Here is a 56,745-nt window from a genome sequence, read left to right on the forward strand (position 1 = left end):
GGTGTCTGCACGGGGCAAAAATAGTCAAAATTGCCCCCACTTACTTACTGCCTCTTTCCCTGTTCTCCGGCGCTGCCCTGCGGGGTAGGCGGCCATCTTCCTGGCCTGCCTCAACCACAAGCCAGGCGCGGGCCCGGGTTCTGGGGCAAGCACAAAAAAACGCCGCGAAAACAAAGTCTCGCGGCGCTGGGAGAGGTAGGGAAACAAGGAGCTAGTTCTCCTTGGTGAAGTCAATAGTTGCTATTTTCATGCTGCCGCCCGCACCTTTCATTTTCACGAACATGCGGTAGGCACCATCCTTCCCCGTGTATTTGCCCACGGCATAGGGCGTTCCTTCGGTACTACCGCCGTAGTGAATGAAGTCAAAAGAGGCTGGAGAATGCTTCGCGAAAAAATCCTTCATCACGAACTCCGCCTGCGTGGCGCTGTAGCTCTGCTTGTCCCCGTCGAAGCCCAGCTCCACAGTGGGCGCAAAGAACTGCGCTAAGTCGCGGGAGGAGCTGCTGCGGATGGCATTACGCACGGGAACAAAAGCTTCGCCCTGCGCCAGGGCTCCCACTGACAGCAACAGGCTCCACGCCAGGGCGAAGGCCAAAAAGAAGTTGCGTTTCATGTTAGTGTAAAGGGTACGTCATGCAGTGCACTAAAACTATGCCAACCTGTTACTGGTTATTGCTTGGGCTCCGCAACGAGGTAGCTTGGCTGCCAAGTTAGGAAAATGCGGGCGTTTTGGCCCATCTGGTCTATCTTTGCTGCCATGAACAAACAGGTATTGTTGGTGATTCTGGACGGCTGGGGTCTGGCGCAGAATAAAGAGGTATCGGCTATTGATCAGGCGCGTACGCCGTTCGTCGACTCACTGTTTCAGCGCTTTCCGCACAGCCGCCTGCAGGCCTCCGGCGAGGCCGTAGGTTTGCCCGATGGGCAAATGGGCAACTCCGAAGTAGGCCACATGAACATTGGGGCCGGCCGCGTGGTGTACCAGGACCTGGTGCGGATCAACAAATCCATCCGGGAGCGGAAGCTGGGGGCCATGCCTGCCCTGGCCAAGGCCTTCGAGTACGCCCGCCTCAATAATAAGCCCGTGCACCTGATGGGCCTGCTCTCCGATGGCGGGGTGCACTCCCACATCGAGCACCTGAAAGCTCTGTGCACCCTGGCCCACGACGCGGAGGTGTACAATGTGTTCATCCATGCCTTCACCGACGGCCGCGACACCGACCCCAAGGGGGGCGTCAGCTACGTCAACGACCTGGAACAGCATCTGCAGCGCGGAGCCAGCGGCAAGATAGCCTCCATTGTGGGCCGCTACTACGCCATGGACCGCGACAACCGCTGGGAGCGGGTGAAAATTGCCTACGACCTGCTGGTAAACGGCAAGGGTACCCCCTCCCAGAACCTGATTCAGAGCATGCAGGACTCCTACAAGGAGGGCGTTACGGATGAATTCCTGAAGCCTATTGTGAAGGTAGGGGCCGACGGGCAGCCGCTGGCCACTATCAAGGAGGGCGACGTGGTTATCTGCTTTAACTTCCGCACCGACCGGGGCCGGGAAATTACCCAGGCCCTGACCCAGCAGGATTTCCACGCCTTTGAGATGCGCCGGCTCAGCCTGCACTACCTCACCATGACCAACTACGACGCTACCTTTACCGGCGTCACGCCCATTTTCGAGAAAGATAACCTGGAGGAAACCCTGGGCGAAGTGCTGGCAGCCAACCACAAAACCCAGATTCGTATTGCCGAGACGGAGAAGTATCCGCACGTAACGTTCTTTTTCTCGGGGGGCCGCGAAGTAGAGTTCGAGGGCGAGAAGCGCATCATGCGGGCTTCGCCCAAAGTAGCAACCTACGACCTGCAACCCGAAATGAGCGCCTACGAGCTGCGTGACGCCCTGATTCCGGAACTACAAGCCAAGTCGGCTGATTTTGTGGTGCTTAACTTCGCAAACACGGACATGGTGGGCCACACCGGCGTGTTTGCCGCCGCCGTGAAAGCCGCCGAAGCCGTAGACGAGTGCGCCCGCGGCGTGGTAGAGGCGGCCCTGGCCTCCGACTACGCCTGCATCATCATTGCCGACCATGGCAACGCCGATATGATGATCAATCCGGACGGCACACCCAACACGGCCCACACTACCAACCTGGTGCCCTGCATTCTGGCTTCTAACGACTACCGCGGCACCCTGTCCGATGGCAAGCTGGGCGATATTGCTCCCACCGTGCTGCAGCTTATGGGTTTGCCCCAGCCGGAGGTAATGGCCGGCCAGAGCCTGCTGCGCCCCGAAACTGCTTTGAATGCGTAGCCCATGCTGGTGGCTGGCAGCTACCGTGGTCTTGCTCGCGGCCTGTGACTCGGGACAGGATGCTACCGTGCGCCCTAACCCCGCTAACCGCAAACCGGCGTACTTCAATCTGTTGGGCTTTCTGCAAACCCAGGCTACCCTGCTCAACCAGCGCCGGCCCGCCGTGGAAAAGCAGGTGCTCCTGCGCGACGGACAACGGGAAACCACCCGGGTAGCTACCACCGACTGGGCCAAGGAGCTCCAGATTTTCCAGCAGGCCGACATCAACAAGCCCGCCCTGCGTGGGTTGTATTTGGTTGATTCGGCTACTACCCCTCAGGGATTCATCCGCCGCAGCTACCGCCGGCAGACCGGCACCGAGCACCCGGTGGAGCAGCTGACAGTGGTCAGCGAGGGCCCTACCGTACGGGAACTCACGGCCACTGTTGCGCAGGATAATCCACTGGTATACTCCGCCAAAACCCTAACCCTGCAGTGCCAGAACGGACAGGTGGTGCGCTACGGCGTGCGAGGCGTGCAGAAGCTCGTGCTCTTCGACTCGGTGCGCTACGCCGTGCAGGCCCGGGTGCTGTAAGCAGACCAGAGTAGACCAATGCATAAGGCCGCGGGGCGCCCCGCGGCCTTATGTGGTAGCGGGAAGTTTTAGTCTAGGTAAGGCTCCACGCGCACGGCACTTAGTCGGCCGCTCTGGTAGAGTACCGACACGTAGTTGGTGCGCTCGGTGTCGCCGATGCGGACTTTGTCAGAGGTAGCGGCGGCGGCTCGGCAGGCGGGCTCCAGGCGAGTGCGCAGGCGGCGGCCATAGGCCGGCTGAAAATTGGTAATGGTAGCGTCGCGGAGCAGGTCTTTCTCTGGGGCCCGGTAGAACTCGAACACGTTGCCCTGGTGACGCACGAGCAGAATAGTATCTACCTGCCCTGCCTCGTGCAAATTCTTGAAAGGCCGCCGGGCCACTACCTTGGCCCCGGAAGCCAGCAGTTCCTGCATCGTTGGCTCCTCTCCGAAGGGCTGGCCGGCCAATGAGTCATTGGTGAGGCGTGCCACCCGCACTACGCGACCAGCCAGGGGTGCCGAGGCAGCAGGGCGGCTAATTCTGGGCCGCTGCGTGGCCGATTTCCGGGCCGGCTCGCCGGTGCCGGCTGCCACTGGCGGGCTGGCACTCAGCAGTACCACGGCGCAGAGCGAGGTAGCCGAAACGACTTTAGCAGCAAACGATACCAGGGCGGCAAACATAACACGCGAATTTTCTGACCTATACGCAAAGCTCGGAGCCGTGGCCTGCTTATAGCTCGTTATTTCGCTTGAATAGTGTGAGTTGCCGGTCAGCTGAGCCTACTCGCCCATCAGCGTTGCCAGCACCCAACGACGCCCGCCGTGGTTGCGGTGCTCCCCCAGGTAAATACCCTGCCAGGTACCCAGGGCCAGTTCGCCCTTGCTGATGGGCACACTCACGGCGTGGCCTAGCAGGCTGGCCTTGAGGTGGGCCGGCATATCGTCGGGGCCTTCCAGGGTGTGGCGGAAGTAGGGAGCATTTTCGGGCACCGTGCGGTTAAAAAACTGCTCGAAATCGTGGCGCACGGTAGGGTCCGCATTTTCGTTGATGCTCAGGCTGGCGGAGGTGTGCTGGATAAAGAAGTGGGCCGTGCCCACCCGCAGCTGCTCCAGCTCCGGCAGCTCCGCCACCAGCAAGTCGGTAATTAAATGAAAGCCCCGGCTCAGGGCCGGCAGGCGCAGGCGTTTCTGAATAAAGTGCATAGGCTACACTACGGATTTTTTCGCTCGTAGGCACCAATATCCGGCGGACTCAGGCGCGGGCGGTTCAGCAGGTCCGTCGTCGGGCTGGGTAGGGCGGCGGCACGGTTGCTGGCCGGTGAAAGCGTATCCAGCTGGTAGTCGAAGGTTTTGCCGCGTGGGCGGTAGGGCGTACTGCGGAACAGATAGGTGGGACCCTCCACGGGGTTGAGGATGTTGCCATTCTTAGCCTGCCCCAGCGCCCCGGTATTGTCGTACTTTTTGGTGCGCAGGACGCTGGTGCTGATGCTGATACTGCCGGCGTACTGCTCCCCATTGACGAAGGATAGCTCTTCCATATCGCGCGCGTTGCCCCACACAATGGAGTTGCGCATGGTCAGGCGCGGGGCAATGGCGGGGCGGGCCTGGCCGTTTACTTCAATGGCATCGGCCAGCAGGAAGGTAGGCGTTTGCCGGTTAGCCTGGGTAGTGTAGTTGGCAATAGTGCAGTAATCGAACTGATAGATACCGCCCTGCACGCCGTACACGGCGTACTGCTCGCAGTTGGCCAGCAGCGTGTTGCGCACCGTGAAATCGGCCGACAAGCCCAAGATGGCTGCCCCTTCCAGGCCAATGGCCAGCCCTGCATTGGTGAAGGCTTGCTTGGCGCTGGAAATGTTCTGAATAGTAGTATTTTCTACCCGAACGCTGGGAAACGGCCGCAATGCCCGCGGGTTGATGACCAGTAGCCCAAAAGCGCTGTTCTTGATGTCGGCGTAGCGTACTACGTTGTTGCGGCTGCTGGACAGAAACCAGATACCAGCCCATTGCCCCGGGGTATCGGCGTACATGGCCTCGCGCCGGTCGCCCTGAAAGCGAACGAAGTTACGGTTGTCCGGCTTCAGCTCCCCGGTAGGCTGGTAGGCAGGGTTCACCAACAGCTGCCCGCCTACCAGCAAGGCGGCCCCGGCGTGGCTGTATATGCGGGCCCCTGGCTCAATGGTCAGCGTCACGGCCGAATCCACCAGGGCGTAGTCGTAAATAACGTGGGGCTTGTCGGCCTTCCACACCGCATCCTTGGTTATCTCCTCACGGTTGTGGAAGTAGGCGTTCTGCCCGTAGCTCACAATTTTTACCTGCTGGTCGTTGCCATTAGTGCGGAAGCGCAGGTCGTCGACCAGCAGAAAGGGCTTCAGGTCGCCGGGGGTAGGATCAATGGTGGCACGCACCAGCACCAGCAGGCTGTCTTTGCCCCGGATTTCCACGTCGCGGGCCACGGATCCGGCGTCGCCGTTGATGAGCAGGCTGTAGGTGATGCCAGGCTGGTTTTGCAGGCTGATTTCCGACACCTTCACGGCCTGAGGGTTGCGGTTATACACCCATAGGCGCTTGCTTACCGTGCCTATCGTCACGAACACAGTATCAAACTTCACCGTGTCCAGGGAAAACTCCAGCCGGGCGCTACCATCCGTTGTAAGCAGATCTTCCTTGGGCTCGCAGCCGGGGAGCAGCACTGTAACGGCTGAAAGCAACAAAAGCAGCGGGAGTAGAAAGCGCATAGAGAGAAACGGAAACCCATAAAAGCTGTCATCCTGAGCCGTGCGAAGGGCCTCTACTGGTACTAACTACCTTCTGCAGAGAACCTTCGCACGGCTCAGGATGACAAACGAGTGGCTGGCAATAAAATTACGCTACGCCTTCCTGTAGGCGCTCGGCGCTTTCAGCAATGCGCAGTTGCTCCACAAAATCATCAATGCTACCGTCCATCACGGCGCTCAGGTTGTACACCGTGTAGCCGATGCGGTGGTCGGTTACGCGGCCCTGCGGGTAGTTGTACGTGCGAATTTTGTCCGACCGGTCGCCGCCGCCAATCATGCTCTTACGGGCGGCGCCTTCGGCTTCGTTCTTTTTGGCCAGCTCAATTTCGTAGAGGCGGGAGCGAAGTACCTGTAAGGCCTTATCAAAGTTCTTGAGCTGCGACTTCTGATCCTGGCACTGCGCTACAATGCCGGTAGGAATGTGGGTAAGGCGCACAGCCGAATAGGTAGTGTTTACCGACTGCCCTCCCGGGCCCGACGACATAAACAGGTCCTTGCGCACGTCGTTCATGTCGATTTCCACGTCCAGTTCTTCAGCCTCCGGCATCACCACTACCGAAGCCACCGAGGTGTGAATGCGGCCCTGGGTTTCGGTAGCTGGCACGCGCTGTACGCGGTGCACCCCCGACTCGAACTTGAGTTTGCCGTACACGTCTTCGCCCTTCACGGCCAGAATAATTTCTTTGTAGCCGCCCGAAGTGCCTTCGGTAGCGTCCACCAGCTCCATCTTCCAGCCGTGCTTTTCGGCAAAGCGCATGTACATGCGCTGCAAGTCGCCGGCGAAGATGGCCGCCTCGTCGCCGCCGGCCCCGGCCCGGATTTCCATGATAATGTCCTTGGAGTCGTTGGGGTCTTTGGGGATAAGCAGCTCCTTGATGACGGTTTCCAGCCGCTCCTGCTCGGGGTAGAGCGTTTCCAGCTCGTCCTTCGCCATCTGGCGGAAGTCCTCGTCCTTCTCAGTGGCAATAACCTCCTTCGCGCCGTCGATGTTGGCCAACACATTCTGGTAGGCCTTGTACTCGACCACGATTTTGTTCAGGTCCTTGTATTCTTTGTTGAGGGCCTTGAAGCGTTTCATGTCGCTCATGGCTTCGGGTTGGGTAAGCTGTTCGCTCACGTCCTCAAAGCGCTTTTGGATGGCCTCCAGTTTGTCTAGCATCTTGCCTTCAGAAAATGTATTGGGAGTGCAAAGGTACGGAAACGCCGCTGACCTTGAACAGGGCGAAAGTAGTTGAGTAGAAAGCTGCTGCCCCGGCCTCCGCTACGGCCCCAGGCCGCTGGATTCGGCCTCGGGTAGGAGCAGCCCAGGGCCCGCCCCGACCCCGGCCATGACGGGCTAGGGTAGCTTCCGCAAAAATTAAATTATTTATATCTTAAACGCTTATCGTTTTAAAAAATTCCTACTTTGCAGCCATCAACCCCGCGCTCATGGCCCTGCTTCGTGCCTTTTATGCTCCTACCCGCGCACTGCCCATCCTGCTGATGGGCACAGGAACAACCGTGATTACAACCCGCTAAAGCGGGCCGCGGAACTCCATTCTTCTCACTGTATTCGCCGCCCGCCTCGCCGGTACTCCTCTTACTTAGGATGCCGGGCCGACGCGGGCCTTTTCTTGTTCCTACCTATGACGCTACAGGCTATGCAGGTTCTAAAATTCGGAGGCTCGTCGGTGGCGACGGCCGAAACCATTCGCCAAGTGCTGGCGCTGGCGGAAGCCGCTGCCCGGCGGCACCCAACAGTCGTGGTAGTATCGGCCCTGAGCGGGGTGACGGACGCCCTGATTCGGGCCGGCCACCAAGCGGCCACGAACGACGTGGGTTACCAGGAGCAGCTGCGGGAGCTGGAGCACCGCCACTTAGCCCTGGTGCGGGAGTTGCTACCCCTCACGGGGCAGAGCAGCGTGCTAAGCTTCGTCAAAACACATTGTAACGAACTGGAAAGCCTCTGCAACGGCGTTTTTGCGCTGGGCGAGTTGTCGGCGCGGGCCTTGGACCGGCTGGTGAGCTACGGGGAGCTGCTTTCCTCCCGGATAGTAGCGGCGGGGCTGGCAGCGCGGGGCACGGCCCACCAGTGGCTCGATAGCCGCCAGTTGATCCGCACGGACGCCCGCTACGGCCACGCGGCCGTCGACTTTGCTACCACCAATGCCCAGATTCAGGCCGCCGTGAACGGGGCCGAGGTAGCACTCTACGTAGCCCCCGGCTTTGTGGCCGCCGCCCCGGACGGCAGCACCACCACCCTGGGCCGCGGCGGCTCCGATTATACGGCGGCCATTTTCGCCGGAGCCCTGGGCGCCAGCCAGCTGGAAATCTGGACCGATGTAAGCGGCATGATGACGGCCGACCCGCGGCTGGTGCGGGCCGCCCGGCCTATTCCGCGCATCTCCTACCAGGAGGCCATGGAACTCTCGCACTTCGGGGCCAAGGTGCTATACCCGCCTACCATCCAGCCGGTTATGCGCCGGGGCATTCCGCTCTGGATCAAGAACACGTTTGCGCCCCAGGACGAGGGCACGCTGGTGGAGGTGGCCCCGCCGGCCCATCAGGCCATCGTGCGGGGCATTTCCAGCATCGGGCCGGTGGCGTTGCTACGGCTGGAAGGCAGCGGCATGGTGGGCATTCCGGGGTTTTCGCGCCGCTTGTTTGCCGCCCTGGCCCAGGAGCAAATCAACGTAATTCTCATTACCCAAAGCTCCTCGGAGCACTCCATTTCGGTGGCCGTGAGTACGGCCGAGGCCACGCGCGCCCAGCAGGCGGCTAATGCCGAGTTTGCTGCTGAAATCGGGGCTGGCCGCCTCGATCCGCTGTACCGGGAGGACGAGCTGGCTATTGTGGCGCTGGTGGGGGAGCAGATGAAAAACCACCCCGGCATCAGTGGCCGCCTGTTCGGGGCGCTGGGGCAGAATGGGGTCAACATCCGGGCCATTGCCCAGGGCTCCTCGGAGAAGAACATTTCCACCGTTATCCGGCAGCAGGATGTGCGCAAGGCCATCAACGTGCTGCACGAAACGTTCTTCGAGGCCACTACCCGGCAGGTAAACGTGGTAGTTACCGGCGTGGGCAATGTAGGTGGCAAGCTGCTGGAGCAACTGGCCCGGCAGCAGCGCTGGCTGCGCGAGAAGCTGCGCCTGAACCTGCGGGTAGTGGGCCTGGCCAACAGCCGGCAGTTTGTGCTCGCCGAAGAGGGTATTGACTTGACCAATTGGCAACCGGCGCTGGCCGCCGGCGCCCCCCTGAGCCTGCCGGCCCTCACCGAGCAGCTGCTGGCCCTGAATCTGCGCAACACCGTGTTCGTGGATGTGACGGCCAGCGCCGAGGTAGCGCAGGTATACGCCGGACTGCTGGCCCGTAGCGTGGCGGTAGTAGCCTGCAACAAGGTAGCGGCATCCTCGGAGTACGAGAACTATGCCCACCTCAAGGCCTTGGCCCAGGAGTTCAACACGCAGTTTCTCTTTGAAACCAACGTAGGCGCAGGCCTGCCCGTCATCGGGACGCTAGGCGACCTGCTGCGCAGCGGCGACGAGGTGCAACGCCTAGAAGCCGTGCTTTCGGGCACCCTGAACTTTGTGTTCAACCACTACGACGGGTCGCGGCCCTTCGCCGAGGTGGTGCGCCAGGCCCAGGCCGAAGGCTACACCGAGCCCGACCCCCGCCTTGATCTGACCGGGGTAGACGTGGCCCGCAAAATCCTGATTCTGGCCCGCGAGGCCGGCCACGCCCTGGAAATGAGCGACGTCGAGAATGCCTCCTTCCTGCCCGTTTCCTGCCTGGAGGGCGACGTGCCGGCTTTCTACGAGCAGTTGGCGGCGCACGAGCCCCACTTCCGGGCTCTGTATGAGGCCGCGGCGGCCAACGGAGAGAAGCTGCGGTTTGTGGCCAGTTTTGCGGCGGGACAGGCCCGGGTGGGCCTCCAGGCCCTACCTCCCCACCACGATTTGTATTCCCTGCAGGGCAAGGACAACGCGGTGCTGTTCTACACCAACCGCTACACTCAGCAGCCCCTCGTCATTAAAGGGGCCGGCGCCGGGGCCGAAGTAACAGCCTCGGGCGTATTTGCCGATATTCTGCGGGCGGTGCAGTCGTAGCGCGCAGCTACCTGCCCCGTCCGTACTTGTTTTCCTACCTAGTCCTCCAGCCTATGACTTTTTCCTCTGCTCCCCTCACCGTGCTGGCTCCCGCCACCGTCGCCAACGTGGTGTGTGGGTTTGATGTGCTGGGCTTTGCGCTAGCCGAGCCCAACGACACCATGCAGCTGCGCCTGACTGACCAGCCCGGCGTGGCCATCATTCACGAAGACGAATTTGGCCTGCCAACGGAGCCCTCGCGCAATGTGGCAGGCGCAGCTCTGTTGGCCATGCTTCGGGGCGTGCCCGAGGAGGTGGGCGTAGAAGTGCGGATTCGCAAAACCATTCGGCCGGGCAGCGGCATTGGCAGCAGCGCGGCCAGCGCGGCGGGGGCCGTAGTGGGGTTGAACCAGCTGCTCGGCCAGCGCTTCACACTGCCGGAGCTGGTACACTACGCCATGTACGGAGAGGAAGTAGCCTCCGGGGTACGCCACGCCGACAACATTGCGCCCGCCATTTATGGCGGCGTAACTCTGATTCGGGCTACTGTGCCGGCGCCCGACATTGTGCCCCTGGACGCACCGCCCCTGTTCGTGACGGTAGTGCACCCCCAAATTGAGGTAAAGACCTCGGACGCCCGCCGGATTCTCAAGCAGGAAGTGCCCCTGCGCGACGCCATCCGGCAGTGGGGCAACGTGGGGGGACTGGTAGCGGGCCTACTTCAGCACGACTACAGCCTGATTAGCCGCTCCCTGGAAGACGTAATTGTGGAACCTGTGCGCAGCATCCTGATTCCGGGTTTTCAAGACGTGAAGGACGGCAGCCGGATAGCCGGTGCCCTGGGCGGCGGCATTTCCGGCTCGGGCCCGTCGCTGTTCATGCTCAGCCAGGACGAGGCTACTGCCCGAGCCGTGGAAAACGTCATGCACGCTACCTACCAGCGCCTGGGTCTGGCCTACCACACCTACGTCACGACGATTAACCCGGTGGGCTGCCAGATACTGGTGGAAAGCGCCAGTACGGCCCCCGTACTCTAACCCCGTACTTCGGTCTAGCTTACTCGCAGTTCACCGCCGACGCCCGCGCGCCGGCCCAGCAGCCAAAATTGGCGTTCTGCCGCCGCGGCCTACCGCTTTTTTCTTCGCCTTCCCTTTTTATGCGCTACTACAGCCTTAACCGCCGCGCCGAACCCGCCGATTTTCGCGCCGCTACTGTGGCGGGCCAGGCCCCGGATGGGGGCCTGTACTTCCCCGAAACCATTCCGCGCTTTCCGACTGGTTTCGTAGAGCAGCTACCCCACCTGACCGCCGCCGAAGTAGCGTACGCTGTGCTGCAACCCTACGTGGGCAACGCTATTCCGGCACCGGAGCTGCGCGCTATCTGCGCCGAGGCCTTGGACTTTCCACTCCCGGTGGTGCCGGTTACCGAGCGCATCAGTGCCCTGGAGTTGTTTCACGGGCCCACGCTGGCGTTCAAGGACGTAGGGGCCCGCTTCATGAGCCGCTGCCTCGGCTACTTTTCCCGCCACGAAACCCGGTCCGTGACGGTGCTGGTAGCTACCTCCGGCGACACGGGCGGGGCCGTGGCCAGCGGCTTTTTAGGGGTAGAGGGAGTGGAAGTGGTTATTCTCTACCCCGCCGGCCGGGTGAGCCCGGTGCAGGAGCAGCAGCTCACGGCCCTGGGCCAGAACGTAACCGCTCTGGAAGTGCAGGGCAACTTCGACGACTGCCAGCGGCTGGTGAAGCAGGCCTTCCGGGATGCTGACTTACTGGCCCGGCGGCGCCTGACGTCGGCCAACTCTATCAATGTCGCCCGCTGGTTGCCTCAGCAGGTGTATTACTGCACCGGCGTGGCCCAGGCGCTGGCTGCCACGGGCCAGGCGCCGGTGGTAGCCGTGCCCAGCGGTAATTTCGGCAACCTCTGCGCGGGGCTGCTGGCCTACGTATCAGGGCTGCCGGTGCGGCATTTTGTGGCGGCCTGCAACGCCAACGCGGCCGTACCCGCCTACCTTACCACGGGGCAGTACGCGGCGCGCCCGGCCGTAGCCACGCTTTCCAACGCCATGGACGTGGGCGACCCGAGCAACTTTGGCCGTATCCTGGAGCTGTTTCGCCACGAGCACCCCGCTATCCGGGCCCTGCTCACGGGGTATTCCGTTTCGGATGAGGAAACCAGCGCCACCATTCAGCGGGTATACCAACACGCCGGATACCTGCTGGACCCCCACGGCGCAGTGGCCTTTTTCGCCCTGGAGGCCTACCTACGGCAGCACCCGGAGCAGCCCGGTATTTTCTTGGAAACGGCGCACCCAGTGAAATTCCCGGCGGCCGTAGAGCCGGCCACTGGCCAGCCCGTGCCCGTGCCGACGACGCTGCGGGAGCTGCTGGGCCAGCCCAAGCGTAGCATCTTGCTGGCACCCGAGTACGAGGCGTTGCGTAGCTATCTGCTGGCCGCAGGGTAGGCAGCAGACCAAGTAAAACAGTAGAGGAAGCATATTCCGGCGGGGCACCGTACATCATCTGGTAGTATCTTTTGGTTGACTCCGTAGAAGTCCGTCCCTTTGCCTTTTCGCCCTTTTATCTCTGCCTGCCCATGCGCCCCGTGTTTCGTGCTGCCTTGCTGCTCCCGCTGCTTTCCGCCTGCAATGCCGACCAAGTCGACCACCTCAGCAACACCAAGGAGCTGGCCATTGAGGCAGAAAACTGGCAAGTAAAGCGCATCATGCCCGCCGATCTGCTGCGCGCCACCCGCTGGGCTGGCGACTCCCTGACCCGCACCGCCGAGCGGGAACTGCGCCAAGTGCTAACGGCCAAGCTGGACTCCGGCGGGGTAGCCGCGGCCCTTCCCTATTGCCGTCCCGCCGCCCTGCCGGCCACTGACTCGCTGGCGGGCGTTTTGCAGGCTACGCTTACCTGGGGCAGCCCGCGGCCTCGCAACCCCACTCATCGGTTGGCCGTGTCTGCCGCTGACCTTGCTCCCACCGACACAGTCCGGCGTGTGGCGCGCCCAAGCACCGAAGAATTTACTTACCAGCGCCCGGTTGTGCTTACTGCTGACGTGTGCCTGCGCTGCCACGGCAAGGTAGGCCAGGATATTGCAGCCGCTGATTATGCCCTGATTCGCCAGCGCTACCCCCAGGACCAGGCCACTGGCTACCGCCTCGGGCAGAGCATGGGCGTGTGGCGAGTTAGCCTGAAGCGGCCCGGCGTGGCGGAGTTTTACACCATGAAAACCCGGAAAGTGATGAAGAAGCGCCGCTCCCTATTTTAAGCGGTGGCTCGGTAAAAGCCGCGCCGGGCAATCCTGCGCATTCCACGACTACTGTATCTCTAGTTTATGTATTTAGCTCGACTCTTTTATCTGGTGGGGATACTGGCCTTCTCGGGTAGGGCGGCGCTGGCCCAGCAACCCGGACCGGCGCCGGGGGCAACGCCTAACCGGGCTAAGTACGCTCAGCCCTATCGAATTCTGGGCACCGACAGCGTAGCCCTGTTCTACACCGCCAACTACGAATTATGCCCGCCCGGCTGCGCGGCTATCCGCCGGCACGCCCGCCTCGACAGCACCGGCAATTTCTTCGGCTACGTGCGCGACTTCTGGATGCATAATGCCCAGCTAGCTCTTACCGGCACTTACCGCAGCGGGCGCAAGGACGGGGCCTTCGAAGTTTTCCATCCTAATGGAGAGCTGGCCGCCCGCGGCTACTACCGCGGCGGCCAGCAGGTAGGCAGTTGGGCGTACTGGTACCCCTCGGGGCAGAAGCGCCAGGTGCTAAGCTTCGGCAACGGTAGCACCCTGGGCATTGAGCAATTCTGGACCGAAGACGGGCAGCAGCTGGTGCAGAACGGCCAAGGCACCTGGTACCGCACCGACGCGGGGTTGCGCGTGAGCGGTTCGGTAGCCACCGGCCGCCCTGAGGGCCGCTGGCGCGTGCAGGAAATTACTGGCGGTCAGAAAGTGCTAGCCGAGGAAACGTTCAAGAAGGGAGTGTTTCGGATGGGTTCCACGCGCGCTGTGCCAGGATATTACTACGACCAGTCACGCATTTACATCACCGATTTGGACAGTTACAGCGAGACAGAGCGGTTTGTGCAGCGCCCCAGTTGCCCGCCCGACCCGCCCGAAACAGCTCAGTAAACCCTATTGGAGCGGGCTGAGGAAACTCAGCCCAACCTTCCCGGCAGTTTCGGAGTTTGGGCTGAGTATGACGACTGCTGCAACTACCTCCCCCCCACCCGTTATCATTATTGGCGCTGGCATGGCCGGCTTAACCTGTGCCTGCTACCTACACCGGGCGGGCCGCCCGGTGCTTGTGCTGGAAGCCGCTGATGCCGTTGGAGGCCGGGTCCGCACCGACGTTACTGCCGAGGGCTTCCGCCTCGACCGGGGCTTTCAGGTGCTGCAAACCCGCTATCCGGAAGTACAGCACCTCCTCGACTATGGGGCCTTACAGCTCCACGCATTCCGGTCCGGGGCCGTTATTCGCCTGCCCGATGGCAAGCAGACCGTGCTGGTAAACCCGTTGCAGCAGCCTACGGCCGCCTTTTCGGCGCTTACTTCCCGCGTGGGAACGCTGGCCGACAAGCTACGCATTGCCAGCCTGGCCCAGCATGTGCGCGGCGCTACCAACGGTCAGCTGCTAAGCCGCCACAGCACCAATGCGCTTGATACGCTTACGTTTCTGCGCGAATACGGCTGGAGTGAGCAGATTATTGAGAACTTTTTCCAGCCTTTCTTCGGGGGCGTGTACCTGGACCGGAGCCTGAGCACAGCGGCCAACTTCTTTGAATTTGTATTCAAGCAGTTTGTAGAAGGCGACGCCGCTATTCCGAGCCTGGGTATGCAGCAGATTCCGGAGCAATTAGCCGCCCGCCTGCCTGCGGGCTCCGTCCAACTCAACACCCGGGTTGTGGCCATCCGCGACGCGGCCGTGGAGTTGGCTACTGGCGAAACCTTGGCTGCCGCGGCCGTGGTAGTGGCCACCGATGGAGAAGCCGCAACCCGGCTGCTACCTGCCGTAGCCAACACCCCACCTCTGCGCTGGCGCTCCACCACCTGCACCTATTTCGCCGCCCCGGCGCCGGCTGCCCAACCCGATAAGCTGCTGCGCCTCAACGCCGCACCTAATGCGCTGGCCCACAACGTCGCCCTTCCCTGCGAAGTAGCTCCTGCGTATGCCCCGCCCGGCCAGCAGCTGATATCCGTGAGTACCCACGGCGAACATGGCCTGCCCGAAGCAGAATTAACTAGCCGGCTGCTGCAGGAGCTAACGGCCTGGTTTGGCTCCCAGGCCAGCCAGTGGCGGCACCTGCGCACTTACACCATTCCGCAGGCGCTACCCGTGTACCCGGCCGGACAGCCTGCCCGGCAGGCCCTTAAGCTCCACGCTACGCTCTATCGTTGTGGCGACCACACTGCCTATCCTTCCCTAAATGCCGCTATGGCCTCGGGCCGGGAGGTAGCCGAAGCTATTCTGAGTGCGTGAGCAGCACAATAGTGTGAATACCGAATGCACGCTGGCCCGGCTCTCTTTAATACAAAGAGGAGCCGGGCCAGCGTGTCAAGGAGCACGGGAGCAGGCTATGCATCTAGCACTACCTGTGCGGGGCAATGGTCGGAGTGTACTACGTCGCGGAGCAGGTGGGCTTCCCGGATTCGGGGCCGAAGGGTTTCGTCTACCAGTAAGTGGTCGAGGCGCCAGCCCACGTTGCGAGCCCGCGCCCCGGCCCGGTAGGTCCACCAGGAGTAATGGCCGGGAGCATCGCCGTGATGGTGGCGAAAAGAGTCGGCGTATCCGTCGGCCAGGAAGTCCTGGAACCACTGGCGTTCTTCAGGAGTGAAGCCAGGGCTCTGCTGATTGGCCTTGGGGTTGTGCAGGTCAATTTCGCGCTGGCAGCAGTTAAAGTCGCCCCCAATAATGAGCGGGGCAGTACCGGCCGCCCGCAGCTCCCGCACGTACTGGCGGAAAAAGTGCAGACATGCTACCTTAAAAGTCTGCCGTTCCGCTCCGCTGGTACCCGAGGGCATGTACACGTTCAGCACCGAGCAAGTTGGGAAATCGAGGCGCAGCACCCGGCCTTCGGTGTCGTAGAGAGGGTTGCCGCAGCCTTCCACTACAGCTACAGGCCTCTGTTTCGAGAAGGTAGCCACGCCGCTGTAGCCGGGTTTCTGGGCCGGATGCAGGTAGGCGTAATAGCCCAGCGCCGTTAGCGCCGACACATCCAGCGCCTCACGGCCGGCCTTGATTTCCTGCAGGCACAGCACGTCCGGGTCAGCTTCCTGCACCCATTCCACCAGCCCCTTGCTCAGGGCGGAGCGCAGCCCGTTGACGTTGTAGGTAATGATGTTCATTCAAATACATTCATGGCAATGCCCCCTCCTGCTACCCTGGCCGAACGATAGCAGCCCTTGAGCAGGTGAAAATACTACCGGGTGGTAGCTTCCGAAAACGCCGCCGGCTTGCTATTCCTCCTGCGAATCAAAGTACTCCAGTATGTGCCATTTGAGCATACGCTCCTGCTCCTTCAAGTTGGCGAAGGGCACTGGGTGTAGCAGGCGGTAGTGCGGCCAGCCATCCTCATCTACCCGCTCCAGCTCGTAGAAGCCCGAGAGGCTGAACAGGCGGCAGGTGGCAATGTGCATCAGGTCCTGCTTCTGCTCTTTGGTGAATGGGCCCGCGCCCTGCCCTAGCTCTTGCACGCCAATGAGCAGTAACAGGGCATTCAGGTCGGGCTTTTTACCGAACCGCTCCCGCATCTGGTTCATCAGTTCCCACCAGCGCTGCTCGAACTGGGCCTCGGTTTCCTGGGGGTCCAGCATGGCTAGGCGTCGTGGGAATGGGGCGGAGCCAAGGCGGCAGCTTCCTCCTTCAGGGCCTCCCAGTATTCTACCGCGCGGCGGAAGTGCGGAATGACGATACTGCCCCCAATCAGGTTGGCAATGGCGAAGACCTCGTAGATTTCCTCGTCGTTGATGCCTTCCTCGTAGCACTTGCCCAGGTGATACTTAATGCAGTCGTCGCAGCGCAGCACCATGGAGCAGGCCAGGCCCAGCATCTCCTTGGTTTTCACGTTGAGGGCCCCTTCCTGGTAGGTATTGGTGTCGAGGTTGAAAAACCGCTTGATGACCTTGTTGTCGGCCGCCATGATTTTTTCGTTCATGCGCTGGCGGTACTCGTTGAATTCGGAGACGAGGCTCATAGGAGAAACAAAGGAGTGAAGTAAATAAATAGCCCAATTCGCCCCGTAGCAGCGCTACGCCCTTTTCGGGTGGGCGAGCTAGCTCAACTACCAGCTCGCTCCGGGACGGCAGGGCAAATTTCCGGGAGTCGGGTTTAAACCTTAAAATTAGGGAGAAGTTCGCCAGCGCCGGGTTTTCCGCCGGCCAGCTTCTGCGCTACCTTATGCAGCCGCCTCTTATCCGCCTTATGGTATTGCCCACTATGCTAGCCGATTTTATCGGCTTACTGTTTCCCCAGGTGTGTTTGGCCTGCCAGGAGCCGCTGGCCCGTGGTGAGGACCACCTCTGCACCGCCTGCCGGGCTCAGTTGCCTTACACCGACTACCACCGCCTTCCGCCGGCCGACAATCCGCTGGCCCGTCGCTTCTGGGGGAAGCTACCCGTGCAGCACGCTTTCAGCTATTTGCGCTTTCAGAAGCACGGCCGGGTCCAGCACCTGCTGCACCAGCTCAAGTATCGGGGCCAGCAGGAAGTAGGCCGGGTGCTGGGCCGCTGGTTTGGGCAGGAACTAGCGCAGGCTGGCTTCGGGCCCGAGTTTGATCTGATCCTGCCGGTTCCGTTGCACGCGCGCAAGCTGGCTTCTCGCGGCTACAACCAGGCCGACAGCTTTGCTGAGGGCTTGGCCGCCAGCCTAGGCTGCCCCTGGAGCGCCCACGGCCTGCGTCGCCTCACCCAAACAGAGTCACAAACACGCAAGAGCCGCCTGCAGCGCTGGCAAAACGTGGCCGAAGTGTTTGAAGTAGCAGATCCCGCCACTGTAGCCGGACGCCGGATTCTCATCGTGGACGATGTGCTAACCACTGGGGCAACCTTGGAAGCCTGCGCTGTCGTGCTCCTGGCCGCCGGGGCCAAGGCCGTCAGCGTTGCTACTATTGCCACCGCCGACCGCTGAGCAGGAAGTACTGCCAAGTTTATCGGAGTATCACGGATTTTGTGACTGGCACAGGTCCTGCGCTGCCAGAGCCGTATGGGCTAAAAGCGAGGTAGCCAAAACTGCCGCTTCTGGGCGGAACGTAACGCCACTACCGATAACAACTTTGAACACCTAAGTAAGGTAGCCAAGCCCTGTTCTCCTCCAGCCCCGACAAACAGAAAGGCCACCTCTTGCGAGGTGGCCTTTCTGTTTGTCGTTCACAAAACCCGGGAAGCCTAATACGGCTCGCGGTAATGTGCACTTCTTACTTGTTCGAGCCGGCGTTGATCATGGCACAGCGGAAACCGATAGTAGCCGTAGCCGAGTCTTCAGCCATGAAGCGGCGCGTACCAGGAGAGAGCCAGTAGGCTACGTCGCGCCACGACCCGCCTTTGTACACACGAACGTGGTCGTCGATAAGAGACTGATAGCCTTTCTTGTCGTACTTCTCCGAGGGGTCGAGGAAGCCGTTGCGGCGGAAGGGGTTCAGGTCTTCCACGTCCTCGTAAGAAAGCGGACGATAGATGTCTTGCACCCACTCGTTCACGTTACCCGACATATTGTACAGGCCGTAGTCGTTGGGTGGGTAGTTGTAGATGTACTCCGTAATCATGGCGCCGTCGTTGAGCGAACCGGCAATACCGGCGTAGTCGCCACGGCCGCGCTTGAAGTTCGCCAGGAACTGGCCCATGCCCTTGCCATAGGCGTTCCGCACTTGGCGGCCATCCCAGGGGTAGATACGCTTGTTTTCCTGGTTTTCGTTGCCCGTTTCCTGCGTACCGATGAGGGCCTGCGCGGCGTACTCCCACTCAGCCTCCGTGGGCAGGCGGTAGTTGGGCAGGGTGTTGCCATTTTCAATGGCAATTTTGGCTTTGCCACCGTCATCGGAAGTACCTTCAGCGGCGTCGCCACCTTTATTTTTCTTCCGGCCGAACAAGCCGCCACCTTTGCTGCCGCTGTCGCCCTCGTCGCCTTCACCGGCCAGGCGCTCGTTTACTTTTGCCGTGCGCCAGGTGCAGTAGTCATTGGCCTGCAACCAGCTCACGCCTACCACAGGGAAGTAACGGAAGCCAGGGTAACGCAGGTAGTAGTCTACGTAGGGGTCGTTGAACGACAGCTCGCGGGCCCATACGGTAGTGTCAGGCAGAGCCGACTGATAAAACTCCTCAGCCGAGTCTTTGCGTACGAAGTGCAGGTATTCCAACCAGTGGATGTTCGCTACCTCGGCTTCGTCCATGTAGAAGGAAGCCAGCGTAACCGTACGCTCGATGTTGTCGTGCGTCATGGCTACATCTTCTTCGGCGGAGCCTAGCACGGTGCGGCCACCTTCGATGAATACCAGACCGGGACCTTCCGGGATGCCTTGGTAATCAGACACCTTCATGCCCTCCTCGGTATTGTACTCAATACCCGTAGTGGAGCTGTACTTACCGGGTTTGGTGGCGGTAGGAGGCCCCCCCTTACAGGCGGCCAGCGCGCAGGCTCCTACTACAGCAAAGCGCAGGTACTTGGAAAAATTCATGATCAAGTTGAAACTACCTGTGAGAAAAGCGTTTAGACAAGGCAAGTCGGCTGCAATAATACAAAAAATCAAAAGGCGGGGCAAGGAATTGACGGGTAATTCCGTCGTTTCAGCCGGCGCCAGGCGGCTTCCAGCGAATCAAACTCCCGAAGGGCCAAAGAAATTTCATGCGCTCCTCCTAAATCACGGCTGAACTGACTGAGGCTCACATCGTAGCTATAACCGAGCCGAAAACTACCAACTGCTACGCCCGCCACGGCCGTGAGAACCTGTTGAGGCTTGGGCGCCCCCGGCAACGGCACGCCCCGGTACACGGCCCCTACCGTGAGCGGCGTCGCGGTAAAGTACAGTCCGGCTTCGGCCCGCTGTGAGCCGCCTTGCCGGGCGTAGCTTACCGTTGGCGACAAGCTGATTTCGCGGGTTTCTCCTTTAGTAGTAGCCTGCACGAAGTAGTGTTTGTAGCCCGCCTGCAGGTTGAGCCGCAGCGGCAGGGTAGCCTGCGAGACAAAAGCCAGATCGGGTTGGTTTAGGTGGTGGGCCGCCGCGCCCAGCCAGAACCGGTTGGCGTAGAGCAGCCCGCCCACACTAGCCGTAACGTAGTGCACTGGTTTATAGTCTGCTACTTCCAAACTAAAATCACGCGTAACCCCTTCATCGGAAAGCTGGTCGCCGAAAATCAGGTTACCGTAGCTCACGCGCTGTAGTCCGTAGCTGACCGATACTCCGCCGCTTAGGCCCAGCTGCTCAGTGAGGCGCAGGTGGTGGGCATACACGCCCCCGGCCTGAAAACGGGTGTAGCCAATACCCCCGGTCCGGTCGTAGTTAACCAGCAGGCCCGCAGCGCTGTGCTGATTCTGGAAGCGGTAGTCGGCGGCCAGCTGGCTGCTTTGAAAAGTACCCGCTAGCGTCGGAAACTGGTTGCGGTAGCTGAGCGTGATGCTGTAGTCGTCGAGCAGGCCAGCGAAGGCCGGGTTGAGTTGCAGCCGGTTGGCGTAGGGCTGGGCAAAGTACAGATCCTGCGCCTGCCCCAAGCTGCACACACCTACTACCAGACTGGCGGCCAGTATTCCGCGGCGGAAGCGCTGAATTGTAGACAGGTACGGGGGGCGGAGCAGCAGCATAAGCACGAATCCTAACGGTAGAAGCCCCGGTTTTGGTACGCAGGGCGCGGCGTCCGGAGGTCTAAAATGGGATTTTCTTTCCTGACTTGTGGCACCAGCCCTGGGGGCAGCAGCGTTAAGAAACTCAACCTTATCGTTTTTTTGGGTCTTTTCCTCGGCTGGCAGGGTTTCGCACTACTTTTGCCTAGCTCGTGCCGATTGGATTCTGGTGCCTCTGGCCTCTTCTTCGCTTCTCTTTTTTTCTCTACCGTTATGCGTAAGTTCTTTGTTGGGCTGCTGATTTTTTTGGTGGTTCTGCTAGCCGGGCTGGCCCTGGCCCCGCTTCTGTTCAAGGATAAGATAAAAGCAGCTTTCGACCAGCAGCTGGCGCAACGGGTGAAAGCTACGGTGCAGTACGACCCGGCCAATGTAGACGTGACCCTGCTTAGCTCGTTTCCCAACCTGGCCCTGCAGCTCGATCAGCTGCGCGTGATTGGACAGGATTCCTTTGCCCGCGACACGCTGGCTTACCTGCCCCGGGTGCGGGTAGGACTGGATTTGATGAGCGTCATCGGAGGCAGGCAGATCAAGATCAAAAACGTGACCCTGGAGCAGCCCGACCTTAGCCTGCGCATGCTGAAAAGTGGCCGCGCCAACTGGGACGTGTACGTGTCGGACTCGGCAGCGGCCTCCAAGGGCCAGGATACTACGGCCGTAAGCCTGGCCATCCAGGGCTGGCAGATTAACAACGGCCGCCTGCGCTACGAGGACCTGACCATACCGTTCGGGATGCAGCTGCGGGGTGTGAACCACTCCGGCGCCGGCGACTTCGAGCGGAACGTGTTTGACATGGTCAGCCAGACCACCGCCGAGAGCGTTTCGATGCAGTACGCCGGCACCGAGTACATAACCAATAAGAAGCTCGATGCCGACGTAACCCTGGCCATGAATCTGGAGAAGATGCTGTTCACCTTCAAGGATAATAAGGTGAAGCTGAACGATTTTCCCGCTTCGTTCCAGGGCACCATCGGCCTGCCCAACGCCACCGACATCACCTACGACCTGACCTTCAAAGCCCTGGAAACCGACTTCAAGAACATTCTGAGTTTGGTGCCCGGCGCTTATACCGAGCAATTCAAAGACATAGAAGCCACGGGCAGGGTAGCCTTTGACGGCTACTTTAAGGGCGTGCAGAACGCGGTGAAAATGCCCGGCTACGGCGTGAACCTGCAGGTAAAAGAAGGCAGCTTCCACTACCCCCAACTACCCCAGCGGGCCCGCAACATCAACGTGGACTTGGCCGTGGACAACCCCTCGGGCTTCACCAACAACGTGAAAGTGAACGTGAAGCAATTTCACCTCGACCTGGGTAGCAACCCCATTGACGGCAACGTGGCCATTGACGGGCTGGAGCCGATGCGGGTGGACGGCCGGGTGAAGGCCAACGTGGACCTGGCGGAAATGATGAAGGTGTACCCGGTGCAGGACCTGCTGCTGCGCGGCAAGCTGTTCGTGGATGGCACGGCCCGGGGCACGTACTCCAAAACCCAGATGCCGGTAGTACAGGCCAAGCTGAACCTGACCAACGGCTACGTAAAGAGCAAGCAGTTCCCGGCCCCCATCGAGAACCTGACCCTGAGTGGTACCGTCACGAACCCCACGGGCCAGCTCAATGACACCCGCGTGGACATTCCGCAGTTCCGGATGCTGCTGGACGGCGAGCCGCTGCAGGGCCGCGTGGCTACCCAGGGCGTAGATAAGCTGCGCTTCGATACCGACGTGAAGGGCATCATCGACCTGACCAAGCTCACCAAAATATTCCCGCTGCAGGGCATGACCGTGACGGGCCGCCTCAACGGCAACGTGGCGGCCAAGGGCAACATGGCCGATATTGAGGCCGGCCGCTACCAGACGGTGGTAGCCTCCGGAACCGTAAACGCCCAGAACGTAACCTATAAGAGCACCGACCTACCCCAGGGCATGAAGGTGACGCGGGCTACGGCTACCTTCAATAACGACCAGATAGTGCTCCGGAACATGGCCGGCTCGGTGGGCTCCTCCGACATCGCCGCCTCGGGCACCATCAGCAACTACATGGGCTATATGTTCGTGCCCGGCCAGCCTCTGCGCGGCAACCTGACGGTCAGCAGCAACCGCTTCAACGTGAACGAGTGGATGGTGGACGAGGTGTCGCAGAAACCCACGGTAGCCGCTACCGGCGCCGCGCCGGCCAAGGCCGAAGGCGTACTGCAGATTCCGAAGGAGTTTGACCTGGTGCTGAACACCACCGTGCAGCAGGTAGTGTACGACAACCTTAAGCTCGACAACGTGAAGGGCACCGTGACCGTGCGCGACCAGGCGGCCATCCTCAACGGGCTGACCTTTAACACCCTGGGCGGCGCCTTTGCTACCAACGGCTCCTACAGCAGCAAGGACCTGGCCCACCCCAAGTTCAACCTGGGCCTGAACATCAAGAACCTGAACTTCCAGAATGCTTTCCAGGCCTTCAACTCCGTGAAGGCGATGGTGCCCCTGGCCAGCAGCCTGGAGGGCGTGTTCTCCACCAACTTCAATGTAAGCGGGGAAATGGGCCCCGACATGATGCCCCGCTACAACACGCTCACGGGCAAAGGCTTGTTTGAAGTGGTGCGGGCCGCGGTGGCTAACTCGGCGGTCCTCAATAAAATCAGCACCCTGACCCAGTTTCAGGAACTGAAGAAGTTTGCCGTGGACAACAAGGACGTGGCCGCCGAAATCATCAACGGCAACTTTGTGGTGAAACCCTTCGACCTGACGGTGGGCCAGATCAAGATGACGGTGGGCGGCTCCAACAACATCAGCAGCGGGGGGCTGGAATACGTCACGGCCCTGAACGTGCCCACCGGCAAGCTCGGCAACCAGCTCAACTCCCAGCTGACCCGCCTCACGGGTGTCCAAAACCTGCAAGGCACCGACCGGGTAACCTTGGGCCTGACCATTGGCGGCACTATCACGAACCCGCAGGTAAAGCTTTCCAGCGGCAGCGTGAAGGCCCAGGCCAAGGAGTTGGTGAGCAACATCGTGCAGGCCAAAGTGGATGACGCCAAGCTCAAGCTACAAGCCCAGGCCAAGGTAGCTCAGGACAGCCTCCAGCGGGAGCTGCAGCGCAAGCAGCAGGAGCTGGCCGATAAGGCCCGGCTGGAGCTGGAGAAAAAGCGCCTCGAAGCCCAGGCCAAGCTTCAGGACAAAGCCAAGCAAGGCCTTAACAACCTGCTGTTCGGCAAGCCCAAGCCCCAGCCGGCCAAGCCCGCCACGGAGCAGCCCAAACCAGCAGAGCCGACCCCAGCCACGCCGGATAGCACAAAATCCGGAGGGTAGTATTCCATTTATTTCGCAGGGGGTAAAAGTTGGCTAACTTCTTGCCGCAACGGGGCAGTTGGTGCTACAATTGGCGCCAACTGCCCCGTTTTTCGTTCCTACTCCCTTTTCCGCATGAAACCCGCCCGTTTACTTCCGCTCGCTTTATTTGCCCCGCTGGCCCTGGCTAGCTGCAGCAAAGACAATGACTCGTCTGGTGCCTCCTCGAAGCTGGAGGTGCGCCTGATGGACGCCCCCGGCGACTTTCGCAACGTGGTGCTGGATGTCCGCCAGATTGAAGTACACCTGAAAGAAGCCAACGACCCCGACGGCTGGCAGCTGCTGCCTTTCCAGGCCCAGACCATCAATGTGCTGGAGTACGTGAACGGCAAGTCGGCCCTGCTGGTCAGCACTGACTTTGCCCCCGGCGACCTAAAGGAAATCCGACTGATGCTGGGCCCCGACAGCTACGTTATTGGCCGCGACGGCCAGCGCTACGACCTGAAAACGCCCAGCGGCCAGACCTCAGGCGTGAAGCTGAAGCTGGATAAAGCCACCTTGCAGGAGCGTCAGACGTACCAGCTGCTCCTCGACTTCGATGTAGCTAAATCCATTGTGGAGCGCGGCAACTGGAAGCCCGGCAACGACAAAAAGGAGCGCTACCTGCTCAAGCCCGTTATCCGGGTAGTGGCCCAGGATGTAGCCGGCGGCCTGCGCGGCACCGTTACGCCCGCCGCGGCCCTGCCCCAAGTACTGGCCATCCGCTCGTCCATCACCGTGCCGGATACCTTCAGCACCGCCGCCGACGCCTCGGGCGCGTTCCAGTTCAGCGGTATTCCCTCGGGCACCTACCGGGTCGAGTTTTTTCCTTCTACCACGGCCCCAACCGGGCAGCCGGCGTACCGCGTGGTAACCCGCACGGGCGTTACGGTTACCAACAACCAGGTAACGGAGCTGGGGGCCACCTCACTCAACTAGTCGGCCTGTCCAGGGGCAGCAAACAAAAAGCCCGGGCTGCTTAGCAGCCCGGGCTTTTTGTTTGCTGTTACGCCTACCTATTGCTTTACGATGCGCTGGGTGAAGCGGGCGCCCTGCTCGTCGCGGACGATAACAGTGTAGAAGCCCGCCGGCCACGTGCGCACTTCCAGGGGCCACTCCTGGCCACCGCTCAGCTGGCCGCTATACAGCACCCGGCCGGTAGCATCCACTATCGTTACCAGGCACGGTCCGGCAGCTAGCTGGCGCAGATCGAGGGTGGCCTTGTTACTGAAGGGATTGGGGGCTACCACTACGCCGCCGGGAGCTGCCTCGTAGGTTAGGGTACGCACTTGGCTATAGGCCGTTTCACTGGTAGTATCCACTTGCTTGAGGCGGTAGTACACCACCGTGGCACTGGTACGAACGGGCACAGTTTCATCGGAGAAGAGGTAGGTAGCGCCGACGCTGGTAGTACCGCGGCCGCGCACCTGCCCAATCTGCTCGAACCGGCGGCCATCGGTGCTACGCTCTACTTCAAACCGCTCGTTGTTTAGCTCAGCCGACGTTGCCCAGGTCAGTTGGGCGGTAGTGCCCACGGCCTTGGCGGTGAAGCCCACCAGTTGCACCGGTAGCGGACCAGCTACGGGCACCACGTAGGTGGCGATGTTGGAGGTGCCGCCCAGGTTGTCGGTGGCGTAGTAGGTGAACTGATACTGGCCGGTTTCAGTTTGCGGCGGCGAGTATGACAGCTCACTGGCCTGCTCGGGCCGGATGGTCTGGCCTGGCGAAACCCGTACTCCATTCAGCGTCAGGGCACCTTTGGCGGGTAAGTTGGCGATGGTATAGGAAGCAATCCAGCCGTCGGCATCCGTCGACTCCAGGGCGCCCAGCGGGGCCGAGCTGGTGGTGTTGCGCATGCCCGGGGCCGACTTGTTCTGGGCTACTGGCATCTGGTTGCCAATCGGAATGGTATAGATGGCCGTGTTAGACACGTTATTTTGGTTATCGACGGCGTAGTAGCTGAAGCTTACGTTGCCGGCGTAAGCGCCCGAAGGGTCGAAGGTGAGCTGCCCGAGCTGGCTGGGCAGCACTTCCCGCGGCAGGGTTGTAACTGGCGTACCGCCCACGGACAAGGTGCCGGCCAGTGCGTTCGGCGCCGACACCAGCACGTACTTCACAATGGTACCGTCGCCGTCGGTGGCTACCAGCGGCTTGAGGACAGTAGCCCCGGCCGTATTCGGAATAGCCGGCGCCATCAGCACATTCTCGGCCAGCGGGGCCGTATTGCCCACAGGAATGGTGTAAGTAGCCGTGTTGCTGACAGAGCCCGTGTTGTCAGTGGCGTAGAAGGTAAACGTCACGTTGCCGTGCACGCTGCCGCTGGGGTCAAAGGAGAGGTGGCTGTTATCAGCCGGCAGTACTACCTGGCCCGCCCGGGCAGGCGCGCCGTTCACGTAGAGCGTACCAGCCGCCGAGGCGGGCAGTGCGGCAATGGTGTAGGAAACGATGGTACCGTCGGAGTCAGTAGCATCCAGAGGCGTAATGGCCGTAGCTGCCGCCGTGGCCGCAATAGGGCTGGTAGCCGTGTTGTTGGCAACCGGCACAGCGTTGCAGGTACCGAAATATAGGTCGTCAATCCCGATGTCGTTGCCTTGCAAATCCAGCGTCAGGTTGCGGATTTCGAACGTGGCCGTGGTGTTGTTGCCGGAGTACCACACGTCGGAATACTGCACCCACTGGTCCGGCGACTCGGGCACAGTGATGGTACCGGAAGTAGAGGCCCCGTTGATAACAAAGCCCACAATTGGGTCGGCAATGTTGGCAGTGGGCGGAATCAGGTTGTTGAAGTAGGCTGAGAACGTGTAGTACCGGTTGGGCTGCACCTTAAACGTCTGGGAGTACAGCGTCCGGATGGCCGAGGTAGCGTTGATCATCAAGAAGTTATCCGCCGCACCGCCGCGACCGTTCCCGCGGAACGAGCCGTGGTACTTGCTGGCATCGGGCCCGATGGCATAGGTGTTTTCCGGCGTCAGCTCGTCGGTGGAGTTGGGGTTATCAACTTTGAACTCATAGTTGGTATTGAAGCCTACGTTGCCACTCTCGAAGCCGGGGTTCACCAGCTGATTCGGACCAGTAGCGGCAATGCACTGCACGGCCGGATCGTACACGTTTAGGTGCACCGTAGCCGTAACGCACTGCGGGTTAGCCGTTTTGTCGCAAGCCTGGTACACAAAGCTGTCGGTCCCGAGAAAGTCAGTGGCGGGCTTGTAGGTGTACGAGCCGTCTGGGTTCAGCGTGAGGCTGCCGTGCAGCACGCCCTTCGCAAGCGACACGGTGAAGCCTGTGTTCTGCGGGTCGGTGTCGTTCAGAATCACGTTGCCGGAAACGGTGGTGTTCTTCTCTACCTCATTGCTGTCATCGTAGGCCGTCGTCACGTTATTGACGGTTACCCGAATAGAGGCCGCATTCGAGGTCAGCCCCAGGTTGTCCTGCACGGTGTAGGTAATGGTGCTCGTACCGGCGTAGTTCAGCGCGGGCGTAAACGAGACAATACCCTGGGCCGAAACCGTAAACTTGCCCTGGTTAGCAAGGGTGCGCTCCTGCTGGAGGCCGGGCTGGGTGGGGTCCAGGTCGACGGTAGCCGGGGCCAGCGCACCATCCGAATCCGAATCATTCTTGAGCACCTCAACAGTGGCAATGACGTTGCGGGCCACCGTGACGGTGGGGTCGTTAACGGCTACCGGAGGTACGTTAGCTACCGGAATGGTGTAGGTAGCCGCCGCGGATTCCAGCCCCTCGTTGTTAGTAGCGGTGTAGGTGAAGGAAAACTCCCCCGAGCTGGTACCGGCCGGGTCGAAGTGCAGTTGCGTGGCTTCCGTGGGCGTGAACGAACGCACGGCCGTGACGGGGGTAGTGTTCAGGTAGAGCGTGCCGGCGCTGGCGCTGGGCAGGGTCTTGAGCGTGTAGCTGCTGATGGTATTGCCGCCGGCCGCCGTAGCCGACAAAGCAGCAATGGCCGTGGAGCCGGCGCTGCTGAGCATGGCCCCCGTGCGCACGTTGGCGGCCGTAGGAGGAGTTACTACCCGAAACGTATAGGTAGCCACCGTGGCTGAAGTAGCCGCGCCCCCGTCCGTCACGGTGTAGCTTAGCTCCACATTGCCTACGTAGCCGGCTACGGGCGTAAACGTGAGCTGGGCGAGTTCGGCCGCGGTAAACCGGGCCGTGGCAGTGTTCAGAACCACGGGTGCCCCATTCTTCAGCAGCACCCCTTGGCTGGCTGTCGGCAACCCGCCCGTAATGGTGTAGTAGGCAATGTCGTTTTCCGCATCCGTAGCGGCAAACGTGGGGGCCAGAACCGTAGCACCCGCTGAGCTTAGGATACGATTGCCCGTTACGGTGGTCGCTACCGGCGCCGCGTTGGTGATGTTAATAGTGAAGGTGACAGGGGCCGAATAATGGTTGCCTGAGAAAATACCGTAGTCGGTTCCCACAAACCGGAAGCTCAGGCTCTGGCCAATGGCACTGCTGCCGGCCGGAGCGAAGCGGAGCTGCGGGGCGGGCGCATCGGGCACCGTTACCCCGTTGCTGTAAGGCTCGGCTGTGGCATTAACGGCGCCCACTGCGGTAGGGCTGCTGCCTACAAACAGGCTGCCCAGGGCGCCCGGTGTATACGTGATAATAATGTAGTCCTGAACAGTCCGTAGGTTTCCGGGCGTAACAGTAGGCAGCGTAATGTTGGCAGTTCCCTTGTACGGGACGGAAACCGTCCGGCCAGTGGTGGAGACAGTTTGTGCCTGTGAAGACAATGCTCCAGCTAGCAACCAACCCAATAAAAGTGGTCCCGCGCGGAAAAGTGTTTTCATAGAAAATTGTAAGAAGGAAAGATTCAACCACATAAGCGCTTGCCACCGCAGCACTATCAACCTTACAAATCTAAGACACATTATATAACTTTTCCATTTTCACTAAAAACCGACCCTTACCCTGATGCGTAGCTATCAGCTTATTTATCACCTATTGCTGAGCTAATTTGGTTGCTTATTCTCTATTATAGAATATATTCTCAATATGAATTAATCAATCCACAGCTTCTTCCTATTATGAAACTACATTAGCACTACTACTGTCATAAAACCTATTGCAAATTGACTTTTACTACTATCGAGGTTATCGATATAAAATGACCGGGCGGATAAAAATTTTCTCTGGCTACAGAGAAAATTTTTATCCGCCCGTTTGAGCCTACGCCCCGACCGGCCAGGTTCGGCCGATACTCTGTTTCTTATACTAAGCCACGCACAAGTGTTAGCAGCTCCTGTTGAGTATGCTGGGTTTTGTCCTTGGCATACCACCCGTGCAGCTTTTCGGCAAACTCTTCGTGGGTAGCGCCGGCTGCTTTCATTTCCAGAAACAGATCCTGCGCCAGGGCCGGGCGTGGGCCCCATTGCGCCGCCTCAGTAAGCGTATCGGCGTACAGGATAATAAGCTTGGGGATGGATCGGCTGCCATTGGTGAGGTAGCGGTCCATCAGGTCCAGGTTTTCATCGCGCAGGAGGTAGTGCGTGGTAATGCGCCCCTGGCTGGCTTGCGCTATTTTTTCCAGCACCGGCACAATCTGAGCAGCATCTCCGCACCACCCCTCCGTTAGGATAACCCACGCATAGTTTTGCTCTAGCGCAGTAAGGGCCGTCTGCAACTCGGGCAACACCTCGGCTTTCTTGTCTAGGCGCTCCATGCGCTGAATGTTCAGCTGGGCATAGGCCGTAAGCGCTTCTGATTGGGTGGTACCGGTAGTCTTTCCCTCAGCCATAAGGCTGGTTATCAGTTGGCGATACGCCGAATAGGTATAAGCCTGCGCGAGGCGCTCGGAGCTTAACACCGGAGGGATGGAAGCAGCAGTGGTCATAGGATACAAAAGCCAGTACAGGGGAGATGGATAGCGAAAAACCCTTCCGGACGGCGAGTACCGTCTCAGAAGGGTTTAACAACTAGGGCAAGCTGAAGTTACAGGCTAGGCACATCGGCCGCGGCAGCCTTAGCCGACAGCTCGCGGCAGTACGTGATGAAGTCGGTGTTAATGGGCTCCAACCCGGCGGCGCGCAGCTCCTTGGCCACCTGGGCGCGGTGGTAGTTGCCATGCACCGGTACGTGGGTCAGGATGTCGGAAACCTGGCTCGTGTAGCCTTCTCCAATAGAGTTGGTGTAGGTAATGAGGCGCTGCATCTCCGCGTCATCGGCGTTGATGCCGTACTGGTGAAAACGCTCCGACGTTTGCTCGTGCCAGTGGTGCAGGGTAGCCAAATCGTGCTCCTGCCACACCTTCACGGGACTAGGCGTGTTGGTCATGCGACCCAGCCAAATAGCTTGCGCATTCAGCACGTGGCTGAACAGGCGCAGAGCGCCAGCCGGAATAGTAGCGCCCTGTGCCACCAGGCCGTCGAGGTGGCGGAGCAGGGTTTCGTTGGCCCACACGGTGTAGGCGCCTAACTTTTCAATGGTGTTGATCATGGGTAAAAAAGAAGGGAAAGGGGTAGTGAAGTGATGAGGTAAAGAAGTCTGATGCCCTGTCATCTCACCACTTCATTACCTCCTTACTTTTAGCGCGGATCTTGCCAAACGAGCCGCTCCTCGGTTCGGTTTTTCGCGAAGTCAGGACAATTACCGTCGCCTTTTCCGGTTAGCCCTCCGTCGGGGTGACAGAGCAGCTTGCCATCAGCGGCGTAGAGGTTGGTGAACTGGTCGCAGCAGGGGCTGCTTTCGTAGTACACCGTGGCTCCGTTGTACTGGTAGCTGTAAATGACGATGGGCGGGTTCTGCTTTTCGGCGTTGCTATGCTTTTGAATTCGATCTTCCAGCCACTTCGGACGCTTGGCGGCGTCAAACACGGCATCGGGGCGGGGGGTAGGCTCAATGGTGTTGGCGCTGGTAGGCGCGGGCGTCGACACGCTTCCGGCCAGCCCAGTTTGGGGCGCGTCGGTGGGGGTAGTAACGGCTACGTTGCGCTGGCAGGCCGCAGTATGAAGCAGAGCCATCACAGAAGCCACAACGAAGAAAGGAGAGAAGCGCATGAGCAAAGCAGGGTTGAAACGTTCCCCGCGCCCGAGGGCTAAAGGGGCGGCAAATATGCACACAAAGCTTGGTTACGCAGGTGGCCGCCAGTGGTTCTGCTACCTCTCCATTACCAGCCAAGCAGAGCCCATACCCGCGGCCCGAATATCAGCAGCCCTACTACCAGAGCGGCTATGGCCATGACGAGTACAGCCCCGGCGGCCACATCCTTGGCACGGCCTGCCAAGGGGTGATACTCGGGCGAGACTAAATTCACTACGGCTTCAATGGCCGTATTCACCAGCTCGGCGCACCACACCGCTCCCACGGCCAGGGCCACCGCTACCCATTCCCAGCGCTCCAACCCGAAATACAACCCTAGCCCAATTACTACTACCGTAGCCACGGCATGAAACCACAGGTGCACCTCCGTGCGCAACGCGGCCCTCACACCCCGGAAGGCATAGCCAAAGCTAGCCGCCCGCTGGCGCATTAAGGCCGGAAACCGGCGCGGGGGGCGGGGCGTTGGCTCAGCCACGGGCGTCGAACTGCTGGAATACCGTCTGGCGCAGGGTATCCCACTCGGACTTCAGGATGCTGAAATACACCGAGTCGCGGCGGAGGCCACCCTGGGTTTTCATGTGGCTGCGCAAGATGCCTTCCTCGGTGGCCCCCATGCGGCGCATGGCCTCGCGGCTCTGCCAGTTGCGGGCATCGGTTTTCAGTTCCACCCGCTCGCAGCCCAGCTCCCCGAAGGCATACTTCAACAGCAGGTGCTTGGCGGCGCGGTTGAGGCCCGTGCGCTGATAGGCGCGGCCCAGCCAGGTCCACCCAATTTCCAGGCGGCAGTCACCGAGGGCAATATTGCCGTAGCTGGTGCTACCCACTACGCGCCCCGTCTGCCGGTCCACAATGGCGAAAGGGTAGCGCCGCCCCGCCTCCCGGTCGCGGACGCTCTGGGTAAGCCAAGCCGCTAGTTCCACGCTGTTCTGGGGCATGGGGGTGGTCGTGAATTGCCAAATGGCCGGGTCGAAGGCTACCTCTTTCAGGTCGTCGAAGTCGGTGAGGTCGAGGGGGCGCAGGCGGACGCGGCTATTTTCCAGGGTAATACAGCGGGCGAAATCCATGAGCAGGCTGGAAGAGGGAAGACAGCTCAAAGATAAAGCACAGATTCCCGCTGATTTGCATGATTTCGCTGATTATGCCGCTAGTAGCCCAGGCCTTGCAGGAGCAGGGCATAGTCGGCAGCCGACAGGTGGCCGCCGCTGGCTTGGGGGTGGCCGTGGGCGAAATTGGCGGGCGGGGTAGCGCCTATCCGGTCAAAGGCTGCCCGCAGCAGATCCGGAATGTGCAGGTTGCCGGCAGCCCGCCCCGAAATAGCCACCATGCCATCGGGCAAGTAACCGAGGTTAGCGCACAACACTACCCGGTCGGTGAGGCGGGAAATCCACTGCTGGGCAATAAGCGGATGGATCTGGCAGGGCGAGTTGATAGTGACAATGGCCACCGGAGCGGCCTCGGGGCCTTTGGGCGGAAACTTGGGGGGTAGCTTACGCGCGGCAGCTAGGGCAGCAGCTACTTCGGCCCGGTAACCAGCCAATACTTCATCTTGAGCCAAGCCGCGCGGGTTGTTATCGTGGAGGAGGTAGCGCAGGGGCAGGGCCAGATCGAACTCTCCGGCCCGGCGAGCGGCGTTGCACATGGCCACTGCCTCTTTGAGCCACTTGGCCGTGTATTGCTTTTTGACTGCCGCCAATGGAGGCCAGGCGGCTTGGTCGCCCAAATCCGAGAGAACCCCAATAGCTGCTACCCACTGCAAATCCGTCACGTCAGCTTCGGCGGCCAGCAACTCATACGCTAGCCAAGCCGAGCAGGGTACCGGGTCCAGGCCGTAGCCCGTCAGCACGGTGCCACCAGCTGGGGGCTCGCCTTCCGGGATGTGGTGGTCAACGTAAAGAACCGGCACGCCGTGGGCTTCCAGGGTGCCGTGGGCGTGCACGCCCAAATCGGTAACTATCAGGGCATCGGGCTTACGGGCCAGCAGCCGCTCGTGGGCGCCGGGCGTCAGGAAAGCGTTTTCGCCTTTGCCGGAGGGTAGTACCTCCACCTGCCAGCTCGGGTTGACGCGGTTCAGGCCGCGCCCGAACAGCGCGCCGGCCGCCAACCCATCGGCATCGAAATGGCAGAACACGATAAGGCGACCACCTTCTGGCACCTGGTCCAGGAAAGCACGAAAAGGTGCGACAAACTGCGGATACGCGGGCATGAAAACGGGCAGCCCGCATGGTAGCCGGCTGCCCGTTGTTCGTAAACTAAGCGGTGGAGGTTGTACGCTCCTAGACTATTAAGCCAGACCTAGCTTCCCTCTTCAGAGAAGCTAGTTTTTTAGCCTCTGTTCTTACTTCTTGATTTCGCCTACCATGTCCTCGGGCTTGAGCCACTCGTTGAACTGCTCCTCGGTGAGGTAGCCCAGTTGCAGAGCGGTTTCCTTGAGGGTTGAGCCGTTTTTGTGGGCCGTCTGGGCAATTTCGGCGGCTTTGTAGTAGCCGATGTGGGGATTCAGGGCCGTAACCAGCATCAACGACGAATCAACGTGCTTCTTGATGTTGGCTTCCAGGGGCTCGATGCCCACGGCGCACTTATCGTTGAACGACACGCACACGTCGCCGATGAGGCGGGCCGAGTGCAGGAAGTTGTAGATCATCAGGGGCTTGAACACGTTCAGCTCGAAGTGGCCGTTCATGCCGCCGATGTTGATGGCTACATCATTGCCCATCACCTGGGCTGCTACCATGGTCATGGCCTCCGACTGGGTGGGGTTCACCTTGCCGGGCATGATGCTGGAGCCGGGCTCGTTATCGGGGATGTGCAGCTCGCCGATGCCGGCGCGCGGGCCCGAAGCCAGCAGACGGATGTCGTTGGCAATCTTCATCAAGGAGGCAGCAACGGTCTTGAGGGCGCCGTGGGCTTCCACAATGGCGTCGTGGGCGGCCAGGGCCTCAAACTTGTTTTCAGCCGTGATGAAGGGTAGGCCGGTGAGGTCGGCAATGTGCTTGGCCACGTTTTCGGAGTAGCCGGGAGGCGTGTTGATGCCGGTACCCACGGCCGTGCCGCCCAGGGCCAGCTCCGAGAGGTGAGCCAGCGTGTTTTTGATGGCGCGCAGACCGTGGTCGAGCTGCGACACGTAACCGCTGAACTCCTGCCCCACCGTGAGGGGGGTAGCATCCATGAGGTGAGTACGGCCGATTTTCACGATGTGCATGAACTGCTCGCTCTTGGCCCGCAGCGTGTCGCGCAGCTTCTCAATGCCGGGTATCGTCTTCTCTACCAGAATCTTGTAGGCCGCAATGTGCATAGCCGTCGGGAAGGTATCGTTCGAGCTCTGCGACTTGTTTACGTCGTCGTTAGGCGCCAGAAACTTCTTCTCGTCGGAAAGCTGACCGCCGTTGAGCACGTGGCCGCGGTAGGCTACTACCTCGTTCACGTTCATATTGCTCTGGGTGCCCGAGCCGGTTTGCCACACCACCAGCGGAAATTCCGCATCGAGCTTGCCTTCCAGGATTTCGTCGCAGACGCGGCCAATCAGCTCCGCTTTCTCGTCCGACAGAATACCGGCGTCGCGGTTGGTGAGGGCGGCGGCTTTCTTCAGGTAGGCGAAGGCGCGGATGATTTCCTTGGGCATCTTGTTGATGTCCTGGGCAATCTGGAAGTTATCGATGGAGCGCTGGGTTTGGGCGCCGTAGTAGGCGTCGGCCGGCACCTGCACGGTGCCCATGGTGTCTTTCTCGGTGCGAAACTGAGTCATGCTTCTAGTGGGGGAGAAGAGAATAAGGTGACAAGAAAGCGCGCGGCAAGCCGGCACGCCGCAAAAGTACACAACGGCATCCCGCCGTGCGCGGCCACCCCAAAATTCTGCCCCAGGTTCGCCCGGCTGCCTGCCCGCTGCCTACGTATAGGCTAGCTCAAGCATTCAATCTAGCTACTCCACGCCATGAACAAGACTTTTGAATCGGAATCCGACGCTCTGTCCGTGCAATCCGAAACGCCCACCACATCGCAGCCTGCTGCGGTAACACCGCCCGCCCAGGAAAACACGGCCCCCACGTCTCCTTCAGCCCAAAGCAATAACACCAGCTCCACTACCAGCTCCGATGACGAGCCACCCGTGCCTGTTGCCGGCAACGGCGCCCCCGACTACAGCCAGGTAGAAATTAAAACCGAGCCCGACCTGCCCCGCGAAGTAACGCCCGGCGGCAGCGCCACTGCCCCGGAAAGCGGCGGCGGCTACAGCAACTAGCAGTGAGTTAGTAATTGACTGATTAAGTGATGTGTCATGACGAGGTCACCACTCTATCTGTCCTCCCTGCTTAAAGCCTGATAAAGAGAGAAGCCCTTGATGTTCGCACGTCAAGGGCTTCTCTAATTTTTAAGGGGTAGTACTGCGTGAAGGAAGAATGGCTTCAGCTCCGACTCGTTAAAACACGCCGCTTTTACCGGTCTTCCATCTTGAACGGCACCGTGATTTCGACGGTACGGGCCGTGCGGCGGCCGTTCTGGATGGCGGGAAACCAGGCGGGGCCTTCCTGCAGCAGCCGGATGGCTTCGGCGTCGCACTCCTCTGAAAGCTTCTTCACCACTTTGATATCCGACAGCTTACCATCGACACCCACTACAAACCGGAGTTTTACGTTGCCCTCGCGCCGGTCTTCCAGGGCTTTTTCGGGGTAGTCGAGGCTGTCGCGCAGGTATTTCTTGAGGCCGGCGTAGCCCCCGGCCGGCATGGCCCCTACCGACATGGGAGCCGGCGGCGCGTCGCGGCGCACGACCACTACCTCACTGAGCTGCCGGGAGTCGGGGGCTAATGCCAAGGCCAGATTGGTAGGCTCGGCCGGGACGGGCACTGCCTGCGCCGCATATCCCACAGAGCTGACCACCAGTTGTTTCGCCGTGGCGGGCACAACGAGACTAAATGACCCATCGGCCGCCGTTACGGTGCCCGTCGTAGTGCCCTCAACCAGGACGGTAGCCCCAGCCATTCCTTCTCCCGAAGATTTATCAGTAATACGCCCCTGCACCAGCCTGGTGCCAGCTACCATTGGGGCCGCGGCCGAAGCCACAGCCGCCATTTTCCGCCTCGCCGCGGCGGGCGAACCTGCTATGGGTAGGGCGGCTTGTGGGGTAGCTACGGCGTACTCTTTGGCTTCAGCAGACGCGGTAGTAGCAGCGGAGTCCATCATGGAGCCTATCTTCATTATCGCACTACAATCACGTAGTTCTTCTGCGTCTATAAACTCAGAAGGAGGATAAGGAGCATCTTGCATAGACATCCGCTTGCGACTTCGACTCAGGTGCCCGGCGGAGCGCCGCAGCGGTAAGGACGTACGGGAGGAAGAAGTCGGTTCTGCTGCAATAGTTGCTACTTCCGGAGCACTGGCAGCAGAACCGGCTTCTGGTGTTATCAGCTTTGGGGTAGTGGGAGCAATGGGAGCCGTAGCAATTGCTGCGCGCTGCCCAGCCACCGGCCGCGAGGCCGTGCTCAGCGGGACCGGGCGCAGCAGGGCAAACCACACCACAGCGGCCCCGAGGGTGAGTAAGAGCACGGCCGCGGCCGCCAGCTGCTGCCAGGCCAGGCCCAAGGCCGGCTTGGGCTTTGACTCCGTGGCGAGTTCCTCCACGCGGGCTCCGAGGCGCCGGCGCAGGTCAGCCATACTTGCATCCGTAACGGCGGCGGGCTGCAGCTCCAGGCCTTCCAGGATGTCGGCGCAATCGGTGCAGTCAAGGGTGTGGGCTTCTACCTGGTGCTGCTCGGCGGGCGTTAGGGCTCCGGCCGCGTACTGGCGCAGCACCTCCACCGGCAGGTGCCGGCTGGCGGGAGGGGTAGGCTCAGAAGCAAGGTTAGGGCGAAGCATTGGAGGCAGCAGTGGTTTCGAGGTGGCGGCGCAGGTTGCGCTTGCCATTTTGGAGGTGACTTTTAACCGCGTTCAGGTCAAAGCCCGTGAGGTCGGCAATGTCGCGGTAGCATTTCTTTTCGAGGTAAAACAGCTCCAGACATCGTCGTTGGCCCGGAGGTAACTCGGCCAGGGCATGCTCCAGCTGCTGGAGCTGCTGTTCGTGGAGGTCGGCTTCGGTGGGGTCATCTTCTGCCAGATGCCGGGCCGCGGCCGATTCCATACCGGCGGCATCGGGAAAGTGCACCACCAGCGCCCCACCCCCCGCAGGACCAGCCCGCTGCCGGGCTCGTAGCACCATCAGGCAATGGTTGCGGGCCGTGGCGTGCAGCCAGGGTGCGAAGTTCTCCACCTCATGCTGGCGCAGCTTACTTACCAATTGCTCAAATAGTTGCATTACGGCATCCTTGGCGTCTTCCTCGTCGCGGAGGTAGCGGCGGCTGATGGCCAGCACCTCGGTCATGTGCCGGTCGTAGAGCGCGCCCAGGTCGTGCACGTCGCCCGCGGCATGGTAGCGCCGGAGCAGCTCCGCATCGGAGAGCTCGGCAGCAGGCGCAGGACGGCGGGAGCGACGAAAGAACATACCAGGGCAAAAGGGCCAGAACCGAAAGCTACGCTTTCAGGCCGGAAAAGCATGGAATTGTCTACCCGGAAACCCCAATCGGGAGCCGAAAAGAAAAGCCTGGAAAAATATTTTTTGGCAGCCGTGTGGAATCCGTTGGCGGGCTGCATCTGAAAGGCAAGTTGCTACCCTCACGCCCCGGTTATGTCGCCTCACCATCCTTTCCTGCTTGGCTCAACGCTGGTTCTGCTGCTCAGCCAGCCGGTGCGGGCTCAACTCCCTACCCCACCCGACACGCTGAACTCTTCAGCCCCAGCAACAGCTGCCCGCCCTTCGCCGGTGCTGCCATGGTGGCTGCCCAACGCCCAGGAGTGCGCCGGCATCCGGGCGGAAGAAGCCCGCACGGCGCCCCGGCAGGCCCAGCGCCGGGAAAAGAAGCTACGGCGTTGGGCCGCAGAACAGCCCGAACCAACCAGAGCACCCGAACCATAATGGTTTCTGACCTGGCTGAGGCCATTATGCCGAGGCCTTTCACTTAGCTGTTTCGCCCCCGGTAGTAGGTCCTGAGTCCGTCGTCGATTTCTATTCTTTCACTTCTATTCCTATCAGCCATGCACCATTTCCTGTATTGCACCGTGGCGGCCAGCCTGCTCACCGGTTCACCAGTTCAAGCCCAGCAGCCTGCTCCCGCGCGCTACCACGTACAGAATCCTGCTACCCAATCCTTTGTGGAAGGTCAGGTGATTGATGCCAGCACCAAGCGAGGATTGCCAGGCGTCACGGTACTGGTAAAAGGCACCCGAAACGGTACTACCACCACTCCGAAAGGGTATTTTCAGCTAGCGTTAAAAGCGGAGCATCAGGTGCTGGTTTTCAGCTCAATCGGCTACGTAACGCGGGAGCTAACCCTGCGTCCGGGCCAGACGAAGCTGCCTACCATTGCACTCCAGCCAGATAAGCGGCAGCTCAACGAAGTAGTGGTTACCGGCAAAGCCAAGCCGCGGGCTACCCGTCCGGCTTCGCCGAAAAGCCGCAAGCAACAAGCTGAAACAGTAGCCGGCAACACCGATAATCCGGCGGACTTGGCCGGGCTAGAACCTGGCGAGGGCACCTCTGCCGTAGAGCAAGTTCTGCAGGGCCGCGTCGCCGGCGTAGCTATCAGCCCAGGCTACGTAATGCCCCACCCCGAACCTGGCGCTGGCGAAACTTACGCCACCCTCGCCGAAAACGGCTTTCATAGCGTCGCCAAGGATCCACTAAGCACTTTTAGCATTGATGTGGATGCGGCCAGCTACAGCAACGTACGCCGCTTTTTGCTGCAGGGCCAGTTCCCTCCGCGCGATGCGGTACGCACCGAGGAGCTGATCAACTACTTCCAGTACGACTACCCCGCCCCGGCCCCTACCTCCTCCGAACCTTTCCGGGTAGTTACGGAGCAGGCCCAGTGCCCCTGGAACCCTGAGCACCAGTTGGTGCAGGTGGCACTGCAGGGCCGCAAAGTAGCTACCGAGAACCTGCCGCCGGCCAACCTGGTGTTCCTGGTAGATGTGTCGGGCTCGATGATGGGCGAGGACCGGCTGGGCCTAGTGCAGCAGAGCTTACGGCTACTGACCAAAGAGTTGCGCCCCCAAGATAAGGTAGCACTGGTAGTATACGCCGGAGCCGCTGGGCTGGTGCTGCCGCCTACCCCCGGCTCCCGCCGCCCCGCCATCCTGGCGGCCATCGACCAGTTGCAGGCGGGCGGCTCCACGGCCGGCGGGGCGGGCCTACGCCTGGCCTACCAGGTAGCCCGCCAGAACTTTAATAAGGAAGGCAACAACCGGGTTATCCTCTGCACCGACGGCGACTTCAACGTGGGCGAGCAAAGCGACGCGGCTATGGAAAGCCTCATTACGCAGGAGCGCGAGTCCGGCGTGTTCCTGACCGTGCTGGGGGTAGGCGAAGGCAACTATCAGGACAAGAAAATGGAGCTGCTGGCCGACAAAGGCAACGGCAACTACGCCTACCTCGATAACCTCGACGAAGCCCGGCGGGTACTGGTGCAGCAGTTTGGCGGCACGCTGTTCACCATTGCCAAAGACGTGAAGCTACAAGTGGAGTTCAACCCGGCGCGGGTGCGGGAGTACCGCCTGGTAGGCTACGAAAATCGCCTGCTGGCTGCCGAGGACTTCAACAACGACCGCAAAGACGCCGGCGAGCTAGGCTCAGGCCACACCGTTACGGCCCTCTATGAGGTAGTGCCCGTGGGCGCCCGCCCCACCGTGGACCCGCTCAAATACCAGCCGGCTCCCACTCCTAAAGCCCCGGCCGCGGCGGAGTTGCTTACGGTAAAGCTGCGCTACAAGCAGCCCCAGGGCAGCAAAAGTCAGCTTCTGGAGCAAACGCTAGCAGGTGCTCCTCGCCCCCTACCTGAGGCCAGTGAAAACCTGCGCTTTGCGGCGGCAGTGGCCCAGTTCGGGATGCTGCTGCGCCAGAGCGAGTACCGGGGTTCCGCTACCTGGGAATCGACGGCACGGCTGGCGGAAGGGGCCAAGCAGTTCGACCCCGATGGCTACCGCGCCGAGCTGGTGCGCCTGGTTAAGCTGGCAGCCGGCCTGCGCCCCAGCCCGGTGGAAGTAGGCGCGCGGTAACAAGCAGCACCACTTACCCAGGAAGCCAGTCAATTATTAACCAGCAGACTATCAACTAAATGCAACCCTTCCCCCTGGCTCTGGCTCCTGCTCTTGGCAGAGCCCTGCGCTAGTCTGTTTGCTCCTTTTACTACCTCTTATTCTATCCCCGAAGTCGGCCCACCATCACTCACTTGCAGCCTGGAAGCGCGGTTGCAGACGCGCCGCCGTAAGCGCCGCCGGGCCGACTTCGGCTTTCTCCTGATTCCGTGTGTTGTATAGCTGTCGACTGTATTGCCTGTGTAGATAAAAAAGGCCCCACCGAAGTTCGGTGGGGCCTTTGTGCGGGGAATAGGTAGTGTGGAGAGAGAATTAGAACGAGTAGTTGACCGACGCCTTAATCACGCGGTTCTGGGCGTCGAAATTGTTGTTTTTGTCCAGGGACGAGAGGCCGTAATCGTAGCCGGCGCTCAGGCCCAAGCCGTTCTGGAACTGGTAGCCCAGGCCGCCCGTCACGCTAAAGTCCACGGGGCGGAACTGGTCCTTGATGTCGAAGTCTTCGTTGAAGGCGGAGAAACCCAGGGCGCTGGCATTCACGCGGGCCTTACCCGAGAGCAGCACCGAAGCCTGCGGACCAGCAAACACGTAGAACCCATCGGTCAGGTAAGCTTTGGCTAGCAGCGGAATATCGAGGTAGGCCATGCGGGCCGTGGCTTTCACTTTGGCATTCAGAAAGTCGAACTGCTCCAGCGGAATGCGGCCCGTCAGCACGGTACCTTTCTCGGAGTAGCCTACCCCCGGCTCAATGGCAAAGCGCGGGCCCAGGGGCAGCGTGGCGTACAGGCCAGCATGGAAACCCGTCTTCATGTCCTTGGTCACGGCCCCGTTGGTGTAGTCGGCCAGGTCCATCACGCTGTTCACCGCGTCGCCCGACCAGTCGGAGACGTTCACGCCGGCCCGGATACCGAATTTCACGCCATCAGTAGCGGAGGAAGACGAGGAGTAAGAAGGCGTAGAACGTACCGGACGAGCCTGTGCTTTGCCGGTGTAAGCCGGTACGCGGTGGGGCTGAATCTGAGCCTGGGAGGCCGTGGCAAAAGCAGTAACGAAAAGGGTAGCAGCGGCCAGGCGGCCGAAAAGTCGCTTCGTATTCATGGCAGGAAGTGTTGGAAGGAAGGGCCGGCTACCAGAGGTGCGCAGCGGGTGGCTGCCGGCTTCGAAAGGGTAACATTACAAAACCATGCCAACTTTCTGCCAAAGCTCTTGAACCAGTAGTAACCAGACCTCGCTCCTGCATTTGCCAAGAGGTTAATCAGCTTAATTTCAAACTATTAACTATATAAATAACTTTCAATACTCAACAGCCCTCTTTTCCATCTATTCCCCGCTCGCAACTCGTGGCTACCGAACGTTTGTTCGTAGGTATTTCTGAAAAATTAATTTGGAATTGCCACTGATGCGTTTCACCTTGCCGACATAAAGCACCTGATTTTCATGCGTCAGCACACCGGCCGTTTCTTTTTTAGCTATTACTTCTACTACGCCACCACGTAGTCGAGCGGCCCACCTGTAGCTTTTCCAACCGAAACCATACAGCGCCTCTCGACAACCTCGGGAGGCGCTTTTTTTACGCTCACGCTCCGGCTCCTTATGCTTACCTCGGCTTTCTTTTACTACGGCTATACCTACTTCTTTTTTACAGAGAAGCCGGGCCCGATTTGCCGAAGCTGACTAAAGCAGCCACTACCGCAAAACCAAGGCCCCGCACTCCGGAGGCCTTTTTTAGTATCCTTTCATTTCCAGTACCATGCTTCCAGCCGTTGCCATTCAGGGTTTCGAAGGCAGTTTCCACCAGATAGCCGCCCGGCGCTACTTTAGCCCCGAGGTGGAGGTAGTACCCTGCGCTACGTTTGGAGAGGTAGTAAGCTCCGTGGTGCGAGGCACCGCCGGGGCGGCGGTTATGGCCATCGAAAACTCTATTGCTGGCAGCATTCTGCCCAACTACACGTTGCTGCGGAAGTCGGGCCTGCGGGTGATTGGGGAAACCTACCTGCACATCCGTCAGCACCTGATGGCCTTACCTGGTCAGCAAGTAGAGGACATTACCGAAGTACATTCCCACCCCATGGCCCTGTTGCAGTGCGCCGACTACCTGAGCCAACGCAAGCACTGGCGCCTGGTAGAAACCGAGGATACTGCCCTGAGCGCCCAGCGCATCCGGGAGGGGCTGCGCCCAGGGGTAGCTGCCGTGGCCGGCACGCTGGCCTCGGAGCTGTTCGGCTTGCCCATTCTGCAGGCCGACATTCACTCCGAGAAGAAGAATTACACCCGCTTTCTGGTGGTAGCCCGCCCCGAAAACGCCCGGGAGGTAGCCCTGCCCAATAAAGCTTCGCTTTACTTCCACACCACCCACGCCCAGGGCAGCCTGGCGCGGGTGCTGGTGCGCATTGCCGAGCTGGGCATTAACCTCTCCAAGCTGCAGTCGTGCCCCAAGCCGGGCAGCACCTGGCATTACTACTTCCACGCAGACCTGGAGTTCGAGCAGCCCGAGCAACTGCAAGCCGCCCTTCAGGCCATTGCCCCACTCACGGAAGGCCTAGAAGTGTTGGGCGTGTATCACAAAGGCGACACTCACTAACTACAACCAAACAGAACCGTCATCCTGAGCAGCGCAAAGAGCCTCTACAGAAGGTAATTTCTGCTACTCCCAAGAAGCAATAGAGGTCCTTCGCGCTGCTCAGGATGTCAAAGAAAAAAGCTCATAACCTGCCCTCATTATGCAAGTTTCCGTTGCCAGTCGCCTCCAGCACACCCAGGAATACTACTTCTCGCAGAAGCTGCGCGAAATTGATGGCCTCAACAAAGCGGGCAAGCAAATTATTAACCTGGGTATTGGCTCCCCCGACATGCCGCCCCACCCCAAGGTGGTAGCGGCCCTTACGCGGGCGGCCGAGCAGCCGAATACCCACGCTTACCAGAGCTATAAAGGCGTGCCGGCCCTGCGCCAGGCCATGGCCGGCTGGTACCAGCGGCAGTACGGGGTAGCCCTGGACCCGGAAGCGGAAATTCTACCCCTGCTGGGCTCCAAGGAAGGCATTATTCATGTGAGCATGACGTTTCTGGAGGCCGGCGACGAGGTGCTGATTCCGAACCCCGGCTACCCCGCCTACCGGGCCGCCGCCCACCTGAGCGGCGCCACCCCCCTCGACTACGACCTAGTTGCCGAGAACCACTGGCTGCCCGACCTGGAGGCCCTGGCCCGCCGCGACCTGAGCCGGGTGAAGCTGATGTGGGTAAACTACCCCCACATGCCCACCGGCACCGCTGCCGATGCGGCTTTCTTCACCAAGCTCGTTGCCTTTGCCACCGCGCACAACATTCTGCTGGTCCACGACAACCCGTATAGCTTCATCCTGAACACCGAGCAGCCCCAGAGCTTGCTTTCGGTGCCCGGAGCGCGGGAAGTGGTGCTGGAGCTGAACTCCCTGAGCAAGTCGCACAACATGGCGGGCTGGCGCGTGGGGCTGCTGGCCGGCCGCGCCGATCTGCTGCAGGAAGTGCTGCGCTTCAAAAGCAACCTCGACTCGGGCATGTTCTTGCCGGTGCAGCTGGCCGCCGTGGAAGCCCTCACCCTGGATGGTACCTGGTACCAAGAGCTGAACGCGCACTACGCGGCCCGCCGCCAGCTGGTGTTTGAGCTGCTGGATACTATTGGCTGCACCTACAGCCGCAATCAGGTAGGCTTGTTTGTGTGGGCGGCGGTTCCGGCCAGCTATGCTGATGGCTACGCCCTCAGCGACGAGCTGCTGTACCAAGCCAATGTGTTCATCACGCCGGGCGGCATCTTCGGCAGTAACGGTAACGGGTTTATTCGGGTGAGTTTGTGCCAGACCACGGAGGTACTGCAAGCCGCGCTGGGCCGCATCCGGGCGGCCCGGGAAACGCCCGCTACCCTACCCGCCTAGTTAAGCTGGTCCTCGGCCAGCCGAGCCCATTAACTTCAGACCGAAAACTCACCATTTCACCCCCTCACCATTTCACCTAATGGTAGTCACCATCATCGGAATTGGCTTGATTGGCGGTTCCCTGGCCTTGAGCCTCAAGGAAACGGGCCTGGCCCACCACATCATTGGCGTCGACCGTAGCCCCGAGAACCAGCGACAGGCCATAGCCTTGGGCTTGATAGATGAGGTAGAGAATACCCTACCGGCGGCCGTCACCCGTGCCGACCTGGTGGTGGTAGCCGTGCCTATGGACGCCATGCTCAGCGTGCTACCTCAAGTACTGGATGCTGCCACTGACCGCCAGGTGGTTATTGATGTAGGCTCGACCAAGGCTACCCTGCTGGCCGCCGTGGAAGCCCACCCCAACCGCACCCGATTTGTGGCCGTGCACCCCATGGCTGGCACCGAGTATTCGGGGCCATCGGCGGCTGTGCCGGGCTTGTTCAAGGGCAAAACCCTGGTTATCTGCGACGCTGCCCGCAGTGCCGAGGACGCCGTGGCCCGGGTGGAAGCCGTGTTTGGCCGCCTGGCTATGCAGCTCGTGCACATGGATGGCACCGCCCACGACCTGCACACGGCCTACATTTCGCACATTTCGCACATCACTTCGTTTGCCCTCGCCCTCACGGTGTTAGAGAAAGAAAAGGAAGAACAGCAGATCTTTGCCCTGGCCAGCGGCGGTTTTGAGTCGACGGTGCGCCTGGCCAAAAGCTCGCCCGATATGTGGGTGCCCATCTTCCGCCAGAACCGGGTGAACGTACTCGATGTGCTCGACGAGCACATCCACCAGCTCCAACACCTGCGCGAGCTACTCAATCAGGAAGACTACCCGGCTGTTTATCAGCAAATCCAGCAGGCCAACCTGATCAAGAAGATTTTGAAATGAGAGCTAAAGCTAGCTCCTTCCTCATCTGAGCAGAAAGCTAACAAAAGCGTCTTCCCTACCCCAACCCCTGAAACGAACCCTCAACATACGTATGGAACAGCTTCTCACCTCTCCCGCCGACGCGGCTGAACACCCGAAATTCCTCGCCAAAAAGCCGCTAATCATTTCCGGGCCGTGCTCCGCTGAAACGGAGGAACAACTGATTGCCACCTGCACCCAGCTGGCCGCCACCGGCAAGGTTGACATGCTGCGCGCCGGCATCTGGAAACCCCGCACCAAGCCCGGTCTGTTTGAGGGCATTGGCACCAAGGGCCTACCCTGGCTGCAGCGCGCCAAGCAGCTAACGGGCCTGCCTACCACCGTGGAAGTGGCTACCCCCAAGCACGTAGAAGATGCCTTGGCCTTCGATGTGGACGTGCTCTGGATTGGGGCTCGCACCACGGTAAACCCCTTCTCGGTGCAGGCCGTGGCCGATGCGCTGCGGGGCGTAGATATTCCGGTATTCATCAAAAACCCGGTGCACCCCGACCTGGAGCTGTGGATGGGCGCCGTGGAGCGCCTGGCCAAAACGGGCAACCAGAAAATCGGGCTGATTCACCGGGGCTTCGCCAGCTACGGCAACACCGAGTACCGCAACGCCCCCATGTGGCACCTGCCCATTGAGATGAAGCGCCGCCTGCCCGACCTGCCCATTATCTGCGACCCAAGCCACATCTGCGGCAACCGCACCGGCCTGGCCAGCGTGGCCCAGAAAAGCATTGACTTAGACTTTGATGGGCTGATGCTGGAGTCGCACATTGACCCCGACAATGCCTGGAGCGACGCCAAGCAGCAGGTGACGCCTCAGCGCCTGGCCGAGCTGCTCGATGGCCTGACCTGGCGCCACGAAACCACCGACCAGCAAGAATTCCTCAATAAGCTCAATCAGTTACGCGCCCAAATCAACCAGCTTGATGATGAGATTCTGCACCTGTTGGGCCGCCGCATGCAGGTAGCCGAAAGCATCGGGCAGTACAAAAAGGACAACGACATCACCATTCTGCAAACCAACCGCTGGAACGAGATTCTGGAGCGTGGCATTCAGCAAGGCCACCAGCTGGGCCTCACCCGCGACTTCATCCTCAAGTACTTCGACGCCGTGCACCTGGAGTCCATCAACCGCCAGAACCGCGTGATGAACCGCGAGAATCTATAGGTGCGAGGGGATGGAGTGTCAGGCCCCCTACTGCTGACGACCAGTAGTAGGGGGCCTGCACTGCGGCCAGATTACCCGGGCGGTGCCCTGCTTACTTCGCAGGGCGGTAGCAGCCAGCACGAGGCAAAGCAGCTTAAGGAGTCTGGGTAGCGGCGGTGGCTTTCATGCGTTCCTCAATCTGGCCCAGCAAATACGCGGCGTCTTCCTTGTGCGCATCATCGGGGAAAAGCTCCACGGCCCGGCGGGCGTGGGCCTGAGCTTTCTCAAACTCCTTTAATTCCAGGTACACAAAGGCCAGGTTGAGGTGGGTAGTCGGAGAATCTTTGCGCAGCTCGATGGACCGCTCGAAGGGCGCCAGGCTTTCCTGAAACTTACCTAAGCGCTGGTAAGAGTAGCCCAGGGCAAAGTACGAGAGGTAGTCGCCCTGGCCGTGGTCGTGAGCCTGCTGATAATGCTTGATAGTGCGTTGAAAAACAGCATCTTCGCCCAACTCCTGCTCGGCGCAGTCGCATTGCTGCACGGCAAAGTAATAGTCGCCCAGGGCACGGTCGAGCTTGTAGTTATCCGGGTATTTCTCCTGCAGTTTCTCCAGCACCCGCCGCACCGGAAAAGAGTAGCGCGGGGTATCTACTTCCAGCTGGCGCAGGCTATCGGGCGAAAGATCCAGCAGCTTCAGGTCGCGGAAGGCAAAGCGCTTCAGCTCGTCGGTGGCCGTGTAGTAGTTCAGGGCCAGCTCGGTTTTCTTTAGCGCTACGGCGGGGTCCAGGTTCATCTGGTCCAGAAATTTCAGCAGCTTCCAGGCCGATTCGTAGCGCCGTTCCAGCACCAGCTGGTTGGCCCGCCGTAGGGCCGTAGCCTGGGCGGCCGCTTCTGCCGCAGCCGTGGTTTGGGCCCAGCTTATGCTCGGGGCCAGCAGAAAAAGCAGCAAGAAAACAAACGGACGCATACGAGAGCAACGCTAAAACCAGGCCCAAAGATGCCGGAATTTGTGAGGATGCGGGTGAAGCACGCTGAGCAGGGGTCTTTCAGTAAACAACGCAGGTAGTGGCGGCTCTGGTACCGCGCGGGCAACCCACGTAAGGTGTAAGCAGGCTTTGCTGCGGCGCTGAAAAGTCTGAAACCGGCAAGTTTTGGGGCGGCTGTTCGGCAAGAAATGCACAGGTTGCGGCCAGGCTTAGGCAAGCTCAACAACCTCTGTCCGCCCCGGCCAGTACACTTCCCACCCATCCTTCTGCTTTTCTTGCGGCTATGCTGTTTTATACTGTGATGAAGCCCCTCGTGCAGGTGGCCTTGCGCGTGTTTTTTCGCCAACTGGAAGTGCGCCACCCCGAGCGGCTGCGCATGCGCGGCCCCTTGCTCATCACCAGCAACCACCCCAACACCCTCATGGACCCGCTGGTTGCAGCCGTAAACCGCCGCCAGCCCATTGCCTTTCTGGCCAAGAGTACCTTTTTCAAGAACCCCATTTCGCGGGCCATTATGGAGTCGGGCAACTCCATTCCGATTTACCGTCGGCAAGACCTGGATACCGGGGCCGAAACCCTGACGCCCGCCCAGCTGGAAGCTCAAAACGAAAAAGCCTTCGGGCGGTGCTACGACTACTTCGATAAGGGCGGCACCATCATGATTTTCCCGGAGGGCACCAGCGTGTCGGAGCGGCGGCTGCGGCCGTTGAAAACCGGCGCGGCCCGCATTGCCCTGGGCGCGGAGGCCCGCCACGACTTTACCCTGGGCCTGCACATTCTGCCGCTGGGTATCAACTACTTCGATCCGCAGCGCTTCCGTTCCGATGTACTCCTGAACCTGGCCGAGCCCATCCGGGTAGCCGATTACGCCGAGCAGTACCGCCAGAACCCCGAAGCCGCCGCCGATGTGCTGACCGAGGAAATCCGGCGGCGCATGGAGGCCCACCTCATCATTACCCGCACCGATGAGGAAGACGAGCTGGTAACGCAGGTAGAGCGCACCTTCGGGCAGCACCTCATTCAGGACGACGAAGAAACCCTTTACGACAACTTCCAGCTCAGCCGCACCCTCCTAAAAGCAGTGCGGTATTTCGAGGAGCACGATGCCAGCCGCATCAGCCAGGTGCAGGAGAAACTGCACGCCTACCATCAGCAACTGGAACACCTGCGCCTCACTGACGAGGCCCTTGAATCCCGGCCGGGGGGTAGCACCCGGGCTAGTCGGGCGCTTGCGGCCGGGCTGCGCCTCGTGTTGGGGGCGCCGTTTTACCTCTATGGCGTCATCAACAACTACGTGCCTTACATTATCCCGTCGGTTATTGCCAAGCGTGCTACCAAGGATGTGGAGTTCGTGGCGCCCATTATGCTGGTGACGGGTATGCTCACGTTCACGCTGGCCTACGTGGGACAAACGGCCTTGGTGTACCACTTTACGCATAGCTGGCTTTGGGCCCTGCTGTACTTTATCAGCCTACCCCTGTCCGGGTTCTATGCTCTGAATTACTGGGGCAACTTGGCCAGCCGCCTGCGCCGTCTGCGGGCCCTGCGCCTGTTTCGTCAGCAGCGGCCCCTCATGGAAACCCTGTTACACCAGCGCACCGAACTTATCCGACTGATCCGCGAAGCACGAGCGGCGTATCTGGACAGAAAGTGAGTAGATGAGGGCGTGAAGAAGCGCCGCCTGAATAGGAAATAGTAGTCAGCTTGAGCGGTACTGCAATGCTTTTACTGCTGCCAGCGGGGTAGCAGCTAATGGCCTTCCGCAGAAGCTTTCTTCTTCTTTCACCTTCCAATGCCTTATTTCAGCCCCGCCCCCAAAGTCAGGACATCCGGTAGGCGAAGGGAGCGGTTGGTAAGCAAACTTACCAGGTGCAAGTCGTTGGTGCTCAACTCAGAGTATAAACTGGTGAAGCGTGGAGCTGAGCCGGGGCGCGGGTCGAGGTAGGAAAGCCGCAGGCCAACCAAAGCTCCTACCCGCACCGCCGACGACCACCAGTAATAGCCGGGGCGGTAGCGGCCCGCCGTGTTGTTTGTCAGGAAGAACTGACGGCCCGTGGTGTAATTCACCATTGCCCCCAGCGTAACCGGAGTCACCTGCCAACGAGAATGCCCCAAAGTAGGTGCAAAGGGCAAGTAGGTAGCTTTCAGAGTGAAAATGGCCAAGGCCTTGCCCCCGCTCAGCCGATGAGGCAGGTAGCCCACCAGCAGCTCCGGCTCCAGCCGCTGGTGCGCCACCCGGTAGCCGCCGCCCAGTGCTACCAGCCCGGTGCCTCCGGCCACGTGCAGGCTCAGGAAGAACGGCCCGGCCGGTGCTACCCCCGAGGATTGCGCCTGTAAAGCGCCGGGTGCAAGCGCGCACACCAGCCACAACCACTTAGCTTTCTGCCCCATACACCACGGTTTCGAGGCGAAATTGCCGGTGGCCCCACATCGTCAGGATGTGGTAGCGGTGCTTTTCGAGGCTGTAGGTAGTCAGGTAAGTAATGCCGTCGTGGAAGGGCTGGGCGGCAGTGTAGCGGTGCACGTGGCCACTCAGATGCAAAACCAGGTTGGGGCAGGCGCGCAGGGTAGCGGCGTAGCCCTGCACCAGCGCCGGGTCAAAGTCTTCGTCCGTAGGGGGCACATGGCTGACCACTACGGTGCGAGCCGCCGTATCCGCCAGTTGCCGACGCAGCCAGGCTAGGTCGGGCACCTGCCGCCCAAAGCCATATTCCCGCCCATTGGTATCAAGGCAAACGAAGCGGGTGCCTTTGTAAAGAAAGGAGTAGTTCAGCGGACCATATACCTGCTGATACACGGCCCGGCCATTGCCTACCACATCATGATTGCCGATAACGGTGAGGTAGGGCACCCGCAACCTTTGGAGCCGCTGGTTTACCCACCGAAATTCCCGCAGCAGGCCAAAGTCGGAAATGTCGCCGGCTACGAGCACGAAGTCGATGCCCCGCTGCTGGTTGACACTGGCCACGAACTGCTCCGTCTCGTCGTAGAACCGCTGCGTATCTCCCACAAAAACGAAGCGCACCGTATCACCCAGGCTCGGGCCAGCGGTAGCCAGCTGGCGCAGGTTGCGGCTGGTTAGGTTGCGCTCCGCCACCGGCACGTAGGTCTGGTTGGGGCTGAACTCTACCAGCTGGCAGCTAGCCAGGAAGAGGGCTAGTGCCCCACTAAGCAGGTAGCTCTGACGCATAAGCAGGTACGAACGGAAGCGTACACGAAAGCCGCCGGGGCTTTTCTGGCCCCGGCAGCAACTTAAATATCCAGCTTCAGGCCCAGGCTTAGGGTCAGAATATCAGCCGGCGACAAGCCCTTCATGTTTTGTACGTAGCTGAGGATGTACAAGTCATTGGACCCCAACTCGTAATAAGCCGACAGATTGCGCGCCCGGCCCTTTGCCGTGGGGGGCAGGGCGTAGCTCAGGCGGCTACCCAACAGGGGCCCTACCCGCGTATCGGTCGAGAACCAGTAGTAGCCGCGGTAATACTGGTTGGGCTCCTCATCGTTAAGGGTGCCGTGGGTGTAGCTAAGGTAGCCACCTACCATCAGGGGCTTGATGGCCCACTTCTGCGTCTTGCCCAGAGGTAGCGTCCAGGGCGAATACAGGAGCTTGGCGGAGTAGATGGACAGGCGGGAACCGGCGTACTTGCGGGGCACGTAACCGATGAGAATATCCAGGTCGAGGCGGTCTTTAAGCGAGTAGCCTGCTCCCACGGATACCATGCCCAGGCCACCGCCGGTTTGGGCCAGTACGTGGCGGGGGCGGTACCAGGGCAAGGACTCAGTCGGAGCCTGGTTTCGGCTGGCGGGGGGGGTAGTACCCACCGTATCGGGGGCGGCGGGGGTGAAGGGGCTGGCAAAAGTGGCCAGCGGCGCGGCCACCAGGGCGGCCAGGAGTAGTCGCTGTACCATTAGAACTGTACTTTTTTCAGCCGAAACTGTTTGTCGCCCCACACCGTCACGATGACGTACTGGCGTTTCTCGAAGCCGTAGGAGTTGATGTAGGTCACGCCATCGTTGAAGGGCTCTCCAATGCTGAAATCGTGGCGGTGTCCGTTCATTTCGAAGGCCAGGCGCGGGTCGTTGCGCAGCGCGGTTATGTAGGCCTCACGCACGGCCGGGTCGAAATCCTCGTCCTGGGGCGGCACGTGGGAAATGATGACGTGCCGACGAGTTGATGCGTCCTGCAGCTCGCTGCTTACCCACGACATATTCGGAATTTTCCCGTCGAAGTTGTACTCGCGGCCGTTGGTATCGGTCATGATGAACTTCGTATCGGCGTAGGTAAAGGAGTAGTTCAGCGGGCCGAAGATTTCCTCGTACGCCTTGCGGCCGTTGCCTACGGAGTCGTGGTTGCCGATAACCGTTACGTAGGGCACCTTCAGCTTGCGCAGCTGGTCATCAACCCAGCGCATTTCGCGGCCAAAACCGAAGTCGGAAATATCACCGGCCACAATCAGGAACTGAATGCCCGCCTGCTGATTCACGCTTTTCACCAGGTCTTCGGCCTCATTGTAGAAGCGCTGGGAGTCGCCGGTAAAAACAAAGCGCAGGGTGTCGCCGGCGGGCAGGGGGCTTTGGGTTAAGCGGGCCAGGTTTTTGGCCGTCAGGTCTTGCTGCCGTTCCGGGGAGCGGTGGTCGTTGGGACTAAACTCCAGCATTTCGCAACCGCCGAGCAGTAGCGCAGCGGTGGTGGGCAGGAGAGTACGAATGGGAAAGTTTCGGAGAAATGAGCGCATAAGCCTCAGCACAAAAAACAACAATCAGAAGAAGTACCCGGCGGGATAGTTCCGGCGCTATATACCAAGCAAGCCCCCCATTTGTTGAGCTTAAAAAGGCATTAAAACCGACTATAAAGGCCTTTTTATCTGAAGTGTTTCCGGTGTGAACCGCTATTCCAGCGCACCTGCCGTTAAAATTCAGTGGTAAGGGAGGGAGAGAAAAAGTGTGAGTTTCCAACAAAAACCTCTGACCCAATATGGGACGCCTTGAGCCTACTCGTCGAGGTACTGGTGCACGAACTTGATGGCCATGCTTCCCTCTCCCACTGCCGAAGCCACCCGGGCCATAGCGCCCGCCCGACTGTCGCCGGCGGCAAACACGCCGGGCACGCAGGTTTCGAGGAGGTAGGGCTCCCGCCGCGGATGCTTCCAGGAGGTAGCATAGCGCGGGTCGATGACCAGGTCGCGCCCGGTGAGCACAAAGCCTTTCGCGTCGCAGACGATGGTGTGGCACACCCATTCGGTGCTGGGTTTGGCCCCAATAAACACGAACAGGGCCCGGGCCGGCCGCCGCTCCAGCTGGCCCTCGCGGCTCAGAACAACCTCTTCCAGGTGGTCGTCGCCGCATACTTCGGCTACCTCCGTGAAGGGCAGCAACTCAATGTTAGGCGTTTGGCCAATTTGCTCGATAAGGTACGCCGACATGGAAGCCGCCAGGTTCGCCCCTCGAATCACGATGTAAACTCGCCGGGCGTAGGTAGCCAGGTACATGGCAGCTTGCCCCGCCGAGTTGCCCCCGCCCACGATGTACACGTCCTGCTCCTGGCAGGTGCGGGCCTCCGTGCGGGCCGCGCCGTAGTACACGCCCGCCCCGCTCAGGCGGTCCATGCCCGGCGCCGACAACGTGCGGTAGCTGACCCCGGTAGTCAGGACCACGGCCCGGGTTTGCACTTTGCTACCGTCGCTCAGGGTCAGCACCTTATAGCCATCCTGCACGCACATATCTACTACCTCCTGCGGGGCCAGCAACTCGGCGCCGAGGCGCACGGCTTGGGCCCAGGCCCGGTGCGCCAGCTCGCTGCCGCTAAGCCCCGTTGGGAAGCCTAGGTAGTTCTCGATGCGGGAGCTAGTGCCGGCTTGTCCGCCGGGGGCCTGGCGCTCTATCACCAGGGTTTTCAGCCCCTCAGAGGCTCCGTACACGGCTGCTGCCAGCCCGGCCGGTCCCGCCCCAATTACCACTACATCGTACAGATCCTGAGAGGCTTGCACCGTGAGGCCGATGCGGGTAGCAACTTCTGTGGCCGAGGGGTTTGGCAGAGCCGTGCCATCTTCCAGCACTACCACTGGCAAGTCGCTCGGGGTTAGCCCTTTCTGAGCCAGCAGCGCCTGCGCCTCCGAGTCCGTCTCGAAATCAAGCCACTGGTAGCCAATGAGGTAGCCAGCCAGAAAGTCCTTGAGGTCGTGGGAGCGGGGCGACCATTGAAACCCAATGAGGCGCACCCCACGGAAGGCCGGCTTGTAGGTTGCTTCCCAGGCCCGCAGCAAATCGTGGAGGGTGGGGTACAAGAGCTGCTGGGGCGGGTCCCAGGGCTTCATGAGGTAGTGGTCGAGGCGGGCCGAGTTGATGGCTCGAATGGCCGCTTCCGTGTCGGCGTAGGCGGTGAGCAGCACGCGCTTGGCATCGGGGTAGAGCTGCCGGGCCTCGGTTAGTACTTCCACTCCTTCGAGGTCGGGCATGCGTTGGTCGGCCAGAATCAGGGCCAGAGGCTCCTCACGCTCCTTCAACTCCCGAATGGTAGCCACCGCCTCCTGGCCCGAGCCGGCCCGTAAGACCCGATAGTCGCGCCGAAACTCCTGGCGCAAGTCCCGGTCGATGGCACTTAGTACCTGCGGATCATCATCAACGCAGAGCAGAACAGGCTTTTTCATGCAGGTAGCTATATAATAGAATGGGTTAAACCTGGCTTAAAGTAACCACCAGATACCAGTATCACGTGCACGGGTTCCTCGCGGCTATTTCTCCCGCGCGTAAGCAAAGAGCCGTGGCTACGTTGGTGCTCCCCCGGAACACTCCCAGGCAGAGGTCCGTTGCTACCCCCCGCAATGACAGGAACCCCGCGCGACGTACGGCTTCGCTTTCTACCAAGTGGTGTGATATTTTCAGCAGAGAAGTTGACGGCTCAGCTTCTCTGCTGTGCTACCGGCAGCCACACCCCAAACTCCGTGTGGCCCGGCACCGACTGCACATCGAGGCGGCCGCCGTGCTGCTCCACAATCCGCAGGGCAATATCGAGCCCAAGACCGGTGCCTTCGCCGGCCGCTTTAGTGGTGAAAAACGGCTCCATGATGCGGGGGAGCACCTCGGGCGGAATACCGGGGCCATTATCGATGATGAACACGCGCACGAAGTCGCCCTCCTGGCGGGTACGCACGGTTATTTCGCCGCCGGGGGGTAGGGCATCAATGGCGTTGTCGAGCAGGTTCGTCCAGACTTGGTTGAGGCTACTGACCTGACCTCGCACCAGCGGCAGCGCCGGGGCATAGTCGCGAGTCACCGTGACTTTCTCCTCGCGCAGGCAGTAGCTCAGAATGTTAAGGGTGCTATCGAGGCCGTCGTGCACTTGGAGGGGCGCAAAGTCGCCGCCCCGATCCATATGACTGTAGGTCTTTACGTTAGCTACCAGGGTAGTAATGCGGCTGCCCGCCTCTTGCACGTCCAGCACCAGGCGGCGGGTAGTTAGCTGCCCTTCGAGCCAGCTTAGGGCAGCGGGGCGGGCGGCTTCGGGCATCGCCTCTATCACCGGCTCCAGGGTAGCCAGGGTCAGGCCCGCATCGAGCAGGCCGGCGGCCAACTGGTAGCCATCGGGCACCTGCTGCGCTTCCAGCCAATCGGCCAGCTCATCCTCGGCATCGGCCCGGGCCAGCGCCGACCGAGCCGGCGGGGTGGCGGCTATCGGGGCCGTTGCTAGGTGGGCCAGGGCCGCCAGCGCCTCCGGACTAGGGCAGTGTCGCACGAGCTCCTGTAGCAGCGCAGGCTTGGCCTGCAGCAGAGTAGCCAGGTTTTCGGCGGCGCGCATAATGGCGGCGGCGGGGTTGTTGAGCTCGTGCGCCAAGCCTGCGGAAAGCTTACCCAAGGCCCGCAGCTTATCGTCGCGCTCCTGGGTGCGGGCCTCCTGCCGGGCCCGGTCGCTCATCAAGCCTACCAGGCGCTGCACCAGCTCGGGGCTTACGTGCTCCAGCTCGGGGAACAGGTTGCGGTGCAGCAGAAACACTTCTGTTTCGCCTACTGCCACGCCCGTGCCCTGAATTATGCGCAGACGAGAATAGGGCAATACGCCACTGATTTGTCCGGCCTCGATGCGGAAGGCGGGCTCCCGGTTGCCGTGGCGCACGGCGTAAAACTGCAGGCTGCCGCGCAGCAACGCTACCATAAATTCGGCCTCGTCGCCGGGCTGCATAATGGTGTCGTTGGAAGCGTACGTGCGCCGCTCTCCGTGGCTGGCGAGCCACTCCAGGGTAGCAAGGGGCAAGTCGGCGAAGGTGTCAATGCGCGTAAGGTCGGCGGGGAGTACAGGCGAAATGAGCATAACACACGGCAGTAAGGACAGCGGGAAGGCAACTTAGCTGGTTTCGGCGAGGTAATACCGGCGCTTAAAGCTAGGCGTTCCTCCCGTAGTCGGCGCACTGGGCAGGTTCTTCACCGACGAGGGCCAGGCTTTCCTCAGAAAACCTGGCCCTCAGTTGGCTGAAACGGGCGGCACTGCCCTTCTTTACTCTCGCACTACTTTCAACAAATACTGTTGCGCGCCCTGTACTACCCGCACCAGGTACACCCCGGCCGGCCAGCCCGCAGCCTGCGGTACCACAACCGGGGTAACGCCTGCCACCAGAGTTACTGGCTGCGTTAACTGAGTTTGTCCCGTAGCATTCGTTACAACCAGCGTGGCGGTACCGGCCGCGGCGCCCCGCACCTCCAGGGCAAGTGCTCCGGAAAACGGGTTTGGCTGAGCCTGCAACGCGCCCTTGGCGTAGAGGCCGGCCACGGTTTCCACTGCCGAGTACTGCGCTTTTCCATCTGCATCTACCTGCCGCAAGCGGTAGTACACCAGGTTGACGGCATAGTTCGGCAGGTTCTCATCGGTAAAGCGGTAGGCGTGGGCCTGGTCTGATGTGCCCGCGCCGGCTACCCGGCCCACCTGCTCGAAGTGCTGCCCATCAAGGCTTATTTCTACCACAAAGTAGGCATTGTTGAGTTCGGCAGCTGTAGCCCAGGTAAGAAGCGCCTGCCCGCCCGTTGCGCGAGCTACAAAGGAAGTGAGCTGCACGGGGAGCGGGGTAACCACCGCCGCATCGCGGTAGTCGGTTACGGCGTTTCTGTTCCGGTCCGGTATGCCCGATACATCGGCGTAGCCCACGCCCAGGTTGCTGGGGTCCAGCAAGTCTACCAGGCCGTCACCGTCGGTGTCGTGGTAGAAGGTGCTGGTGGGGTCGAGGAAGTTCGGAATACCGTTGCCGTTGCTGTCCTTGAGCCAGTCGGGGGCGCCGGCATTACCGGTATCGGTGTTCGGATAAAAGGCACTACTGCCGCCTTTGGAAAGGAAGGCGGCGGCCCGGGCTTTCAGGTCATCTACCGCAATGCCGCTGCTGTTGTCGTCAAAGGCTTCCGTCCAGTCGGGTACGGCATCTCCGTCGGAGTTCGTGTCGAGGTAGTCGGGGCGTCCATCGGCATCCGTATCGGGTAGGGTTGTATAAGCCGACGTGCTCTGGGGGCGGCCCGCCGTACTCACGCTAGTAGTGTATTGGCCGCTGGCGGCGCTGTATATCGCGCGGAAATTGGTACTCATCTGCCCGTTGGTACCTTCCACCACGTCAGGAATGCCATCGGCGTCGGAGTCCAGGTCAAACTGGTTGATGATACCGTCGCCGTCAAAGTCCATAGCGGCTACTACCCCGTTGGCGTTGAGAGTGCCGTAATCAGCATCCTGATAGTTCAGTATCCCATCATTGTCGGCATCACCGTTGGC

The 56,745-nt window shown here is 60.7% G+C and carries 49 protein-coding genes (2 of these 49 cut by a window edge); 19 read left to right on the forward strand and 30 right to left on the reverse strand.

Annotated elements, in window-relative coordinates:
* Both nadC and K3G63_RS14990 read right to left on the reverse strand, forming a co-directional pair.
* Positions 1-11, reverse strand: partial view of a carboxylating nicotinate-nucleotide diphosphorylase gene (gene nadC, locus K3G63_RS14985; protein ID WP_220614896.1) — the 5' end (the start) only. 850 nt of this gene lie to the left of the window's left edge; 11 of the gene's 861 nt are visible here — the first part of the coding sequence; its start codon is at positions 9-11; its stop codon lies off the left edge, out of view.
* A gap of 200 nt (positions 12-211) precedes the next feature.
* Positions 212-613, reverse strand: coding sequence for a DUF4783 domain-containing protein (locus K3G63_RS14990; RefSeq protein ID WP_220614897.1), 402 nt, complete (start codon positions 611-613; stop codon positions 212-214).
* A gap of 144 nt (positions 614-757) precedes the next feature.
* Between K3G63_RS14990 and gpmI the strand changes: the two genes are divergently transcribed.
* Together gpmI and K3G63_RS15000 are read left to right on the forward strand one after the other, a co-directional pair.
* A complete protein-coding gene (gene gpmI, locus K3G63_RS14995) occupies positions 758-2,305 on the forward strand; it encodes a 2,3-bisphosphoglycerate-independent phosphoglycerate mutase (RefSeq protein ID WP_220614898.1) in 1,548 nt (515 codons plus the stop codon).
* Positions 2,298-2,879 (forward strand): hypothetical protein, encoded by a 582-nt coding sequence (locus K3G63_RS15000; protein WP_220614899.1) that lies wholly within the window; start codon positions 2,298-2,300, stop codon positions 2,877-2,879. The genes gpmI and K3G63_RS15000 overlap by 8 nt, the downstream gene beginning before the upstream one ends.
* Positions 2,880-2,947: 68 nt before the next feature.
* On the opposite strand, the gene K3G63_RS15005 is transcribed toward K3G63_RS15000, so the two are convergent.
* From K3G63_RS15005 to prfA, 4 genes are all read right to left on the reverse strand, one after another.
* The gene (locus tag K3G63_RS15005; RefSeq protein WP_220614900.1) at positions 2,948-3,538 is read right to left on the reverse strand and encodes a hypothetical protein; all 591 of its coding nucleotides are present in this window, start codon (positions 3,536-3,538) and stop codon (positions 2,948-2,950) included.
* Positions 3,539-3,637: 99 nt separating this feature from the next.
* Positions 3,638-4,060, reverse strand: coding sequence for a secondary thiamine-phosphate synthase enzyme YjbQ (locus tag K3G63_RS15010; protein ID WP_220614901.1), 423 nt, complete (start codon positions 4,058-4,060; stop codon positions 3,638-3,640).
* 8 nt (positions 4,061-4,068) lie between these two features.
* Positions 4,069-5,595, reverse strand: a complete 1,527-nt coding sequence (locus K3G63_RS15015; protein WP_220614902.1) for a hypothetical protein — start codon at positions 5,593-5,595, stop codon at positions 4,069-4,071.
* Between the two features lie 127 nt (positions 5,596-5,722).
* A complete protein-coding gene (prfA, locus tag K3G63_RS15020; RefSeq protein ID WP_220614903.1) occupies positions 5,723-6,793 on the reverse strand; it encodes a peptide chain release factor 1 in 1,071 nt (356 codons plus the stop codon).
* Positions 6,794-7,259: 466 nt separating this feature from the next.
* Here prfA and thrA point away from each other — a divergent pair, with 466 nt between their 5' ends.
* The 6 genes from thrA to K3G63_RS15050 all read left to right on the forward strand — a co-directional run bounded on the left by thrA (position 7,260) and on the right by K3G63_RS15050 (position 15,183).
* Entirely contained in the window at positions 7,260-9,719 is a 2,460-nt protein-coding gene (gene thrA / locus K3G63_RS15025) for a bifunctional aspartate kinase/homoserine dehydrogenase I (protein WP_259404452.1), read from the forward strand.
* Between the two features lie 53 nt (positions 9,720-9,772).
* The gene (locus K3G63_RS15030; protein WP_220614904.1) at positions 9,773-10,735 is read left to right on the forward strand and encodes a homoserine kinase; all 963 of its coding nucleotides are present in this window, start codon (positions 9,773-9,775) and stop codon (positions 10,733-10,735) included.
* A 119-nt stretch (positions 10,736-10,854) separates the two neighbouring features.
* Entirely contained in the window at positions 10,855-12,159 is a 1,305-nt protein-coding gene (thrC, locus tag K3G63_RS15035) for a threonine synthase (protein ID WP_220614905.1), read from the forward strand.
* A gap of 131 nt (positions 12,160-12,290) precedes the next feature.
* Positions 12,291-12,968 (forward strand): DUF3365 domain-containing protein, encoded by a 678-nt coding sequence (locus K3G63_RS15040; RefSeq protein ID WP_220614906.1) that lies wholly within the window; start codon positions 12,291-12,293, stop codon positions 12,966-12,968.
* Positions 12,969-13,034: 66 nt separating this feature from the next.
* Positions 13,035-13,835 (forward strand): toxin-antitoxin system YwqK family antitoxin, encoded by an 801-nt coding sequence (locus K3G63_RS15045; RefSeq protein WP_220614907.1) that lies wholly within the window; start codon positions 13,035-13,037, stop codon positions 13,833-13,835.
* Between the two features lie 67 nt (positions 13,836-13,902).
* Positions 13,903-15,183, forward strand: a complete 1,281-nt coding sequence (locus K3G63_RS15050; protein ID WP_220614908.1) for an NAD(P)/FAD-dependent oxidoreductase — start codon at positions 13,903-13,905, stop codon at positions 15,181-15,183.
* 95 nt (positions 15,184-15,278) lie between these two features.
* On the opposite strand, the gene K3G63_RS15055 is transcribed toward K3G63_RS15050, so the two are convergent.
* The 3 genes from K3G63_RS15055 to K3G63_RS15065 form a co-directional block, all read right to left on the reverse strand.
* Positions 15,279-16,049: an exodeoxyribonuclease III gene (locus tag K3G63_RS15055; protein ID WP_220614909.1), complete on the reverse strand. Its 771-nt coding sequence runs from the start codon at positions 16,047-16,049 to the stop codon at positions 15,279-15,281.
* 111 nt (positions 16,050-16,160) lie between these two features.
* The gene (locus K3G63_RS15060; RefSeq protein WP_220614910.1) at positions 16,161-16,517 is read right to left on the reverse strand and encodes a hypothetical protein; all 357 of its coding nucleotides are present in this window, start codon (positions 16,515-16,517) and stop codon (positions 16,161-16,163) included.
* A gap of 2 nt (positions 16,518-16,519) precedes the next feature.
* Entirely contained in the window at positions 16,520-16,897 is a 378-nt protein-coding gene (locus tag K3G63_RS15065) for a carboxymuconolactone decarboxylase family protein (RefSeq protein ID WP_220614911.1), read from the reverse strand.
* Between the two features lie 203 nt (positions 16,898-17,100).
* Between K3G63_RS15065 and K3G63_RS15070 the strand changes: the two genes are divergently transcribed.
* Positions 17,101-17,829, forward strand: a complete 729-nt coding sequence (locus tag K3G63_RS15070; RefSeq protein WP_259404453.1) for a ComF family protein — start codon at positions 17,101-17,103, stop codon at positions 17,827-17,829.
* A gap of 286 nt (positions 17,830-18,115) precedes the next feature.
* Here the strand turns inward: K3G63_RS15070 and K3G63_RS15075 are convergent, their stop codons facing one another.
* Together K3G63_RS15075 and K3G63_RS15080 are read right to left on the reverse strand one after the other, a co-directional pair.
* Positions 18,116-19,372, reverse strand: coding sequence for an SUMF1/EgtB/PvdO family nonheme iron enzyme (locus K3G63_RS15075; RefSeq protein WP_220614912.1), 1,257 nt, complete (start codon positions 19,370-19,372; stop codon positions 18,116-18,118).
* Between the two features lie 68 nt (positions 19,373-19,440).
* Positions 19,441-20,493, reverse strand: a complete 1,053-nt coding sequence (locus tag K3G63_RS15080; protein WP_220614913.1) for a PorP/SprF family type IX secretion system membrane protein — start codon at positions 20,491-20,493, stop codon at positions 19,441-19,443.
* Between the two features lie 252 nt (positions 20,494-20,745).
* Between K3G63_RS15080 and K3G63_RS15085 the strand changes: the two genes are divergently transcribed.
* Complete coding sequence (locus tag K3G63_RS15085) at positions 20,746-23,829, forward strand: AsmA-like C-terminal region-containing protein (RefSeq protein WP_220614914.1); 3,084 nt, start codon at positions 20,746-20,748, stop codon at positions 23,827-23,829.
* A 114-nt stretch (positions 23,830-23,943) separates the two neighbouring features.
* Positions 23,944-24,786, forward strand: a complete 843-nt coding sequence (locus K3G63_RS15090) for a DUF4382 domain-containing protein (RefSeq protein WP_220614915.1) — start codon at positions 23,944-23,946, stop codon at positions 24,784-24,786.
* Between the two features lie 77 nt (positions 24,787-24,863).
* Here the strand turns inward: K3G63_RS15090 and K3G63_RS15095 are convergent, their stop codons facing one another.
* From K3G63_RS15095 to fumC, 8 genes are all read right to left on the reverse strand, one after another.
* Positions 24,864-28,592: an Ig-like domain-containing protein gene (locus K3G63_RS15095; protein ID WP_220614916.1), complete on the reverse strand. Its 3,729-nt coding sequence runs from the start codon at positions 28,590-28,592 to the stop codon at positions 24,864-24,866.
* A 476-nt stretch (positions 28,593-29,068) separates the two neighbouring features.
* Positions 29,069-29,692 (reverse strand): thioredoxin family protein, encoded by a 624-nt coding sequence (locus K3G63_RS15100; protein ID WP_220614917.1) that lies wholly within the window; start codon positions 29,690-29,692, stop codon positions 29,069-29,071.
* 98 nt (positions 29,693-29,790) lie between these two features.
* Entirely contained in the window at positions 29,791-30,294 is a 504-nt protein-coding gene (locus K3G63_RS15105; protein ID WP_220614918.1) for a DinB family protein, read from the reverse strand.
* A gap of 89 nt (positions 30,295-30,383) precedes the next feature.
* The gene (locus tag K3G63_RS15110; protein WP_220614919.1) at positions 30,384-30,854 is read right to left on the reverse strand and encodes a DUF6970 domain-containing protein; all 471 of its coding nucleotides are present in this window, start codon (positions 30,852-30,854) and stop codon (positions 30,384-30,386) included.
* Positions 30,855-30,964: 110 nt separating this feature from the next.
* Positions 30,965-31,372 carry a diacylglycerol kinase family protein gene (locus K3G63_RS15115; protein ID WP_310794591.1) on the reverse strand — a complete coding sequence of 136 codons (408 nt, stop codon included), beginning with the start codon at positions 31,370-31,372 and terminating at the stop codon, positions 30,965-30,967.
* Positions 31,365-31,961 carry a GNAT family N-acetyltransferase gene (locus tag K3G63_RS15120; protein ID WP_220614920.1) on the reverse strand — a complete coding sequence of 199 codons (597 nt, stop codon included), beginning with the start codon at positions 31,959-31,961 and terminating at the stop codon, positions 31,365-31,367. The genes K3G63_RS15115 and K3G63_RS15120 overlap by 8 nt, the downstream gene beginning before the upstream one ends.
* Positions 31,962-32,041: 80 nt before the next feature.
* Positions 32,042-33,100, reverse strand: a complete 1,059-nt coding sequence (locus K3G63_RS15125; protein ID WP_220614921.1) for a DHH family phosphoesterase — start codon at positions 33,098-33,100, stop codon at positions 32,042-32,044.
* A 132-nt stretch (positions 33,101-33,232) separates the two neighbouring features.
* Positions 33,233-34,639, reverse strand: coding sequence for a class II fumarate hydratase (fumC, locus tag K3G63_RS15130; RefSeq protein ID WP_220614922.1), 1,407 nt, complete (start codon positions 34,637-34,639; stop codon positions 33,233-33,235).
* 186 nt (positions 34,640-34,825) lie between these two features.
* Between fumC and K3G63_RS15135 the strand changes: the two genes are divergently transcribed.
* A complete protein-coding gene (locus K3G63_RS15135) occupies positions 34,826-35,131 on the forward strand; it encodes a hypothetical protein (RefSeq protein WP_220614923.1) in 306 nt (101 codons plus the stop codon).
* A gap of 193 nt (positions 35,132-35,324) precedes the next feature.
* On the opposite strand, the gene K3G63_RS15140 is transcribed toward K3G63_RS15135, so the two are convergent.
* Positions 35,325-36,743: a TonB family protein gene (locus tag K3G63_RS15140; RefSeq protein WP_220614924.1), complete on the reverse strand. Its 1,419-nt coding sequence runs from the start codon at positions 36,741-36,743 to the stop codon at positions 35,325-35,327.
* Positions 36,730-37,365: an RNA polymerase sigma factor gene (locus tag K3G63_RS15145; protein ID WP_220614925.1), complete on the reverse strand. Its 636-nt coding sequence runs from the start codon at positions 37,363-37,365 to the stop codon at positions 36,730-36,732. The genes K3G63_RS15140 and K3G63_RS15145 overlap by 14 nt, the downstream gene beginning before the upstream one ends.
* Before the next feature lie 183 nt (positions 37,366-37,548).
* Here K3G63_RS15145 and K3G63_RS15150 point away from each other — a divergent pair, with 183 nt between their 5' ends.
* Positions 37,549-37,836 (forward strand): hypothetical protein, encoded by a 288-nt coding sequence (locus K3G63_RS15150; RefSeq protein ID WP_220614926.1) that lies wholly within the window; start codon positions 37,549-37,551, stop codon positions 37,834-37,836.
* Positions 37,837-37,955: 119 nt separating this feature from the next.
* The gene (locus tag K3G63_RS15155; RefSeq protein ID WP_220614927.1) at positions 37,956-39,974 is read left to right on the forward strand and encodes a von Willebrand factor type A domain-containing protein; all 2,019 of its coding nucleotides are present in this window, start codon (positions 37,956-37,958) and stop codon (positions 39,972-39,974) included.
* 351 nt (positions 39,975-40,325) lie between these two features.
* Here K3G63_RS15155 and K3G63_RS15160 read toward each other — a convergent pair whose 3' ends face one another.
* On the reverse strand, positions 40,326-41,108 hold the full coding sequence (locus K3G63_RS15160; RefSeq protein ID WP_220614928.1) for a porin family protein: 783 nt from the start codon (positions 41,106-41,108) through the stop codon (positions 40,326-40,328).
* Between the two features lie 652 nt (positions 41,109-41,760).
* Here K3G63_RS15160 and K3G63_RS15165 point away from each other — a divergent pair.
* The 4 genes from K3G63_RS15165 (at position 41,761) to K3G63_RS15180 (ending at position 46,038) form a co-directional block, all read left to right on the forward strand.
* Positions 41,761-42,591: a prephenate dehydratase gene (locus K3G63_RS15165; RefSeq protein ID WP_220614929.1), complete on the forward strand. Its 831-nt coding sequence runs from the start codon at positions 41,761-41,763 to the stop codon at positions 42,589-42,591.
* 139 nt (positions 42,592-42,730) lie between these two features.
* Entirely contained in the window at positions 42,731-43,918 is a 1,188-nt protein-coding gene (locus tag K3G63_RS15170; protein ID WP_220614930.1) for a pyridoxal phosphate-dependent aminotransferase, read from the forward strand.
* A gap of 79 nt (positions 43,919-43,997) precedes the next feature.
* The gene (locus tag K3G63_RS15175) at positions 43,998-44,843 is read left to right on the forward strand and encodes a prephenate dehydrogenase (protein ID WP_220614931.1); all 846 of its coding nucleotides are present in this window, start codon (positions 43,998-44,000) and stop codon (positions 44,841-44,843) included.
* 91 nt (positions 44,844-44,934) lie between these two features.
* Positions 44,935-46,038 carry a chorismate mutase gene (locus K3G63_RS15180; protein ID WP_220614932.1) on the forward strand — a complete coding sequence of 368 codons (1,104 nt, stop codon included), beginning with the start codon at positions 44,935-44,937 and terminating at the stop codon, positions 46,036-46,038.
* Between the two features lie 133 nt (positions 46,039-46,171).
* On the opposite strand, the gene K3G63_RS15185 is transcribed toward K3G63_RS15180, so the two are convergent.
* Positions 46,172-46,984 carry a tetratricopeptide repeat protein gene (locus K3G63_RS15185; protein ID WP_220614933.1) on the reverse strand — a complete coding sequence of 271 codons (813 nt, stop codon included), beginning with the start codon at positions 46,982-46,984 and terminating at the stop codon, positions 46,172-46,174.
* A gap of 302 nt (positions 46,985-47,286) precedes the next feature.
* Between K3G63_RS15185 and K3G63_RS15190 the strand changes: the two genes are divergently transcribed.
* Positions 47,287-48,657 (forward strand): lysophospholipid acyltransferase family protein, encoded by a 1,371-nt coding sequence (locus tag K3G63_RS15190; RefSeq protein ID WP_220614934.1) that lies wholly within the window; start codon positions 47,287-47,289, stop codon positions 48,655-48,657.
* Between the two features lie 143 nt (positions 48,658-48,800).
* Here K3G63_RS15190 and K3G63_RS15195 read toward each other — a convergent pair whose 3' ends face one another.
* The 7 genes from K3G63_RS15195 to K3G63_RS15225 all read right to left on the reverse strand — a co-directional run.
* Positions 48,801-49,394 carry a hypothetical protein gene (locus tag K3G63_RS15195; protein WP_220614935.1) on the reverse strand — a complete coding sequence of 198 codons (594 nt, stop codon included), beginning with the start codon at positions 49,392-49,394 and terminating at the stop codon, positions 48,801-48,803.
* Positions 49,378-50,193 (reverse strand): metallophosphoesterase, encoded by an 816-nt coding sequence (locus K3G63_RS15200; RefSeq protein WP_220614936.1) that lies wholly within the window; start codon positions 50,191-50,193, stop codon positions 49,378-49,380. The genes K3G63_RS15195 and K3G63_RS15200 overlap by 17 nt, the downstream gene beginning before the upstream one ends.
* A gap of 62 nt (positions 50,194-50,255) precedes the next feature.
* Entirely contained in the window at positions 50,256-50,912 is a 657-nt protein-coding gene (locus K3G63_RS15205) for a hypothetical protein (RefSeq protein WP_220614937.1), read from the reverse strand.
* The gene (locus K3G63_RS15210) at positions 50,912-51,739 is read right to left on the reverse strand and encodes a metallophosphoesterase (RefSeq protein ID WP_220614938.1); all 828 of its coding nucleotides are present in this window, start codon (positions 51,737-51,739) and stop codon (positions 50,912-50,914) included. The genes K3G63_RS15205 and K3G63_RS15210 overlap by 1 nt, the downstream gene beginning before the upstream one ends.
* 255 nt (positions 51,740-51,994) lie before the next feature.
* Entirely contained in the window at positions 51,995-53,650 is a 1,656-nt protein-coding gene (locus K3G63_RS15215; RefSeq protein WP_220614939.1) for an FAD-dependent oxidoreductase, read from the reverse strand.
* Between the two features lie 251 nt (positions 53,651-53,901).
* Positions 53,902-55,308 carry a sensor histidine kinase gene (locus K3G63_RS15220; protein WP_220614940.1) on the reverse strand — a complete coding sequence of 469 codons (1,407 nt, stop codon included), beginning with the start codon at positions 55,306-55,308 and terminating at the stop codon, positions 53,902-53,904.
* A 183-nt stretch (positions 55,309-55,491) separates the two neighbouring features.
* Positions 55,492-56,745, reverse strand: the 3' portion of a protein-coding gene (locus K3G63_RS15225; RefSeq protein ID WP_220614941.1) for a lectin-like domain-containing protein. Its footprint extends 897 nt past the window's final position; 1,254 of the gene's 2,151 nt are visible here — the last part of the coding sequence; the start codon falls outside the window, past its right edge — the gene reads right to left on this strand; the stop codon is at positions 55,492-55,494.

Source organism: Hymenobacter sp. HSC-4F20, from assembly GCF_019599275.1.
Lineage (GTDB): Bacteria > Bacteroidota > Bacteroidia > Cytophagales > Hymenobacteraceae > Hymenobacter.

What these genes read in the sequence shown, in the direction of transcription:
- K3G63_RS15085 (WP_220614914.1), top strand. Translation starts at nt 20,746, where the DNA reads ATGCGTAAGTTCTTTGTTGGGCTGCTGATTTTTTTGGTGGTTCTGCTA.
- K3G63_RS15180 (WP_220614932.1), top strand. Translation starts at nt 44,935, where the DNA reads ATGGAACAGCTTCTCACCTCTCCCGCCGACGCGGCTGAACACCCGAAA.
- K3G63_RS15105 (WP_220614918.1), bottom strand. Translation starts at nt 30,294, where the DNA reads ATGATCAACACCATTGAAAAGTTAGGCGCCTACACCGTGTGGGCCAAC.
- K3G63_RS15005 (WP_220614900.1), bottom strand. Translation starts at nt 3,538, where the DNA reads ATGTTTGCCGCCCTGGTATCGTTTGCTGCTAAAGTCGTTTCGGCTACC.
- K3G63_RS15175 (WP_220614931.1), top strand. Translation starts at nt 43,998, where the DNA reads ATGGTAGTCACCATCATCGGAATTGGCTTGATTGGCGGTTCCCTGGCC.
- K3G63_RS15045 (WP_220614907.1), top strand. Translation starts at nt 13,035, where the DNA reads ATGTATTTAGCTCGACTCTTTTATCTGGTGGGGATACTGGCCTTCTCG.
- K3G63_RS15205 (WP_220614937.1), bottom strand. Translation starts at nt 50,912, where the DNA reads ATGGTACAGCGACTACTCCTGGCCGCCCTGGTGGCCGCGCCGCTGGCC.
- K3G63_RS15010 (WP_220614901.1), bottom strand. Translation starts at nt 4,060, where the DNA reads ATGCACTTTATTCAGAAACGCCTGCGCCTGCCGGCCCTGAGCCGGGGC.
- K3G63_RS15210 (WP_220614938.1), bottom strand. Translation starts at nt 51,739, where the DNA reads ATGCGCTCATTTCTCCGAAACTTTCCCATTCGTACTCTCCTGCCCACC.
- K3G63_RS14990 (WP_220614897.1), bottom strand. Translation starts at nt 613, where the DNA reads ATGAAACGCAACTTCTTTTTGGCCTTCGCCCTGGCGTGGAGCCTGTTG.
- thrA (WP_259404452.1), top strand. Translation starts at nt 7,260, where the DNA reads ATGACGCTACAGGCTATGCAGGTTCTAAAATTCGGAGGCTCGTCGGTG.
- thrC (WP_220614905.1), top strand. Translation starts at nt 10,855, where the DNA reads ATGCGCTACTACAGCCTTAACCGCCGCGCCGAACCCGCCGATTTTCGC.
- K3G63_RS15055 (WP_220614909.1), bottom strand. Translation starts at nt 16,049, where the DNA reads ATGAACATCATTACCTACAACGTCAACGGGCTGCGCTCCGCCCTGAGC.
- fumC (WP_220614922.1), bottom strand. Translation starts at nt 34,639, where the DNA reads ATGACTCAGTTTCGCACCGAGAAAGACACCATGGGCACCGTGCAGGTG.
- K3G63_RS15050 (WP_220614908.1), top strand. Translation starts at nt 13,903, where the DNA reads ATGACGACTGCTGCAACTACCTCCCCCCCACCCGTTATCATTATTGGC.
- K3G63_RS15070 (WP_259404453.1), top strand. Translation starts at nt 17,101, where the DNA reads ATGCAGCCGCCTCTTATCCGCCTTATGGTATTGCCCACTATGCTAGCC.
- gpmI (WP_220614898.1), top strand. Translation starts at nt 758, where the DNA reads ATGAACAAACAGGTATTGTTGGTGATTCTGGACGGCTGGGGTCTGGCG.
- K3G63_RS15155 (WP_220614927.1), top strand. Translation starts at nt 37,956, where the DNA reads ATGCACCATTTCCTGTATTGCACCGTGGCGGCCAGCCTGCTCACCGGT.
- K3G63_RS15110 (WP_220614919.1), bottom strand. Translation starts at nt 30,854, where the DNA reads ATGCGCTTCTCTCCTTTCTTCGTTGTGGCTTCTGTGATGGCTCTGCTT.
- K3G63_RS15160 (WP_220614928.1), bottom strand. Translation starts at nt 41,108, where the DNA reads ATGAATACGAAGCGACTTTTCGGCCGCCTGGCCGCTGCTACCCTTTTC.
- K3G63_RS15165 (WP_220614929.1), top strand. Translation starts at nt 41,761, where the DNA reads ATGCTTCCAGCCGTTGCCATTCAGGGTTTCGAAGGCAGTTTCCACCAG.
- K3G63_RS15015 (WP_220614902.1), bottom strand. Translation starts at nt 5,595, where the DNA reads ATGCGCTTTCTACTCCCGCTGCTTTTGTTGCTTTCAGCCGTTACAGTG.
- K3G63_RS15060 (WP_220614910.1), bottom strand. Translation starts at nt 16,517, where the DNA reads ATGCTGGACCCCCAGGAAACCGAGGCCCAGTTCGAGCAGCGCTGGTGG.
- K3G63_RS15080 (WP_220614913.1), bottom strand. Translation starts at nt 20,493, where the DNA reads ATGCTGCTGCTCCGCCCCCCGTACCTGTCTACAATTCAGCGCTTCCGC.
- K3G63_RS15125 (WP_220614921.1), bottom strand. Translation starts at nt 33,100, where the DNA reads ATGCCCGCGTATCCGCAGTTTGTCGCACCTTTTCGTGCTTTCCTGGAC.
- K3G63_RS15150 (WP_220614926.1), top strand. Translation starts at nt 37,549, where the DNA reads ATGTCGCCTCACCATCCTTTCCTGCTTGGCTCAACGCTGGTTCTGCTG.
- K3G63_RS15075 (WP_220614912.1), bottom strand. Translation starts at nt 19,372, where the DNA reads ATGAATTTTTCCAAGTACCTGCGCTTTGCTGTAGTAGGAGCCTGCGCG.
- K3G63_RS15100 (WP_220614917.1), bottom strand. Translation starts at nt 29,692, where the DNA reads ATGACCACTGCTGCTTCCATCCCTCCGGTGTTAAGCTCCGAGCGCCTC.
- K3G63_RS15120 (WP_220614920.1), bottom strand. Translation starts at nt 31,961, where the DNA reads ATGGATTTCGCCCGCTGTATTACCCTGGAAAATAGCCGCGTCCGCCTG.
- K3G63_RS15215 (WP_220614939.1), bottom strand. Translation starts at nt 53,650, where the DNA reads ATGAAAAAGCCTGTTCTGCTCTGCGTTGATGATGATCCGCAGGTACTA.
- K3G63_RS15220 (WP_220614940.1), bottom strand. Translation starts at nt 55,308, where the DNA reads ATGCTCATTTCGCCTGTACTCCCCGCCGACCTTACGCGCATTGACACC.
- K3G63_RS15200 (WP_220614936.1), bottom strand. Translation starts at nt 50,193, where the DNA reads ATGCGTCAGAGCTACCTGCTTAGTGGGGCACTAGCCCTCTTCCTGGCT.
- K3G63_RS15185 (WP_220614933.1), bottom strand. Translation starts at nt 46,984, where the DNA reads ATGCGTCCGTTTGTTTTCTTGCTGCTTTTTCTGCTGGCCCCGAGCATA.
- K3G63_RS15135 (WP_220614923.1), top strand. Translation starts at nt 34,826, where the DNA reads ATGAACAAGACTTTTGAATCGGAATCCGACGCTCTGTCCGTGCAATCC.
- K3G63_RS15040 (WP_220614906.1), top strand. Translation starts at nt 12,291, where the DNA reads ATGCGCCCCGTGTTTCGTGCTGCCTTGCTGCTCCCGCTGCTTTCCGCC.
- K3G63_RS15140 (WP_220614924.1), bottom strand. Translation starts at nt 36,743, where the DNA reads ATGCTTCGCCCTAACCTTGCTTCTGAGCCTACCCCTCCCGCCAGCCGG.
- K3G63_RS15190 (WP_220614934.1), top strand. Translation starts at nt 47,287, where the DNA reads ATGCTGTTTTATACTGTGATGAAGCCCCTCGTGCAGGTGGCCTTGCGC.
- K3G63_RS15000 (WP_220614899.1), top strand. Translation starts at nt 2,298, where the DNA reads ATGCGTAGCCCATGCTGGTGGCTGGCAGCTACCGTGGTCTTGCTCGCG.
- prfA (WP_220614903.1), bottom strand. Translation starts at nt 6,793, where the DNA reads ATGCTAGACAAACTGGAGGCCATCCAAAAGCGCTTTGAGGACGTGAGC.
- K3G63_RS15090 (WP_220614915.1), top strand. Translation starts at nt 23,944, where the DNA reads ATGAAACCCGCCCGTTTACTTCCGCTCGCTTTATTTGCCCCGCTGGCC.
- K3G63_RS15170 (WP_220614930.1), top strand. Translation starts at nt 42,731, where the DNA reads ATGCAAGTTTCCGTTGCCAGTCGCCTCCAGCACACCCAGGAATACTAC.
- K3G63_RS15065 (WP_220614911.1), bottom strand. Translation starts at nt 16,897, where the DNA reads ATGAGCCTCGTCTCCGAATTCAACGAGTACCGCCAGCGCATGAACGAA.
- K3G63_RS15145 (WP_220614925.1), bottom strand. Translation starts at nt 37,365, where the DNA reads ATGTTCTTTCGTCGCTCCCGCCGTCCTGCGCCTGCTGCCGAGCTCTCC.
- K3G63_RS15195 (WP_220614935.1), bottom strand. Translation starts at nt 49,394, where the DNA reads ATGGGGCAGAAAGCTAAGTGGTTGTGGCTGGTGTGCGCGCTTGCACCC.
- K3G63_RS15030 (WP_220614904.1), top strand. Translation starts at nt 9,773, where the DNA reads ATGACTTTTTCCTCTGCTCCCCTCACCGTGCTGGCTCCCGCCACCGTC.